Raw genomic sequence first — 57,671 nt, 5'->3', positions numbered from 1 at the left:
GCATTGTTAGGAACTGCGGTTTCCCTGTTACTGGCATTTAGAACCTCACAATCTTATGAGCGTTGGTGGGAAGCAAGGATTGTCTGGGGTGGAATTGTCAATGATTCACGTACATTCATCAGAGAGGTAATTACTTTTCTGCCAGGCCAACCGGATATTGCCAGGGCTTTTGCTGAACGGCAGATCATTTGGAACTATGCTTTAGGGGAGTCATTAAGACGTGTTCCATTTTCTGAAAAAGTGCAAGAATATCTGAGGCAAAATGGGATCGAATCCATCAATATCCCTAATGCCTTGCTTGATCTTCATGCGAAACAGCTGAGTGAGCTGGTTCAAACTGGTCAGCTTTCTGAATTCAGGCAAATGCAGCTTGATGATACGATTGCACGTCTTTGTGATAGTATGGGCAAATGCGAGCGTATCAAAAATACTGTGTTCCCCAAATCCTATAGCTTGCTGTTACATACGATGATCTACATCTTTGCGGCCATTTTACCCTTTGGGTTAGATGATTCCCAATTGGTTGTTGAGATGCTGCTAAGTTTTCTGATTCCTGCCATGTTTATCGCTATTGAAAAGACTGCAATTATTATGCAGGACCCATTTGAGAATGGCCCAGTGGATACGCCGATGACTGCATTGGCGCAAACTATTGAGATCAATATTCTTCAGATGATCGGCGAGAAGAATGTGCAGCCCAGAAAGGTAAGTGAGTTTTATTATGAAATGTAATTGATTTCGTTTTTGTCCCTGAATACTTGTTTGATGCTATTCTAAGATCAATGGTTGAAATCTTTGTTTTCTTTTAGCACAAAAAGAATCAAATAAAAAAAGAACGATGAGCCTCCAATATTATAAAGATATTAAAAGTGCTGAGTCTAAGGCCTTACGAGTACTAATATTGTCATTAAGTATAGTGATACTTTCGTTCCTGGTGATTTTTGGTAACGATTACATAGATACTGTACAAGAGTACAGGATTATCTATTCAGCATTTATTGGCGGATGGATATCCTTAAGCGTTTCTATATTCAATGCAAACAGGGTGTTTAAAAATGCCGTTGAAGCAGAGCTTCACAGCGATCAGAAGGATATGTTGCTGATCATTATTCTATCCTGCAGGAGGTATTTGAAAAAACAGGTGATCTGGTTTAACGTTGGCGTATCCTTTTTTGGTATCTGGCTTCTTTTGTTCCTGACGTTGGGGATGTATAAATAAAAATTGTCCCGTTTTAAAGATATCCCTCTTCAGCGAACGACGTATAGCCTTCCGCAGTAATGATGAGGTGATCCAATACTTTAATGTCGAGCACTTCACCGGCTTTTCTGATTTTTTCTGTTACATATTTATCTCTGTCACTGGGGTTTAGATTTCCACTTGGATGGTTGTGTGCTAAAATTATGGCTGATGCATTTATTTTAAGCGCTGCGGTAAAAAGCAATCGTGGGTCGATAACTGTTCCGGTAGTTCCTCCGGTCGAAAGATGATAAATGCCTAATACCCTGTTGCTATAATTTAATAGTAGTGCAATAGCCTGTTCCTGTAATTCAATTTTTCCCATATCCCAATTTTCCAGCAAGAATTCATAGACCATCTTTGAACCATTCATTTTTGGTCTTTTGGAAGCATGAATAACTGATTTATAAATTAATTCTACCTGGCTTGCTTTTGTCCATTCTTGTACTTTTTCCATTATCTATTATTAAAATGATAAGGGGCCAATAGCAGTCCCTCTAAAGCGAGACGGGGACTGCTATTGGCCTAATACATACTCAAATAGCTGGAAGATATCTTACTTTATGAATCTTCTGCTGGCCCTGATGAAATTATAGATCATGTAAGATGACCAGATACGCATGGTCAGGTCAATTACGACAAAGGAAAGTCCTGATTCTGTCTTGCGGAACGGGTTGATGGTTTCAAAATAATAGTTAATCCCGTCTTTGAATCCCTGCCAGTTGGGTTGGGTTGAAAACTGCAGGTTGGGGAAGTAGTTATTATAAACCAGTATGGAAAAGAGAATAAAATGCACTGTAAATAGCCAGATTATTGGTTTTATGACGCTTTGGCCATAATCGCTTGTCCACCTGCTTAGTTTCAGGATCATTTTGGTCCAACGGCTTTTTGACCAAAGCAGTGATTTGTCATAGGCTTCCATTTCGAGGGCGTGGAAATGCTGTTCATTGACAACATCTCCTTGTTTTGCCATGGCATATTTCAGCTGGCGATAGATCTCGCGTTGTTTGCCATAATAAGAGATGACATCGTTATGTGTTCTGAGCCGTGCTGTTTTAAACAGTTGTAGAAACCCTGGTTTCTCAATGTCCTTTATTTTGGTTTCAGTATCCGAGATGTGTTTCTGAAAATAATCAAATGCGCCTATGGATTTGCTCCAGGTCACATTGGTAAAGGAGCAATCAATGATACGGGAATCACCGATGTATAGGTGTGAAAAGGAACTAAAGTCAATGTCATTAAACTCTGCTCTGCCCAGGTAGCTGTCTGAAATAATAAACTCAGTTTCGACATTGGGATTTAGTGCATTAATATCCGTTAATCGTAAAATCCCATCGTTCCTATATTCATCGATATTGAGTTTTTTGACAAATAGGTTCTCTATATAATAATTCATTTTTTTTGAACTACCTGTCAGATTAAAATTATCTGCTACCAATGATTGTAAGCGCATTTCACCTTCTGTAAATTCATTCAGATCGCTAAGGCTAACCTGGTTAAGTTTATGCACCCCTTCGTATTCCATGATCATACTGCGGAAAGTGAGCCCTTTGATCATAAAGTCATTGCATTCCCGGATCTTAAAATAACAATCTCCGTATTCTGCATCAATCGAAACAAACGTTGTCTTGAACTTACAGTTGATTACGCCAAATGACTTCTTGCAATTTACTTCATTCCCAATAGCAAAATCTTTATCAAAAAAACAATCATGGAATCCCAGGTCATGTTCGAAAGTGGCTTTTCTTATCATCACTTTCTCCAGGAAGATGCAATTGTGAAAAAATATTTCTGTGTTATGAGATTGCGTCAAATCAAACTCTTCCCTGATTATCTTATAGGAAATTTTTCTTTTTGCCCCAGGCTGTAGGGCAATCGAAAGAAGATTATAGAGATTGTTTACGATCTCATATTTTGCAAGTTCTTTTTCTGGTAATGAATCAAGGTAACTCATGGGCAAGTCAGAATGGTATATTATAAATTTATTATATTTTTTCTGTTTCTTAAATCTTCCTGAAAAAAACTGAACTATTTCTATTATTTCTTTTTCTTAATTGAAGGATTGGTTCAGTCGGATTTTTTGGCTGCCTCAAATGATATAATGCTCATCAAAGGGTATTTGGTTTTTAAGAATATCTATTAAAAAGACAGGAATTCTATTACCTTTAAACCTTCTTTAAAACTCAGAACAGGTTAGGATATTTTACGTGAAAGCATTCCGTCATATTATTCTGTTTCTTTCTATCCTGGTGATACTGGGTCATGATTTTGTGCCTCATTCACATCGGGGTGACAGTGAGCTGGCCAAACAAACAACTGAAGTTTCATCTTTCTCGCATGATCATTCTTCTCTGGATTTCCAGGATGCCTTTTCGCACTTTCAGCACAGCAATTTTCAAAATACCTTAGTTTTTTTAGGTGAGTTGCCAGGTAAGGACTTTCCTGATGATAATACGTTGGGTCTTTCAGAGCTGGCGATTGTGTCTGTGGTATTTCCTCAATGGCAGGTAAGCTATCAACAAAGGCCATTTAGGTCGATATCAGATCCTCTGAACCAGGAATTCTTCTTTTCTTTCTCTTTGCGCGGACCTCCCACTAGCTAATTTTTGTGCTGTTTCAACTATTTTTTTTATTGGTATATCCCGATAACCAAAGGGTATATCCTATCTGTATTCTATTCTTAGGAGTCCTGTTCCTGGTAATTACCTTTTGGTGGAGCGCGTAACGTTACTATTTATCCTGCACGTTAATCAGTGGTTGAAATGCTGATTTAGAGTGAACAAGAATGTAATTAAAGTGATCGCTTAAGGAATTGTTCAACATAGTCTGTTAACGCAGTTCAAGGATGAGGAATGCTGTAAGGGAGTCGATAGTTGGTTAAGCAATTATGAATCGATACTTCTTATTTCACAACATGATTAAATAATGAGTAAATCAACTGAATTATTACCCATGGAATTTCTGTGGGAGTTTATAAGAATTATAATAGTTGCACTGTTTGGTGTTGTTTATTATGAGCACATCATATCCCCTGAAATCCTGCTATGGGGTGTAGCTTTTGGTTTATATGCACTGATCAAAACTGGGATTAAAGGCCTAGTGAGGAAACGAAAAATTGGAACGCCCCTTTTTTTTACGGTAGCGGTTGTCCTTTCTCTTGTTTGTAAAGAATACTTGGTAGGTATCGTAGCACTTTTATTCATTTTGATCGCTGAGTACATTTCTATTATAAGTGTCACGTTTGCCAGATCTTCTATAGAAAAGTTACAGGACACTTTGCCATCGGCTGTGGTTGTTAAGCACAAGGGGCAGAAAAGAAAGGTTTCTATTATTGACCTGAGGGCTGGCGATATTGTATTGTTAAAAACAGGTGAGACAGTTCCGGTAGATGGTGAAATAGTCGGAGGAGGCGGAGCCATTAACGAGGCAGCTATTACTGGAGATAGTGCGTGTAAAATAAAAACATCTGGAGCTAAGGTGTATGCGGGCACTTTTATGAATGCTGGTTCTTTGGACATTGAAGCGACAAAAGTTGGTTCGGACACTATTTTTTCCCGGGTGCATGCTCTGGTAAGCGATGCGGAATCAAAACAGCTACCCATAAAAAATCTGACAGATAGGATTGCAGTGTGGTTAGGGCCAGCAATTTTAATATGTGTTGGAGTTGTTTATGTGATGACCCGTGATATACAGTTGGTGATATCCTTACTTATACTTGGTTCACCTGCCCAATTGGGATTGGGGATCGGGGTTGTCAAAATTGCTGCTATTTCCCGTGCGCTACGTGAGGGTATATTGTTTAAAGGAGGCAATTTCCTGGAAGAGCTTGCGAGGGTTGACACATTCGTGTTTGATAAGGCTGGTACGCTAACGGTAGGCAAGCCAAGAGTTAGCCGCTTGCAGATCGTTGATTCGAAATTCAGCGAAGAACAATTAATAAGATTGGCAGCTGCTGCAGATAGTGGCTGCGATCATCCGATTGCAAAAGCAATCCTTTCGTATGCGGGAGAACGTGCCATCGCATATCCACCGGCTTCTGATTTTTACGTTGTAAAAGGACGTGGTGTTGCTGCCAGAGTCGACGAGCAAGCTGTATTAATCGGGAATCGTTCGTTTATGAACGATAAGAGTGTATCCGGATTCCTGGCAACTGTCAATAGTACAGAAACGGCCATTTTTATAGCCATAAACTACAAGCTGGCTGGCATATTTTATGTTTCGGATGCCATTCGCGATGGTGCTTCTGAATTGATTAAATTATTAAACGATATTGGAATAGAGCGGGTTATCATGCTTACCGGTGACAACCCCGAAACTGCCCGGTTTGTATCAAGGCAGATCGGGATCAGCGAACACAGGGCCAATTTATTGCCCGGCGATAAGGTCAGTATTATCCACGAATTGCAGGAAAGTGGTGCCATTGTGGCAATGGTTGGAGATAGTCTCCATGATGCAGCTGCATTAAAAAATGCAAATGTAGGTATTTCGATAGGTGCTATTGAAATGCAGGCTGCAATGGAGGGTGCTGGTGTCGTTCTTATGAAGGATAAGCTGCAAGGGGTCTTCAAGGCTATTACTATTAGCAAGCGTTCCATAAATACCATTTATCAGAATATGATTGTATGTGTTGCGCTTTTGCACATCGTTGGGATATTATTGGTGCTTATGAAAATCGTAGGCCCTATGGAGGCCGCTGCAGTTCATCTATTGGCTGTTGCACTTGTATGTCTAAATTCTATCAAATTATTAAGAATGAAGGTTTCCTAAAAAAGATACCATGTCCAAAGCACGTCATCGAAGAAAAAAAGCAATTGTTTCACCTCGCCCCAGAAAGCCTGTCATAGAGAAACCGCCCACACTTAAAAGCAAAATTTTGCGCGTGTTGATCATTTTAGGTTCCATTCTATTTGTTCTTGCGGTAATGTTACTTATGTATTTTCGGACAATGTATCGATATAAAAATCATAGATATATTAATAATGACCGAATCGAAAAGACCAGGTAATAAATGGTTATTGATAATGCTCAAATAAAATCCCCCTTGGTACGACCCCTTACCAACCTAAGGGTCGTTGCCAAGGGTGGATTGTATCTTTTGCTTTTTTTGCAGTAGAAGTTTAGCGATCACTTTTTCCACCATTGTCTGAATGTCAAATTTGATCTGGTAATAGTTATCCTGTATCTCCTGGGTTGTTATATCATATACTTGAGGTATATCCTTGAATGTTTTCATTTCCAGATTCAAGGCATTGGTGTCCTGCTGGATATCTGCGTGGAACATTTTAAGTTTAATGCGATCATCAGGATTGTCTGCCACAAGTCCTACAAATTGACCGGAAGAAAGTGTTGCAATCCGGGAGGGAGGGATTGCCTGATCCAATTGCCAGGAAGTACTGCTGGAGGTGTCCATCCTGTTAACATTCATACTTCTTTTCTCTTGCACGATCTTACCGAACCTTTCCGAAAGTGATTTGGCTGTGTCGCCAACAACTTGTCCGCTGATAATATTTCCGCAGATATTGGTAATTACTTCGGCCTGGTCACGTCCATAATCTTTTTTCAGCTGGCTGAAATCCTGCATGGCCAATAAGGTGGCTACTTTGTTACTTCGTGCAGTCGCAATCAGGGAATCCATGTTATTGAAGAATATAGTAGGAAATTCATCAAAGACGAGCGAAGATTTCTGTCTTCCTTTTTTGTTGACGATTTTGACCAGTCGTGACACGTATAGCGAAAGCACGGCACCATATATGGTCTGCTTTTCGGGATTGTTCCCGATACAGACAATTTTAGGGTTAGATGGGCTATTGATATCCAATGTGAAATCGTTACCTGATAGTACCCAATACAAAGAGGGAGATGCCAGTCTGGCCATGCCGATTTTAGCGCTGGCGATCTGACCTTCCAATTGTTCCATTGCGTCATTCTGATAGGCAGAAATAAAAGGATTTACAAGAACTTCGATTTCTGGTTGTGTGTTCAGTACAGGGAATAATTTGTCGTAATCCACCTGCATGAGTTCAATAACATGAGGAAGGGTGCAATACATGCCATCTTCATGCTTGCGCAGGAACCAGATGATCGCTGTAACAAAATTGATAGGAGACTCTACAAAAAAATCACCTTGTTTTTTAATCCATTCGCGGTTTAGCCCCAGCAGGATGCTGCGTGCTGATTCTGTTGCATCTGTAATATCAATCATTGCGTCCGGGTCAAGAGGGTTGCAACGATGTGATGTAGCCAGGTTGTCGAAGTTGATCGCGTAAAAACTGGGTTGGCTGTCATAGGATTTTTGGTATTGCAGCAACCAATTATAGGCAGCTTTGGAAAGGTCGTCGTATTTGAAGTCGTATATGAACATGGCATATCCTTTTTGGATCTGCTGCCTGATAAGTGGCAGTATAATGAACCAGGATTTGCCGGCACCCGGACTTCCGGTAACAAGTGTACCTCTGAATGGATTGATGATATTGATCCACGACCTGCGAACGGATGACTTCAATGAATACTGAGCCCGAAAGTTGACAGAGTACTCATTGCTGTGTAATTTTTCTTCCTGTGGAAAGGTTTCGTTTATAATGTTGAATACATCCTGGGTGACACTGATTTGAAGTATGCGGCTGATCCGGGTGCCTGCAGCAAGACAAAGGCAGAAGCCTGTTGAACAAATTATGATATAGCTAATTACCAGAAAACGAGCGTCAGAATCAAATTGGAGCAACACATGACTTATCCAATAAAGTACCATTCCTAAAGTGCCCAATACAAACACTGATTTAATTGTGTACTCCGGTTGTTTCTTGCCGCGTGTTCCCAGCAGAGAAATCAGCAGAAGTCCCATCGACCAGGCTTTGGAGATGTAAGCTGCCTTAAAGAAGCCGGTAGCGACCAGGTTGCGCAGTATGTGATCCGTGAGGGAGAATCGAAGCCCGAGATCCTTGAATGCGGTGTAACAGTAGAAATAAAAGTGCAGTAGCAGCAATAGGATGGACCCGAGCCGGGTCATGTCCATGATTTTTCTGAGCGCCTGTTCGTTTTCGCCTGTTGACATAGCTGATCATTTAGGGTTTGTGCCTGGCCTGTTTTTTTTCTTTCTCTTTTTTCGCAACGTAAAAGGGGTTTGACTATTTTGAGTAGTTGGTTCTAATAGTTTGTCAAGCATGCTTGGTAATGCTATTTCAGTTGAGACAGCAGGGGTAGATTGATTCTTATAGTTTCCTTGTGTATTGCTCAGCGTTTTTGAGATACCTCCTATACTGTATGGTTTGCCAAGTTCAGAGCCATTAAAAACGCTTTTATTCTTATTATCCAGGAAAGTGATACCGTATATCTGTCCTTCTGTATTCTGGCGAAGTATGGAATAAACCTTCTCATGTCTTAGTGAAATGATTAATTCCTGTAATGATGCTGGATGTTTTTCTAGAGTCCTTACAATGGTTTGCTGTAATAAAAGTTTTAAGGTTTTCCGATTTGTTTTATTTTGTTCAAATCTTTTTTCCAGGTAAGAGAGTGTGGGCTTGCCTGTAATAGTACTGGCTTTGATGGGTACGCCATGTGGCTGCCCATTCTTATCCAGTACACGATATAATAACCCTTTGTTTCTGAAGGTGAAACTGTCTTCCTTTCCACGATCCGCTATTACACCAAAATGTTTTAGTATAACATTCAATTCAGGGAGGGAAGTGTAGTTGTACAAGTTGATGACTTGCGTTAATATATTTGCGATGCTTCTTTTTGTTTCAGATCTGCCATATTCAATTTTTGTAACTCCCTTATTGACCGGAAGAACTTGTAGACCTGCCTGCACCAAGCCATATTTGATTTCAATTTTTTTTCTTGCTTCTTCTGACTGATTACGACCCAGGTTGTGGGTATTGATCCTTGTTCCGTCTTCGCGAATGGTGGTTGAAACGATATGGATATGTGGGTGTCCGGCATCGTTATGTTTGTAGATCAGGAAAGGTTGATCTGCAAAACCAATGCGTTGCATGTAATCAAATGCGATGTTCGAAAGCTTCAAATTATCTAACACTTCTCCTGGCGCGAAGTTGAGAGATATATGTATGGTTTTTGTAGCTGCCCGATTATTCAGTTGGTTGCGGTTTTCAAACCAGTGCAGCTTATCATAAAAAGTCATCGACTGCAATGGTTTTAAGAAATTTTTCTCGGCGATGCAGGAAGCTACACCCCGTCGCACTTTGTGTTCGTTGTAGTTTAGTGTTTCGGAGAGGCTTTTCGGTGTGGTGATACGGGCTACCATTGTCCGGTTTTTTGAATGATGTATTCAAATGCCTGATCAGCTTTCTTTTTTAGCGCGACCCGGGTGTGTTCGTAGGTTTCGATCCATTGCCGGAATTCGGGGATGCGTTCCAGGGTATGAAGTTTATGGATGGCCTGGTTGAAATTGTTACCGATGGCATTGATTTCTCTTCTTAACAGGATCAGTTCCTGATTGAGCTCATCGATGGATTGATTTCGGGTCAGGCTAGTGACAGGCTTTTTAAGAGCCAATTTGCGCAAGTAGTTACTGGTCGTTCTTTCCGTAGTCGCTTTGCGAAAGTTTTCCATACTTTGGAATTCCTCATCATTCATGCGTAAGGTCACGATGTGTTTCCTGATATTATGCTGTTCCTTTTTCATCACATTTCGTTTTTATTCACGCAGCAATTCATTGTTTAATTTTCCACCCACGAGTTTCGAGTGGGTGGCTAATGATCCCAAACGTATTACGTTTGTACATCTTGCAGCCGGCGCTAAGTCGGCTACCTAATTCAATTTCTACGGATTACTTAAAGAGCATCCCTTTCTGTTACTGGTGTAAATGTAGTATGCGTGTAGAACGCTATATAGGCATGCCTGAAATTAGAGCAGGCAACGATTTGTTTGATAGGTAATTGTGGACCAATAAGTGGCTCGAAAAGCCAACTGTGTTTGCCATTTTTTAGAAAGAAAATCCTTTGAAAACTGCTTAATTCTTTGCTGCTACGATGGCGATGGGATTGGAAGAATATTGCTTTAAATTCATGAAAAAGCCACGATAATGAATCATGCCCTCCCTGAATAAATTCCATAGGAGTGATGCCCCGAAAGTGCTAATCGCAGAGTTGATAAAGAGGTCTTGTTTTGTGATGGCTTCACTTAAGGAGCAACTGGGTTGATTGCTGTCGTCGGCGCTCATTAAGAGGTGGGCAAATTCTGTTGTGATCGCAGGGAGATTCGGCACAGGTAGAAATAATTTTGATTTTGGTTGCTGAACTGTTTTAACGGTTGATAAGAGTGCCTGGCCGGTGTGCCGCGAATTGCCCAGATCCATCCAATAGATCGGGCAGTTCGGACCGTGGCTTTGTGTTGGTAAAGTGGACAAAATATCAGCGATTTCAAAGCGACCTTTGGCAGTGTCAACACAGGTGATTGTCATGTTTGCGGTTAATTCATCGACATCGTTTAAATGTTGATCGTATTTGCAAGAGTAAGATTTCCAATTGGTTCCAAAGAAACGGTTGACTCTTGAGATCAGTGCAGCTGATTTATGACTGCCAATTTCAGATGTTGCAAATAATTGTCTTCCCAGGTTGGCAGATGTGACAATATCATCATCGAATAAGCGAAGATAGAGTCCAGGGTGGCCGAGTGCGAGGAGTGAATGGTTGATTCTGGAAAGTGCGGTAAGCATCTGGCTGCCTGTTCCTCCCGCGCCGATCAGGTTTATGGTAACCGGATTGGAAGGATTTAAAAGATAGTTATCGGTAAAATGGACTGCAGGTTTACTAGTTCTCATTTGATCAGGTTTTTAAGGGTTGCTTTGTGTTTAATTAGTGTTGAAGACGGGAATCTTTTGCGAGCATCTTTCAGGGACTTCCAGAGTTGTATAATATTTCCTTTTACGGGGCTTCTGTTACCTAATACATGTGAGAATTTGCTGTTGAAAAAATATTCTTCCCATTGGCTTATAAAGTCTTCGAGATAGGTATTGTTATCGATGTCAATATCGACTGTTCCCATACAGACATTCCCGTTTTCATGAATGTTGAAGAAAGGGGCATGGTACAGTGGTGTATTCATGGTTGGGATATCCTTTTCTGCCATTGCAAATACCGCCAGTTCTGTGCGTGATGCTCTCCAGATCATAGCTGGTAGCTGGTAGTTGCCATTGGTTAATCCAAGCTCATTTGTATAGGCAAGGAAATGTTTCATGGCAGGGGTGTGCCATATGGCAAATCCTTCCGATCCCTGCCTGGTGTACAATAATTTGGAGGGGATCAGACCGCGACATTGCAGAAAGTTATTGGAAAGTGCACTGGAGGACTGAAGTGCAGCAGATAAATGTATGCATTCCTTATCTGTAAGTGGATGGGGATCTATCATTTTTCCGTTTGTATTAAAGTCAAAAGCTTCGACATAGTAATTCGGATTCTCCATAGTTGACCGGTAGATGATAAGGGCCTTTTGTGGTTCGTGGAATGAGGTGAAATGATCAGTGTTGTTTTTCATAGTTATATTGGTATAAAGTGGTGCATAATTGCTCTATTAGTTGGATGAGCTTTGTCTCGAAGGGTAATTGATGTTTTTCACAGGCTTGTCTTGTGTTAAAGTATTGAACGGAAACAGGCAATTCGAATTCATATTTTTCCTGCAGATCGCAGTTTACATATTCCATTATTTGCTGGTAGATCCAATCGTTGTCATCCCAAAAGAAACTGAAGTACATTTCGGGATAAGCACGGTCGCCGTCTTCATAGTCCTGTAGGTGGGCAGATTCAATATTCTGGAAGAAATTTTGGTCAGGAAACTCCTGGTAGAGGTCGTAGAATTGTTGTGCAGTACTTAGTAATGAATGCTGCCAATCTGTTCTGGGTTTGAACCGATTGATTCGTACGGAAAATTCCTGCAATTGCTGCGGCCGTTGAATATTTTTTTCAAGAATGGCAGTTTTTCTCCTGATCATATTGATGAATGGCCATTGATCATTTTGCATTTCATCTTCAGGTTCATTGTCAGGGTCAGTGGCATAACTAAAAATGGCATCATAGCAGCTTTCCAGATAATCGTTTTCTGATTGCAGAGGCATGCCTGCTTTCTGGTTCAGGTAGCTGAATATCGACAGCAATAGATCAAAACTTTCCTTTTGCTGATCCTGGTGTAAATTATCCAATGCATTAATTGGGACCAAGAACAGGTTATGATCAATCCCCATTGATTTTACGGTAGCCAGTGTTGATTCGTTTTTATTTTCCGAGATGATGAGGTATAGTTTCGGTGCCTGCTTTCCAAGCTGGTCTTTTAGCGACTTATAAGCTGACGAAATATTGATTGGATAGGGTAAATGACAAGACTCGCATGGAGCTAGGTTGTAGAGCATGGAAAGGTGTTTCGCAGACTTAAAAAAGTCCTTCTGAATCTTTAGCCAATCAGGTTGTTTAAACTGATTGGAGAATGAGATCGGGAAGAATTGTTGGCTCAAAAAATCATGGGCAATTGATCTGCCGGCACGCTTCTGAATTTTGTCTTTTTGATGTCTGCTGCGTCTTGCTGCCTGTCCAGTTGCTGGGCAAACTTTCCTATTTGATAATGTTGGTTGCATTTGGATCCTTTTAAGGGTTTGAGTATTCTGATCTTTGTTTTTTTGTTCATGGTTATCCTTTTGTGCCGAGCATAGCCTGAAAAGTGTATTCAATCCGATCATTCAGGATTTGCGGGCCTTCAATTTTAGCTGTTGTGAGTTCTGGATAGGTTTGTGCATATAGGTTGAGTACCGATTCCGGTGTCATTGTTTTGGAGGGGTCGGAGAGTTCCAATTGTACACCGTTGAGATCATACAGGAATATCCGGGAGAGTTGGTTGGTAACTAGCATGCTGATATTTTTTAGATGGGTTAAAATGGCGCGGTTTCATCGGTTGGGTCGTCATCGATAAATTCTTCCTCATCGAGGTCGTTCATCTCTTCCTGCGATGGTTGTTTATCTTCAACAGTATCGGTAACAGGATCTGCTTCTTCGTCTGCCGCAAACAGTGACAGAGCGTTGTGCTGGCTGCGCAGCTCCTGGCTTTTTTTGCGTATTTCTGCCTCGAACTCAGGGTATTGTTTTATGTCTGGAAGCTGACCAATGGCTTCTCCGATTTTCTTCTGTTTATACAGGTCGTCCACCTTTTTCATTTGCTCATCAAACTTTTTTTGTTTGCTGCTTTTTTCTTTTTTCAGTGAGTCCTGTTTCTCCAATTCCTGCCTGGATTTCTTTTGAGCGTTTTCAATAGATTTTTCATGAGCTTCCAGGTTTTGTAGCAGGGTAGTTGTGTTATGTAAGGGGACTTTAATCTCCTTAAAGAAGCCCGCGTCCAAGTCGGAGCTTGCTCCGCGAAGTACGAGTGGCACTATCATCGATGCTGCTTTGTCTTTGATATGGCTGCTGTCCAATAGTACGGTAACGATCATTTGTTTGTCTTGCTGTAAGATGATGTTGATTCTAAGGTTGCCGGTCAGGTTCAGGTCATTTATGATGGTAAAGAAGTTCGTTTCCATGTCATTTCTTTTATATTTTAGTAATGAAATGGGCAGGATCAATGCCTGCCCATTTTTTGATTAATTAAGTGTCAGTATGCCTTTTTCGAAAGCTGTACACAGATCAAAGGAGGTTTGATTTCTTTGTTGTGCTATACCGCCATACATCAGTGATTTGAGTTTGGCGGACGGGTCTTTGTATTTGCGGACATTCTGGAAATAACCTGTTACGCCATTGTATGCACCAAAAAGAGTACCTGCTGTGGATGCCATCTGCTGGCTTTCGTTGCTCATCGCATAGGCAAATGCGGTATCGCACATATTCCTGTAGTAGGTGGAACATTCATCTTCGCGTTCCTCCTTGAGCGCTTTGAGTGACTCCTTGTTAGGGATCAAGGCTTCCATGATCAGGTTACGCAACTGTTTATCCGTGATCCTGACTTTAGCCCAGCGGTTGAAAATCGTTTCTATTTCTGAAGCAAGCTGGTTACTGATACCCATCAGGTGGTGTGCCTGTTCGAGACGATCTTTGGCACCGTTGGTATGACGGATGCGGATTGCATTGGTGTGGTTGCGTAAGGCTGCGTTGAGTGTATTGGCGCAAACGATCCTGACTGGTGTAAATGCTGCGGTAATACTGCCATAGCCATCATGGGAGGTAGAGAGGAACAGGTATTTTTCGACCAGGTCATTGTTGGCTACGCGGATATAACCAGGCAATTTTGCTGTGATGAAGATCTTTTCACCCTGTCCCAGGGCTCCGGCGGTTTCATACATAATTCCTTCGCCGCCTCCCACGATGGCGTCAAAGAAGGAGAATGCGTCTTTGTTCTGTACGATCTCATAATCTTTTCCTACGACACCCAGGACGGCACCCGTATCCTTGCGGATGGTGGCTGAATGTGTTTTGATACGTTTGGTAAAATCCATTGGCTGACCGTCGTTGTTAAAGGAGGTGGTATAGATATCTTCCTTGACAACTTCGAAATCAAGCCCGGCGAATTGCAGCGCCTCACCGCTGGTAGGGTATTGGTCAACGATCTGTCCCAGGCCGTGCCATGCTTTCTGGTTAACGGAGAGGAAGCTGTGTTTGCCGGTTGATTCGTTATAATTGAGTTGATGTGCCATGATGTAATTTTTTAAATTTTACTGTTGTGTGGAAGTTTGGTGGGGTAAATCAGAACGGCAGGTCTTCCAATGGCTGGGTGATCTGTGCTGGCTCATGATTTGTGGTGGTTCCTGATTTTTTTGAGTGCACGAGTTTGATCTCGTTTGCATGGCAATTGATACTGGCGCGCGCATTGCCGTTCAAATCGTTGTAGGCATTGACATGAAGCCTGCCGGTTACTGTTACAATGGCTCCTTTCAGCAGGATCTTTGCGATACCTGTGCCTTTCCACCAGGCGATGTTGATGAAGGTTACCAGTTCTTTGGTTTCTGTTGATCCTTTCGGGCGATAACGGTCATTAATCGCTACTGAAAAGTTGACCACTTCCTTGTCGCCTTTGACGGTGCTTGTTTTTGCGTCTGCTGTGATTCTTCCTGTGAATTCCATAACATTTGTTTTTATTTAAAAAATTGTAAATGGAGATTTCTTATCAATCCCCTCTCAAAGGCGAATGGAGGGGTTGATAAGAAATATTCATGTCAGAATCGATGATGTTTACCGGATTGGCTGGTTATATCTTTTTTTAAGTACCTCTACCCGCTGGTGGTGGCGTAAGATTTCTTCAGAGAGAAATTGATCTGTGAAAAGAGAATTGTCCTGGATGATCTGCAGTGATTTTTTCTTATGGATGTTGGAGGCTTTGGTTATAGCACGCTGGTATCGCTGTTCTTCTGATAGCGGTTTGTATGGCTTCACAATTCCTGGAGACCAATAGCAGGTATATCGCATGCCATAGCTGTCCTGAAGTTTAGCGTGGATTTTATCTAATTGTAAGGAGAACACTTCATCGTTAAATTCATCCCCTAAAAAACTGCCGATAAAATAGTCGGATCTGTTAGTGATCAGATTTTGTGTTTTTGGGAAAACATAGAAAGAGTGAATGCCTAATGCCATTTGAGTGAATTTAGAATGAGATCAAATGGGGATTTCTTGTCAATCCCCTCACAGCAGAAATGGAGGGGTTGATAAGAAATGATTCGGCGAGCAGTTTTTAGAAACTGTAAATCTGTTCTATGGTATGGGTAAAAAAATCAAGGCCCGGAACCTTGAATGGAGCGTCGCAACAAATGTTTAAAAGACAGGAGAAAGCCGGTAACAAAAAATAGAGGAACACTTGGGATATTTTATTCAGTAACTTCTTCGGTTTGCGTGGAAGCGTCTGCAGTCTGGACAGGTTCCCATAATTTGTTGTCTGCCATCCAGGTAGTCACTTCTGGTTTTTCCTTTGGATCCAGCTTGCCTTTGCTGGCGAAAATAAAGTTCATTATAGTGGTAATATCATCCATGATATTATTGTAGGCCGCTTTTCTGTAACTGCCAAAATCTGCCAGTATAGCGCGTCTTGGGGATGTGTCACCGTCAACGTCTGTGATTAACGTATTGTCTGCTTTCATATCCCCCGGATGATAGCCTGCAGCTTTTACTACTTCAAGGGCAGCTTTTATTTCATTGGCATATTTCTTCATTTTTTTATCAAACTCAGGTGTGTACTTGCCGGCCCTGTCGATTTTTTTTGATGACATCGTGCCTTCTTTCTCAAAGCGCATAATGATCACATATTTCACAACTTTATTACCCTTGTCCGGGTCTGTCACTGTGATACATTCAAAGGTGTCTGGTGTTATGGCTGCTTTGTAAGATGTTGCGCCTTCCTGGTTCTTTGCTTCGATATCGTCCCTTGCCTCTATTTCCAATGGGATATCACCGTCCGTATTCATTTCTATTGCAGTGCTTACAACTTTAACTGCAACCACTTCGTCGACAGGGACATCTCCAGCTTCATCCTGCTGATAATTATCAAAAGTTTCCTGTTTAAGTACCGCTTTATATACTTCGCCGGCCCCACTTTCTTCCCCGATCCTTGGACCCCACGTGAGCATGCCTGCCATCTTGGCTTTATAACCAGCTATATCAACTGTTGACATTCTTGTCAATTGAAAAACATTGCCATTGGTGGGTATGCTACCTGCGTTCATTTCTTTTCCCTGTGTAGCCTGACCAAAAGATTGACTGTAATGCCCACTTATATTATTGCCATCTGATAGATTTACTTTCAACTGCATGGCTTTCGCACCCATTTCGTCGGCTTCCTTTTCCAGTCCCTGGTCGTCATTGATATTAACCTGTCCTTTCATTTGTATGGTAGGTCTGACACGTCCCTGCTTTTGTTGTACCACATGCCATGCTTCATGGGCAAGGTGTTTTTCCTGACCCGGTGCGACATGTATATTACTGCCTTGTGCGTAAGCATGCGCCTGCAGTTGGGCAGGTTTATCAGAATTGTAATGCACTCTGACATCATCCATTGCAAAGCCGGACTGTTGCTCTATCCCTGCTTTCAACTGGTCGGGAAGCCCGGTTAGGTTAGGTGTCGGCTGAAACCTGGAAGGCGAATCATTATTATTATGAGAAGCAGAAGCGGCATTGAAGCGCTGGATCGTTGAAGTGCTTCCATTATCTGCCGCAGAATTTTGACCAGTTTCTCCCAACTGTTCATTTTGAACAGAGCCTTCATCTTCTTTTTTTTGCTGAAGTAAGGGTACAGCTGGGAGAGCCTTCACTGTATTTGCAGTAACGTTATTGGCGCTGCTTCTGGATAACAGGGCTGATTGGGTGGTATGGTTTGTTCGATTATTCAGTATTAGCTATCGTTTGAGGAATATGTGATGTTTCTTTAGGCCTTGGTTTCCAGAATGTCCTGGAATAGAATGTGTCCTTTTTATAAGGTTTAAATTGAACTGTGTATGATTTGCCAAGGGTAATGCCAAAAAAGCAACCCAGGTTATTTTTTAAGCAAAGCTCAATTGTTTTATTGACTATAGCTTCTGGTGCCCGCGAGCCGATGTAAACTGCTTTGATCAGGGATGCTTGAATAGAAACGAAATCAGCATTTTGTTTGCTGTATAAAACAATTCTGTGTTCTTTTTCGTATTTCCATTCGGACTGTTTATGGAATACCATTTTATTGAGACGCGAACCGAAATCTTCCTGTATATCAACTAAAGGTGGATCATCTATATAGGTGATCTTTCCTTCTGCAATAAATTCCTTGTGTGAATTAAGCGCATCAAAAATTTCCGGATGATATTCCACACAAATGCCTTCATGGTTGTCTGTATAGTGTGACCACATCAGATTGTTTGAATTGTTTTCCGTAAAGGAAGTCATCGTGATTGCCATGGAAACTTCATTTCGCTGTTCCTGCTCGGTAAACCAGACGTATCCTTCTTTACCCTTTACCTGCTCTTGCCACTCAGCAAAATCTGCTGTTGTTTTGCCAGGATGTACTTTTAGGAATGATTCCAGCTGACCCTCTGCAAACGGATCGATGTGCAGGTTGAATTTTAACTCGTACGGATCGTTAAGATCAAAGGCTGATGCAAACTTTATGGTTGGGGTGTCACCAATGATCTTTTCCAGGATATCGGTGTTAGGGATTCTGTAGTATTTGAACATGGTAGTAAAATAGATGAATGACTATCTGATTCGGTTGATTGATTCAATCTCGGGTGGTGAAAGTTTTTGCCATCGCTTAATTTCATTGTTCCAGGAAAAATCCTGGTCACGGATCTGTTTTTGGTATAGTCCGCTTAGTGCATTGGCTACTTTTTTGAGCGTGTTACCCAGATTGGTGTTGTAACTGACTACAAAAAAGTTTTTTCCATTTTCGTCATAAATACGTGTCTGACCATCACGGTATTTATTGATATCTTTTTCCGTTTCTAATTGCAGAACATCCCATTTTATGACATCACATCTTTCTATGACTGGTATAAAGGGGGCTGGAGCATTTAATATTTCAGTTAAAAGATCTTCGATTGACGTGATATTGTAGTCTAAATGCTGGTATGCTCCGTATAGATAGGGGATGGTCAGCCCATTTTTTATTGTTCCTGCTTTTTTCAGGTGGCGTGTTAATGTGTACCAATGTGCTGTTGGCATCTTGCGTTAGTTCTGTTTGAATAAATATAATTAATGGTCTTTAAAAATGCAACTGCTGTAATCAGCCCAGGCTTAAAAGCTTTTTCATAATATAATCCTGTCGCAATCTTTCCTGTTCAATGCGTCCGTTGTGAGAATAAAGTTGATCATAGGCTGTTTTCTCTGCAGATGAAAGATTGTTTAGCTGGTGGCTTTTGTATGGTTGTGGTTGTTGGTGCATTTCTTGAATATGTGTGTTCATGGTTTCGGTGTCCATGAAAATGCTTGCCATTTTTGGATAATAGGTGCGGGCATCATTGAGCATCACAAAACCTTCTTCATCCAGGTCACCCCAATAGTAAAGGCTTGCGTTTGTAAAAAGTTCAATTTCATGAAGCAGGTGCAGTGCTTTGCCAGAACTGAATATGGCAAGTGTGCAGGGCATGGATGGTAAGAGGTAGAGGTTTGTTTCATTTTCTACGAGGATTACTCTATTCACCGGCCACTGTTTGTTTTTTATCTCCTCCACGGGAAGCGCAAAACATTCTATTCCGGACAGGCAAACCTGGCTTAGTTCGGGATCCAGGAGACGCATGGTGAATAAGTAAGGCTTACGTCTGGTGCCTAGTGCAATTTCGAGATCCAGATGGTTTTCATCATAAATATCCGGACGAATGGTCTTTAACAGGGAAAGCAAAATGCTTTTTTTCTGCTGCATGAACTTGGTATGAGCCGGAACCGGGATGCTGCGCAGATACTGCCCGGATGTTTGGTTATTCAGCAGGTAGCTGGTTACAGCCATCAGTGTATTCCAATCATCTTTGTGTTCATGCACCAGGTTTGGATATTTTTGAAGCAATGGTTGTATGGCTGGTGTCCATTCAAGAAGCGTATTCAGTATTTTTTTAAATTCCGCTGCATGCTTTGATTTATCTGTTAGGAATAACAGGTCTTCCTCAGTTGATACCGTTATTTGAGATGGCCATGACTGGTTACCCAATTTTTTGCTGAACCAATCCTGCCACTCAATGGTCCATCCCGGCGTCTTATCTCTTTTTTCATTTTTCTGAAACAGAGCGACTTGTTGGTGCAATTCAATCGCTGTGGATGGCTTGCCTTTTCCACCCCGAAGCACGATGGGCTCAAAATCTTTGCCTGCTACCAGGTCTTCCAGGTATCGTTTGTAAGATTTTTCCAGTTGTGCCATGTAGGATGGTTCCATATTCGTTTATGCTTGTTTCATCTGGTCACGAAGTTCCTTAATGGTCATATTGTATAATACACTGTGTCGGTTATTGACTCTCTGGACGAGGTGTACGTGTGCAATGAAGTCCTGTACGATCTGGATCTTGTCACTTGGTGTTACTACAAGTAGCTGGAGATGTAGTTGCTTGCATAGTTCCATCAGGTAGGTCGCTTTTTCTTCATCCTGGTTGCTGAAGCTTTCATCCACAGCAATAAAGCGAAGGCTGCGGTTGTTCTTAGCATCTTTGGTAATGCCGAACTGGTAAGCGATGGCGCTGCAAAGGATGGTATAGGTCAATTGTGGTTTCTCTCCACCTGATAGTTGTCCCATCTGACGGTACGCTTTTTTGGATTCTCCGGTATGCTTGTACAATTCATTGGCCCAGAATTCAAACCAGTTGCGCACGTCCATTACTTTGTTGCGGTATGCTTCGCTCTGATCCAGTTTGTCTATCAGGGGCTTTACCTTTTGCGTGAAATGGAGGGACTTATCCTCAAAACTACTGTTGGCCCAATTGGCGGCCTGCGGTAAGGCGTCCAGCAGCAATTTTTGAAATTCTTTCTGGTCTGTGCCTGCTTTGACGGGCTGTTTTTCAAGTTGTATATAGGTGTCCGGCAACCGGTTAAAATTGATGCCCTGCAGCGACTGGTTGAGTTTGTTGATGGTATTGGTAATGTCCCGTTCCCATTTGTCCATGTCTTCCCTGAGAACGCCGATCTTATGTGTGATCGTTACGTTAATAAAGTTCTCAAACTCCTTTTTGTACTTTGGAAGGTTCTCGGTGGAAAGTTTCTCCAGCCATTCTATATATTCCTGTGCGTGTTCTGCACTGTCAGAGAAGGGCTGGACATCTGAAATCCAGGTAGGGAATTTTTGAGCAAGTTCCGGCGATGGGTATTTGATGCGGGTGATATTACGATAAACCTGGTTTCGTTGAGTGTTACATTCTGTAACTGCGTTCTCTTTTAAACCTTCCACTTTTGTTTTGAATTCACGGTAAATGGCGTCGATGGTATCCAGTGTCGCATTGCCGATGATTGACGAGTATTCTGCCTGGAAAGTGAGCAGTTTGTCTTTGTCTTCTTCCGTTAATTTAGATAAGAGCAAGTTGAGTTCCTCTTTGGATCCTGTCATTTGTTCTATTCGCATAGAACATTTAGTGCGTTCTTCCTTTAATTCGTCAGCGTTTAGCGAGGTCGCTGTTATCTGTTTGCCGATATCAGTGAGTTGTTGTTTAAGGGTATCCAATTGCTTGTTATCCTTTCTCAGTGCAGTGACCTGCTTTTCGATCTTATGAATGGATTGCTGGATGGCATTGGAATTGATCTGGTCAAAGCTGGTGATTTCTTTTATCCTTTCAATAGCAATAAACTGTCGCTGGATACGGTTTGATTTATTCTGACAGGAATTAATCGTTTCGTTGGATCGCTGTATCAAATCCTGCAGTTTCATACGTCTTGCGATCAGGGCTTCCTTCTTTTTTTCACTATTCCAGCCCATCACATATTTACTGGGATCATTCTGGTTAGGTCGATCATCTTTTTCATGACGGACACCGCTTTTGATCAGGCCATTGATCGTGATGGCCTTATCGTATCGTTGCATTGTTTTCTCGTCATCTACCGCCACATAACTGAACTGTTGGATGAACAGCTGTTCTACGTAATGGGATAATTTGTGGTCCGGGTGAAATTCCAGTTTGTGAATAATGGTATGCTGATCTGCGTGCTGTATTAATGCGGAATCGGTAACATGATTATATACGATGCGGTTACGCAGGTTCTGGGTATTGATATAGCTGGTCGCCTTTTTATAATATTTATCCGGTATCAACATCCTCATGGCATAGGATCGCAACAGTTTTTCAAGTGCGGGCTGCCAGGATAATTCTGAAGCATGCACCTGCACCAGTTCGCCAACAAAGGGGAGTTCGTCCGTATCTATTTTCAGGGCACTGCACAGTTCTTTGCGCAGCTGGACGAGATTGTAGGGGATATTTGTTTTCGATTGGTGAAGCATTTCTATTTCCTGCTCCAGGTCATTTTTTTCATTAGTGGATGTTTTCAAGGTTTCTTTGGCTTGGAAGTCATCTTCTTCGTTGATTCGCTGTTCCGTTACCAACTTTAAATGAATCCTTCCAGCTTCCTTCACAATGCGCAGGTAGGTTGTTTCATCAGTTGGTTCTTCTTTAATGTGAAGTGTATCCATCCATTGTTTGAACTGTTCCAAAACCTGTTCCACCCGGAAATGTTCTTTCTTTGTGGATTCAATCTGGTTCTCTAACTCGATCAGCTTTTGACCGGCTTTATTGTTGTCTACCAGGTTGATCGTCTTTCGCTCTTCTTCCCGGAGTTTGATCAGGTCTTCCTCTGCTGTTTCAATTTTCTGTGTCAGAGATGTTATGTTTCGATTCGCATCAGCAATTGCCTGATCGAGTAGATGGTCTTTTGTAAAAGAATTCCATATTTTGAGAAGTTCCAGTGTTTGTGTGTGTTTCAGGCGGTCTTGGTCTGCTACAGAAAATTTCTGATAATGTTCATCCAGGTTTTGCAACAGTCGGATTTGTGCCTCGGTTTTTTCAATGGTCAGCTGGGCTTCCAGCAGGGTTGATAAATGTTTTTTAAGCTCCTGGAACTGATCTTCGGTGTTGCGTGGTTCCAGCATGTGCTTGCGGATAAAGTCATCCAGGTTGTCCAGTACTTTGATGCCGACTATCTGGTTGAACAGGGGAAGCGCCTGGATGCTTTGCAGTCCCAGTGCATCCACAATCCGCTGTGCATATTTATTGGCAGTGTCAAACCATTCCACTTGTTTGCGAGCGCCCCTGTTATAGACCTGGTCGATACGCTTTTTCCAGTTGCCGTTGAGGTCAAATGGTTTAAAGTCATCTACTACATGCAGGGGCTTGTGGGCAAGTCCGTAAACTTTCTTAAGTTCTCCATTATTGTAATAACGTACCTGGAAAAGGGTTACCTGGTGGTCAATCTCATTGGCAAAGTTTACCAGCAGAATGCTGTAGGCCTCGTCCTTATTTTCACGCAGGTACAGAGTTACGGTGTTGGAAGTTGCTTCACTGTTCATGAAACTGTAGCCGCCCCGAACGTAGCTGTCTTCTGTACGATCATCTTTTTTTTCACTACCGCTGCTCTGGTTATAGAACCGGTATTTTTTTTCGGGAACCAGCAGTGTGAGTAAGGCATCGATAAATGTTGTCTTACCGCTTCCGTTCAGTCCGGTAAGCAGGCTGGTTTCACCCATGGGTTTGATTGCGTGTACTTCGTTATCGAATGTTCCCCAGTTGAATACTTCCATGTATTGCAGCCTGAAGCCGGTCTTGTGTATATCTGTATTAAAAACGTCTAATTGCATGCCTATTTTATTTCACACTGACTTAATTAGAATCTATGGTGTCCTCTTTTGGTTGAACCACATTTTTATATGCTGAAAGCTGTGCTGTGAACTGTTCCAATATCTCGATGTTCACTTTTTCCTTGATGATCTTTTTGATCCTGAACTTTTGTTCATCCTTAATGTCTGCATCTTCTATCATTTCCAGGAAGCCGTTATCTTCTGCTTTGTCAATCAGGCGGTCAATTTCTTTTAAGAAGCGTACACGGCTGGCATCCTCTTTAAAGAACAATTCAGAATGGTCTTTGATCTCTCTTCTACGTTTGATGAGTTCACGTGCGGAGGATTCACTTATTTCAAATTCAGCCATCAGTTCACGCAGCAACACCAGCATAATAGTCTCCTCATAAGTGAAGGATCTGCGTTGGAACCAGGTTACTTCCGCGCTGTCGTCATCCGATATATTTTGTTTTAAAAAAGCATAACCATCGTCTTCATTCAGTACCAGGGTAAGCCCTAATTGCGGAAGAAAGTTATTGATCTCGATTTTGTACTGCAGCAGATCCTGCCAGGTGGATTTATCCAGGTATTCGATCGTGCCTTTGAGCAGCTTTACGATAATGGAAGCATAGGGTAGTGTTCTGCTGGGTATCATACGGTCTGTTTTCCAAATAATAAATAGGGCACCTCAATGAATTTTGTACGGTCCGGATTGATGCTAATGATCTCAGTGGTTCCTTTGATGATCTGCACCTGTTTGGATTTCTCTTTTAGGAAATCGTAGTAGGTGACCACTTCCGCGATACCGTGTTCCAAGGGTGTTGCATCCAGAACTTCACTCAGGGTGGCCGTTTCTTTTTGCTTGAGCAGGTTTTCTACTTTTTGCCAAAGCGCTTTTTTGTTCACATGTGTTTTGTTGATGAGCCTGCTGAAGCGTTCCATGTCCTCGATCTTTTCAGATTTTTCCATGGGTTGTTTAAGCACGACCTGGGTATCTTTTTGCTGGAGGTTAAGTTTTTTCTCCATGTGCAGGCGGATATCTGCCCGGTCAGTCAGCTCTATGCCGGCTGGGATTTTGTCCTCATCGATCAGGTCAAAGGCCAGTTCCTTGATGTTGTTGATCTGGGTACGCAGTCGCCTGTGCCGGGTAATCTCTTTTTCGGTAATGATCTTGCTTAGTTTTTCGGCCATTTTATCATTGGACTCATACACGTTCTTGCCCTGGCTGAGCAGTAGGGATTTGATGTTTTCAATGAAATACTGGTCGGCTTCAATGCTGCGGTCGCTGAGCAGGTCCAGCAGGCGAATGGTGAGTTCACGCCATTCTTCCTGGCCGGCGCGGGAGATCAGGAAGTCCCAGAAAGCATAAAAGCTTTTGCCCTGGTTGCTGTTGCGCAAGGTATCATAGGCTTCAAAGGCGAACCCCAGGATCTTGCCCTTGTTGAGTTCGGCTTTGGTATGTTGTTCTACAATAGAGCGGTGGATCTGTTTAAAATTGTCTTCCACTTCCCTGAAATCGCCGATCAGCTCGTAACAATGACGGGTGAACAGGTCAAGTCTTTCTTCGATCTGTGCGTTGCTGTAGTTTTCGGGGTTGATGCCGAGTTCCAGTGCTTTGATCTCTTTGTCGATCTCGGCTCTTTTATTTTTAAGGGTTTCCAGTCGTTTGTTCTTATCGTCCTCTGTGTTTTCCAGGATGTCACGCAGGGAATTGAAAACCAATTTAAAGCGGCTTTCAGTGCCGACGTGTTTGCTAAGCTGGAGGGACTGGATCCATTGGAACACTTTGACACTGTAGCTGCTGAGCTGGTACATGGTATTGCCGTGGTCATCGGTAAAGTCCTGGAGGATGCGGCGCTGTACCCAGTTCTGGAGGTATTTGCGGCTTTTGACCTCTTCTGTTTCACCCAGCAGGATCTGTGCTTCTTCCAGGTCTTCCTGTCCGTTTTCCTGGTTCAGGAGGGTTTCGGTCAGCCACTGGAGTAGTTGCGACTCAGGGACAGAGAAGCGGGTATTATCCGACTGGAATACCTTGTACAGGAAGGGCATGACCCATTTGGCATTGCGTAGGCGTATAAACTGTATGGCCGGAGAGGTCTCAAAAAGCAATGAAAAATCTTCTGTTAGCATGCTGGCAGTTAGTTAGACCGGTATCAAGTGTTCGGACGTCTAAAATATTTTAAAATTCCGTTACGTGAAGCATTTAATCCGTTGTGCAGGTTATTCATGTAAGTATTTTTTTTAAGGCGGGACTGTAAGTGATTGTTTGTCATGGCTTTTCGGGGGGGCATCATCATGCGTTTAATATTTGGCGGATAGGGGTAGTAATACTACCCGGAATCAATAAAAGTTGAACCGGGTAATTTGGGCAGGATTTGCACATCCTGTTGATAGTTTTTTAGGGTATTCGATATTTTTTTAAAAAATTTTCCGGTAGCTTAGTTGCACCTCAAACTGCACTACCGTGCAGTTTGAGGTGCAACTAAAAGGTGATTGGCAAAATCTGTCAGTTTGTTATAGCGCCAAAATGTCCTTTTTTTTCTTTAACTTAGGTTGTTCACAACTCGTTGAGAACAACTGTTTTTTAAAGTTTTTAAGCGTATTTGAATGCCCGTCAGGGCTTTTTTTAGGTATTCATTTGTCAAGTAAATTGCGCAAAATACTTGACAAATGAAGTATAAAAGATTATCTTTGTATAGTGAAAACAGCCGAAAAAATAGCAAAAGTCATTGGTGGACTACCGGAGGGAAGGGTATTTACTTACCAGGATCTGGGCGTACGTACTACTGAATATGCCGCCGCCGCAAAGGCTCTCGGGAGGCTGGTGATGTCAGGTAATCTTCGCCGTGCGAAGACCGGCATGTTCTATAAGGCGCAGAAAACCGTATTTGGTGAATTGCAGCCAGCTGAGGAGCAGTTGTTGCGGCCCTATTTATTCGAGCGGAACAAGCGGGTTGCCTATATTACCGGTACAGCACTTTATAACAGGATGGGGCTTACAACACAGGTGCCGCGGATCATTCGTATTGCAAGCAGGGGTAAGCGGGTCATTGCCAAAGCAGGCAATTTGCGCATACAGGCTGTGAAAAGTTATGTAGAAGTGACGGATGATAACTATTACCTGCTGGAGACCCTTGATGCGATGAAGGATTTCAAGACCATACCTGACACGAATAAAGAAAGTATGATTATTATCCTGAAGAAAAGAATTGCGGAGCTGAAAAAGCAGGATCTTAATAGGATAGCCTGTATCGCTTTAGAATATCCTCCAAGGGTAAGGGCATTCTTAGGTGCGTTACTGGAAGTGATGGAGTTGGTTCCCTTGCAACAGAAGGAACTGAAGGCAACGTTAAACCCCTTATCTGCTTATCAATTTGGGATCGGAAAGGGTCTATTACCAACAGCTGACAACTGGAATATTTATTAATCATGAACCTGCACGAAGACAAAGAACTATTCAGGCAAGCAGTAGCTGCTACAGCCCAACAGATGCAGATACCTGAGATCTATGTAGAGAAGGATTACTGGGTAACGCTCGCGCTGAAGTTCATCTTTGCTTCAGAAGTGGCAGGAGATACCGTCTTTAAAGGCGGAACGGCCTTGTCCAAATGTCATAAGCTGATAGCGCGATTTTCCGAAGATGTTGATATTGTGATTATCCGCAGAGAAGGAGAGAATGGCAACCAGTTGAAGAACAAACTGAAGGCAGTGTCAACTTCAATTGAAAGCGTGATGCCTGAAATTGATCTGCCTGGAATCACCAATAAAAAGGGAATGATCCGCAAAACTGCACATGGTTATGCCAAATCTGGTTTTGAGGGTGTTTACGGTCAGGTAAGGGAATATATCGTGTTAGAGTCTACCTGGCTTGGGAGGTCAGAGCCATATACGGTCAAACCGGTCAGCAGTTATATCGGTGATATGATGTTGAGAACAAGCCAGTCAGCGCTTGCAGAAAAGTATGGTATGTTGCCTTTTGATGTCCAGGTATTATCAATTGAGCGAACATTTTGTGAGAAGGTTATGAGCCTGGTACGTTTCTCTTTTACGGAGCATCCGTATGAGGATCTGGCCAACAAGATCAGGCATACTTATGACCTGCACCTGATGTTACAGGACGGTTCTATCCAGGGATTTTTTAAAAGCAAGGGGTTTGAACAGATGCTCAATACGGTAGGACAAGATGATGTGGCTAGTTTTAAGAATAATAACCAATGGTTGGCCAATCATCCGGCTACGGCAATTATTTTCAATGATACAGAAAATACATGGGCGCAGATAAGGCAGGCCTATCATTCGAGTTTCAGAGACCTGGTGATTGGTGAACTGCCGGAAGAGCAAGCTATAATATCGACATTAAAGATGATCGGTGATCGGTTAAAAACAGTGGAGTGGGGTGTTCAACCATCTTAAAAAAATCTACACCAGCTATTAGTGGCGGATAATTGCAATTGATCCTTTCCTGGCATTTAACCTTTCAATACAAACCACCTGTGAGTCGCTGTAGCTGTTAGCGGGGCTGAATAATTCACCGGTGTATCCCGGTGCCACCTTGATGGACATGACACGTATGTTGTCGTCAATAGAATTTTCCTTTATGTCCAGGCCAAAGCCGCCGGAATGCGTGGTATTGTTATTCTTGATAATAAGACAAGTGTCAAGGCGTGAAATATCGTGAATGAATATCGGTTCATTGCAGGAAGCGAATAGTACTACGAGAGTCGCTGTTAGCAGTATAAAAAGAGTAGGGACGGGCTTTGTTTTGTTTTGCATCACTTAAGGTCTTAATTTTTTTGAATAATGGCATGCAACTATTGCAAAATCCAGTATGACTTTTCTGATAGATAAGGTAGTACAATCCTGCTATATTTTTTATTTTTAAGGGTATCAGAATTTTAGCTCTATACGGCTGTAACTCACTACAATTGCACAAAATGAGCTGGCTGAAGAAGAGCAACTGTAATCTATTAATGATTGAAACAACCCTTTAACATATGTTGTTCGAAGACTTATTAGAAGATAAATTAAAAGTGCTCACTCCAGAGTTTGTTCAACTTTTTAAAGACGCGGCCCTAAAGCAAACCCATGAAGGCGACTTGTTATTGGTAGAAGTTGATGGGGGATTTATGCAAGGATTTTCTCATCAAGAAGATGATTTAGTTGGAAAATTGTATAGTATAGGCTCTGGGCACGAAGGGCATTCCGATAGATGTCATAACCGGTTTATTGATGATTATCTAATTAAAAACAGTTCAAAAAAATCTTACAAAGACTATCTAAAGGCTTTTGAGTTTTCGGAGGATCGTATCAAGGAAATATACGCTTTAGAAGAAGAAGAGGCCAGAGGTGTGCAGGTTGAGATGCTTATTTATCTCAAAATCTGGGAGGCGGATTTATTTATTAAGCGGCTTTATCAAATAACAAATATTGCCAATGGAATTGATTATGATTGGCATTTTCGAATCAAAGGATATAATAGGGACAAATCACAAAACACAGGAACAAGGGAAACTATCATTAGGGAAAAGATACGCGATCGGTTAAAGCAAAATTATCCAGTGATTGGCCAAGCAATAACAAATGCTTACAGGACACAAATAAGAAATGCAATTGCGCACTCCACTTATTATCTGAATAACAGACATATCCACTTGACAAATTATAAAAAGGAAGACCCGAATTCTCAGATTGAAGTGCTTTCCTTAGAAGAATGGTATGATTTGTTTCATGATACAATAACTATCTATAACCAATTAGGTGTAAGCTCCCCTAAAATCCGCTACATTCAAAAGTATAAAATTCTCCATTTTCAGTTTTTATAGGATTTGGATTTTAAGGTATTCAGCTGGTGGTACATAGCCAAGCGAAGCATGAGGTCTTGAACAGTTGTAATCTATTCGCCATTCTTCTGCTTTTTCCCGAACCTCTGTCAATGATTGGAAGACATAAGCATTTAGCAATTCTCGTCGGATATTACCATTACAACGCTCCACGTAACCATTTTGCATAGGCTTACCTGGCTGTATGAACACAAGTGTGATTTGATGCTCTTTACACCATATATATAACTGAGCAGAGATAAATTCAGGCCCATTATCAACCCTGATCATTTTGGGCAACCCCCTGAACTCTTTTAAATAATCCAAGGACCTAATTAATCGCATTGTTGGAAGTGAGGTATCTGCTTCAATGTGTAACACCTCTCTGTTATAATCATCTACTATGTTTAATAATCTGAACCTTCTGCCATCCCACAAAGTATCATTCATAAAATCAACACTCCATACCTCATTGATTGTGTCGGGCTGGAATAAGGCTTGTTTTACTCTAGCTGGTACACGTTTCCTGAACCTACGACGGATATTAAGCTTTAACTCCGTGTAAACCCTGTACACTCGTTTGTGATTCCACACATGTCCCATTCTTCTAATCCGGTAATAGCTTTGCCAAAAACCTATTGACGGATGCTTTTCAATCAGTAACTGTAGTGCATTGATTACCTCTTCGTCTTTGCTTGGCACCGACTTATACCGAACCGTACTTTGGGAGAGGCTTACCGCTTTGCATGCCTGACGCTGGCTGATCTGATACTCCTTTACCATGTATTCAACCAGGCTTCCCTTTTCGTCAGGCGTTAGAGCTTTTTTCCAACAGCATCTTTTAAGGCTTCATGGACCAGACTAAGATTGGCATACATCCGTTTCAACCGGCTGTTCTCTTCTTCCAATTCTTTCATCCGCTTTAACTCCTGCACTTCAAGCCCGCCATACCGTTGGCGCCACTTATAAAATGCTGCGGTACTTACACCTAATTCTCTACAGAGATCTTCGGCTTTACGACCATTCTCATGTTCTTGAATAGCCTTTACAATTTGTGTTTCTGTGAACCGTGTCTTTTTCATATTGCTCATTTAAAGTTAACGTTTTTGTCAACTTTTGATTGAGCAGAATATGGGGGAGCTTACACCTCAATCGCTCTTATGCTTGTTAGAAGTGAAGAGTTCTGTCCCACTGCTCCCATTCCACTTTGGACAAGTGCAATATTGTAAAGCCCAAATGTGCCAATATAGTATGTGTGATTGCCAACAGATGTAACAATCAAATTTGTTGCTCCATCTATCGGTAACATGTTTTCTAAAATCTCATTACTTTCAATGTCTGTGGCCGTTACCAATAAAACGTCTATCTGATTAACAAAGGTTTGCATGTGGATGGGGCTTATTTCTATATACATGTGAATCCGGTTTAATACACATGGAATTATTGATATCCGAGTGCATAATAAGAAGGATGGTCAATATTATTCAGATTTTTGATTTTATCTGAGTTGAATAGATAGTCTAAACTATCCAAGAAATCTGATAAAAGGTCAATAATATGACTGTTTTCAAGAAAGCCAAATGCTTTCATGAATTCAAACTTGTATTCTTTCCCTTTGTAGGTAATAGTGTAGCCGTTCGGGTTTTTAGAATATATGCCTCCCGTGTGGACAGTGTTTCTCATTGTCCAAAATAATACCATTACTCTTGCCTCTTCTTTTTGCCAGTTGTTTTGAGTGTCTTCATAAAGAACTGAAATGATTTTTTGAATATTGCCCTCGTCACCAGGTTTGCCGCCTTCCAGAGTGCTATAAAGAATCCTGAAGACTAATTCGGTTTGAAATAGTGCGGTATCAAGGATAGATTCGATCATTGTCTGTTTGAAAGTATGAATATAATTTTCGATTTGAGTTCGATCATTATTGAACATAAATTCAAATTCTTCCTTATTGGTTTCAGTAAATCGGTATCCAATTTTTAAACTGATTAGTGCGGTTGCAATTTGTCCGGATAAAATCTCAATATGCTTTAATCTAATATCTTTTTCAGGTAAGTTTTCATACTTTTTTACAACCGAAATCGATTTTGAGTGCAAATCATGAAATTTAGTTATCAGGTCTTTTTCCATGACAATTATTTTTTGCCGTGAATGATACTATATCGTTATGACGCGGTAGCGTTCAAAATATCAGGAGGGGTTTGAAAGATAGTTATCGTGATTGAAAAAATTAATGTTTTCTGAAAATTTTTACTAGAATCAATTTATATAATTCATTCTCAAATAATTATGATCTTCAACAGGTCTAATTACACATTTCCCTTGAAAGAGAAATTCATACACAGGGTTATCTGAAATATCGCCTCGCCAATAATGATCGACGTTTTCAGCAGTTTGGCTGTAGGTAAAATTATTAGGTATCATATCCAGTAAATACATATCCCCTTTAAACATTAGGAACTCATCTAGTATTCTAATATTCTCATGAAATTGCTATAGGGGCTTTGTGATGATATTTATATAGAGTATTAATACTGATACATTTAATTCATATTGTATAATTTGATCAGGTGTTTTATATTTGATTTGCTCCAATTATTTCAGTTTAAAATTTGATTAATGAACATGGATGAGCTTAAAAGATTACCGATTTGGAATCAAATGAATACAAAATGTGATGCAGATGAAGTTTCAATCGTTCAAAATCATGTTGAGTATATTTTGCCATTAATGGAGAGATATACCGAAACCTTTCCTTTATATACTCTTCATAATAGAGACCACGTATTGAATGTTATTAGAATAATGGGTGAATTATTAGGTGAACAGGTCGAGCAATTATCTGGATTGGAAGCAATGGTACTAATTTTAAGTTCCGTATATCATGATTTTGGAATGGTGTTCACGGAAGAAGAGAGAGCAAGGATCGGTGAATATGAAGATTTTAAGTTAAGTTTTTTGAATGAATTTCCAGCTGCTCGACTTTCTTATGAACAGCAAGGGAGAGTGGTTACGAAAGATTTGGCAGAATGGTATTGCCGTTGGGCACATGCTGTAAGGGTTTGGCTTAAAATTGAAGAAATGGAAGCAGTAATAGGGAAACTTAATTTCAGGAGGATTTCAATAAAGAAAGCTTTAGGAGATGTTTGTGCAAGTCATAATGAAACCATTGAAAATATTCGAATTGATGATGCAAGGTTTGATCCTTCATATCTAGGAGAATGTGATCTCCGATTTTGTGCATTGTTATTAAGGTTGGCAGATATATTAGACTTTGATAATTCTAGAAGCCCGCAAAGTGTTTACGATTACCTCGATATTTCGAATCCCAGGAATTATTCAGAGCAGATCAGTAAAGATGAATGGAATAAGCACATGGCATCCCATGGTTTTAGATTTACTGGAAAAGCAGATGCCAAGCCATTATTATTTATAGCAAATCCTCCTCATCCGTACATAGAGCAAGGGATTCATAATTTTCTAAACCTCATTGATTTGGAGCTTGTTGGTGCATTAAAGGTTTCAAAATTATGTGATGATAGGTGGAAAGCATTTCCATTTCCAGAGAGAATTGAACGGGGGCAAATAAAAAGTGAAAATTATTTATCGGGTAAATATAAATTTACTTTATCAGAGGATAAGATTTTAGATCTTCTGACAGGAGATAATCTCTATTCTGATAATTTTGTTTTCATTCGTGAATTATTACAGAACGCTATTGATACTGTTCGGCATCGTTCATATGTAGAAAAATGTGCTAATCCAGAATATCAGCCCCAACCAATTGAGGTTTCTTTTTTTCAGGATCACGAGGGATATAATTGGCTTCGTGTAGATGACGAAGGGATGGGAATGGATCTAAATATTATTGAAACACATTTGCTAAATAAGGGAAATTCATACTACAATTCTGATCTATTCAAGCTTGAAAAGTTGAAAATTTCAGAAAAAATTCAAGATGAATTTTCTCCAATAAGTAGATTTGGAATTGGTTTATTGTCTTGTTTTATTACCTGTGATAAGATTGAAATTAGTACTTGTTATGCATATCCAAGCAATGGCAGGTACGAAAAAAATAGAATGTCAATTGAGGGGAGAAGTGGTTTCTGGGTAGTTCAGTCAGACGCGGCCAGGCATACTCCTATAGCTATGCCAAATCAAGATGGATTGGAAAAGGGGTATCGAAAAACTCCTGGTACCTCTATTGCTTGTCGCATAAAAACCTCTCATGAATATCTCGGATTAAATATTGAACACCATTTAAAGCGCTTCCTACTCGCTCCAGAAATTCCTGTAATTTTTGAAGGGCAGCCAATCGGGGGTGATTGGGACGAAATGGTGAATACGCCTTGGTGTGATTACCTTAAAACTTCATTATCCCAAGATTTTGTTGATAGGTGTTCAACTTTGTTGGAAGTCAAAATAGAAAGTATTGCAATAGAAGTATTGCCTGTCGATTTAACAAGAGATTCTGGTACAAGTAAATTGTCTGGTCAGATGGTTGTTGTTGTGCCTAGAATTATAATAGTTGGGCGAAATAAGTATTATGATATAGGGCACTATTTTCGTATTGATCAAAGTAGTGACAAGACTTTGTTTTTTTGCTTTAAAAAAAGTAAGGATGCAAATGGTAGGGATATCGAAATTGAAGAACACATCGATATCTCATCCATAATTGCTCACATAAACATTCCGAAAGACCTTTATCTACCCTATGAAAGGAGGGCAACCTTTTCTAACCCACGCATTAGTCATAATGGTATAGTTATACATGATGCTAATAAAAGCCTTGTTGTACAATTGGATAAATTTGATCATTTTAATCTCAGTTTTTCTAGAAATCGTCCATATTTTCTTTCAGCCGGACTTTTTTGTTTTAAGGATTCACTATTGCCAGAAGTTGTTGTTTCTCGTAATACAATTAAGCGATTTGGTGAACTTATAATAGCTAATCTATATTATGCTACACGACGTCTTTTAGAGTTCAATTATGGAAGCGGGGCTTTGTTCACCTATTTGCCAGATTTAGAACAAAACAATCGATTTAATAATTTTTCCATTGAGGTATTTGAAGCTGCTGGAATTTATGAAAGAGATCTTGATTTTTGGAACAATCTGCCTTGTGTTGATGTAATCGGTAAGGGAACTATGAGTATAAATGAACTGAATAAGGAAAATTCTAAAGAGAAAATCCAATTTTGGCCAGCGAATTTTGGAAGCGAATTTTATAATTATTTTTCTAGATTTATTCTTATTAAAAATTTAGATATTACTTTCCTTAATACAGGTGATGATGGTTATTATTTGGAGGGCACAGCTCGTGATAGGTCAACACCTATTACTGAAGCTTTGAGGTTATTTAGGCCTTTGAGTTTTTTGGAATGTGATGATTATTCTAAAATTGTTTTGGCTAACCTAGGCTTTAATAAAAATCATCCCCTTATCAAGTGGTATCTGAATAATGCGGTAATAATTAATAATGAATACCAGCATCTTGGCTGGCAGTTTTTAGACAAATTATTGCATTCTGATTCTGATGTGATTCCTTCTGTAAATGCAATATTAGATAGGTTTAGGACATTACTTCCAGAGAATGATAGGCCTGCGCCTACCTTGAATTTGAAAGAAAGTGATCTTTGATTATGAGTATTCTTTGTGAATACTCAGCTTAGTTTTAACGGTAAGCAGGCATTGTAATAGGTCTGAATATTTTAAATTGATTTTTAACTTTTTTAATTTGCTATTAAATACCCGAAGCTTTTAAAATTAATTTTTCTCCAAATTGCCGTTTGATACTATCAATGCGCTGATACAGCCTTATCTTTTCCTGACTGTCGTCAAACAAGTTGATCTGGTAGTTGCCAGGGATCAGATCTGTAAAACGTAATCCGATCAGACGTACTAATAACCTTCGTGAATACAGCTTATCAAATATCTCGGTTACCGTTTTTAATATTACATGATCCTGGTTCGTGTAGGATATGCTTTTTTGCTGTGTATTGGTTTCAAAGTCTGAGTAGCGGATCTTTACTGTTATACAACCTGTAAGACGATTTTCACTGCGCAGTTGGAAGCCTAAGGTTTCGACCATTTTCACAAGCTCTGCGTGTAAGAACTTTAAATCCGTAGTATCCTGTTGGAATGTGTTTTCTTTCGACATGCTTTTTTGTTCGTGGAATGGGATTACGGGAGATTCGTCGATGCCATTGGCCTTACGGTGTAGATCTGCGCCGTGTTTACCCAGCAAATTGATCATTAAGTTCAGCGGGATCTGCGCAAGTGTCTCAATACGTTGTACGCCCATGTTGAGTAACGTAATTTTTGTTTTATCACCTATGCCAGGCAGTTTTACCACATTTAGCGGGCTGAGAAATGATTTTTCATTACCGAATGGTATTTCGAGCTGGCCGTTTGGTTTCACTTCGTTGGTGCCGACCTTGCTGATTAGTTTATTGCTGGCCAGTGCATAGGAGATGGGCAGGCCACTTTCATTTTTGATCTTTTCTCCCAGCTCATCGGTGAACTTCCTGCATCCGAAAAATTTGTCCATACCGCTGAGATCGATGTAGAATTCATCAATAGATGATTTTTCTACTACTGGAACTGTATCTTGTATCACATCAGTTACCAGCCTGGAGTATTTGCTATACGCCTCATGATCTCCTTTGACGACCACCGCATGGGAACAAAGTCTTCTGGCAACCGCCATCGGCATGGCAGAATGAATCCCGAATTTTCTTGCCTCATAGCTGCAGGATGCAACTACACCGCGGTCTCCACTTCCACCGACCAACACAGGTTTGCCGATCAGTTTGGGGTTGATCAACCGTTCTACCGATACAAAAAATGTATCCAGGTCAAAATGTGCAATATGGCGGTTCTTATCAGTTAACATAGGAGCGATTTTTATATCCGATTTTTTCCAGGTGCGAAACTTCCAGGCTATAAACGCCAAAATCTTCGGTGATTTTGCCTTTTAGTTTGTAAAAGCCGCTACTATGTAAGGGATATCGTTTTGCCTGTTGCGGAAAATGGACGGTATCTATCCAGTTCAATTCACTATCGACGAAAGTTCCGAAGAACATCTGATCATCATTTTTGGTAGTTACATGCTTGCGGGCAATAAAGTACGCGAGCATAGCAATATGCTTGCCTTTATACAGATGCATGTCACGTGATGGAACATAGGCGCAGGGATCTGCATCGGCGAGTGCAAAAGGGTTTGTGGTACAGAACCCCATGATTTCCATCTGGTCGTACAGATCGTCTATTGGGTTGTCGTCCAGTTTGGGGAGTGTAAAATCAAACTGTAAAGGCTCGTTAAACATGGTCTGCACTTCCGGCGTATTTGTGGTCACGCGTTTCTGTAAAAAATTAGCTTCCCATAGTAATGTCTTTTTTGACTTACCGGTAAAGCGAAATGCCCCGATGCGAATCAAAGTGTTCAACTGTTCCAGCCCGCAACCGGTTCGTTCTAAAAAGTCACTGATGTTTTTATATGGCCCGTTGAATTTTCGATCATCAATAATCTTTTCCAGTAATTTATCCTGAAGACCCTTGATATGAATAAAGCCGACATAGACACGACCATGGAGAATAGAAGTAAGGTGTTCGCTGTGGTTGATACAGGGCAAATGAATATCACCACCGCTTTTGAGCAGTTCCAGGAAATAGAGTTCGCGCGAGTAAAAGCCACCAAAATTGTTGATGACGGCTACCATGAATTCCTGGGGGTAATAGGTTTTCAGATAGAGGCTCATGTAACTTTCTACGGCGAAGGATGCAGAGTGGGCTTTATTAAAGGAGTAGCCTGCAAAACTTACCATCTGACGCCAGACTTCGCCTACCTGTTCAGGATCTCGTCCGAGTGCAACCGCCGAAGCAAAGAATTCTTCCCGGATCAGGTTGAACCGGTTAGAGGAACGGTATTTACCGCTCATTGCCCTGCGCAGGATATCGGCTTTACCGAGCGACAGACCACCATAATAGTGAGCGATCTTGATCACATCTTCCTGGTAAACCATCACGCCATAGGTTTCGGAAAGATGTTCCTTAAAGAGCGGGTGTATATATTCGACGATTGAAGGGTTATGATAGCGTTCGATATAGGATCGCATCATGCCGGACTGTGCGACACCAGGGCGAATAATAGAGGAAGCGGCAACCAGTGTCGAGTAGTCATCGCAGCGTAGTTTCTTCAGGAGCTGGCGCATGGCAGGTGATTCGATGTAAAAGCAGCCGATGGTATTTGCTTCCCGTATCTGTTTTTTGATTCTTTCATCTTCAAAAAAGGTACGGGTATTGTGAATGTCGATCTCTTTTCCATGATGCAGTCTGATGAGTAGCAATGCATCTTTTATATGTCCGAGGCCTCGCTGTGACAATACATCAAACTTGTTTAAACCAATGTCCTCAGCAGTGAACATGTCCATTTGGATGGCTGCCATACCGGTGCGTTCGCTTTTCGGGGTATGGAACAGAGTGCCGTAATGCAGGATCGGTTTTTCAGAAATAAGTACACCGCAAGGGTGGATAGATGGGGTAGAAGGAAAGCCTTGCATCAGTTTGCCGAACCTGTCAATCTTTCTGGTCTTATCACAGGTTGGCTTCCCGCTCTGCTGAAATGCTTTGATCTCTTCATCCGGCAGGCCATATACTTTACCCAGTTCCCGGATAATCGAATCGTGTTTGAATGTCGGGCAGGAACCAAGCAGGGCCACATGTTTTTTACCGTATCGTGTGAACATATAGGCCATTACTTCATCACGATCCGTCCAGGAAAAATCAATATCGAAATCCGGCGGAGAGGTACGTTCTGGATTTAAGAAACGCTCGAAATACAGGTTGAGTTCGATGGGATCTACATCCGTAATACCCAGGCAGTAGGCTACAATAGAGTTGGCTCCGCTGCCACGTCCCACATGATAAAATGCCTGCTCATTGGCAAAGCGAATGAAATCATGATTGATGAGAAAATAGGCAGTAAATCCGAGGTCATAAATCACTTTCAATTCTTTCTGCAATCGTTCTGTAGCGACTTTATTTTTCTTGCCATACCTGCGTAAAAGGCCGGCCGTAGACAGCTTTTCCAGCAATACAAAATCATCCTCTTTAGATCCACCATAGACTTGCAGGGTTTTATCCTGATCAAAATCCATCTCGATCGAACACTGATCCAGTAACTTGTAAGTATTAGTAACGACAGCCGGATATTGTTTGAATAAGGATAATATCTTGGCAGGACTGACAAAATAATCTTCGCGTCTGCAGCAATGGTCGCTGGTCAGTTGAGACAGCAGCAGGTTTTTGTCAATGGCTCGTAACAGGCAATGGAGATAGTAGTGATCATTATCTTGAATGACGACCGGCTGGTGGATCACATACTGATGGCCTGCATCGAATTTAAAAAGTGAGCCGACTTCGTAAGGTTTTATGCCGATACGTTCGTTGCCAGCCAGTTCACCAGGTTCCTTGCTTCCCATGGGATACACGACAAATACCTCTTCCGGTGCGGCAGGCGAGGCCGGAAATTCTTTTTTGGCGATAAGGTGCTCAGATAAAAAGCTATTGATCCAGACGAGACCTTGGTTATTTCTGGCGAGCAGTAGATAGCAGCACTGGTCAGTGTTTCGTATATCAACTCCCAGGACAGGTTTAATGCCAGCTTCACGGCATAGTTTTACAAACTCCCAGTGATCGTAGGTACAGTTGATGTTACACAATGCCAGCGTGGAAAGTCCGTGTTCTACAGCAGCTTCTACCAGTCCGGCTGTGGAATACGTTCCAAAACAAAATGAATAAAATGTCTTTGCGTCTAAATGCATGATTATTAGCCTTATCCATTGGCAACTTTACTAAATAATTTAGCAAAAAATAAAATAAAAACATATCTGATTGGTTTTCAGATTTTTATGCACACCATTAATTAAAACTGTGACTAGTAGAAGAAAATTATAAAAGCTTATCTAGGTAGTTCTCCCTCATTGTCTAATTCTTCCAGCTTTATTTCTTTTTGTAGTGAATTTTTCTGTGAATTCGCCCATATCCTAACCAAGTCAATAGGGTGGTCCCGTAACAAAGTCATAAGCCAATAAAGCGATTGAAGATATTCCACACTACTGCCTATAGAGGTGTAAGTGCCGATATTGGCGGATAGGTTTTCTAATACTGATTTGTCATTGCCGAAATTGTCAATGATCATTTTTGCAAAAGGGTGCCATTCTATATTATCGCCCGATTTTGCATCAACTGGCATCATATGAGCCATTCTTTTAGGTGCTTCTTCAGGATTGGTTTTGCACCACTCGAGGAGTTTTTCAAAGCGATCTGGATTTTCAAAAAGAATTCCGTTCGTTTCATTATGACCTTTCTGTGCGCCTATCGTACGGTTAATATGCAGAATAAAAAGGTAATTCTTTGAAATCAACGCATTGCCCAAATACTCCCAGGTTTCATCAAAATATTTGTCAAAAAGTATCTTGTAGATCTTTGGCAGGTATGGTTCCATGTTATAATCATAGTTGCGTTGTGAACTTGCTTCAATTAATTGTTGCATGATTTGCTTTGCAAAAGCAGAATCATTTGTGGACTCCAAAAGTTTTTCAATAGTGGAAGACCAATGGAAAGTATCCATTTGATATTGTATGTTTTTTTCTATTATCATGTTGCTTTTCACAATGATTGATTTAATCGCTGGAGTGCAATATTGCCAGTTGCTTTCATTTTCATAGCAGTACATATAAAGCAGTGATAAAGCGACCCAGTTTCCACTTGGATATTTACAAATTGTCAAGCAAAACTCAATAACATCTTCATTTTGGAAAGCTGAAAGGGATTTTCCATACTTAAAATTGAGAAAATAACTGATGTCCACTTTTCCTGCATCAACCAACGCAAATAATTTAAAGAGATCAGTTATGTTGATATTTAAAACACGAGCAAGGTAAAAAGCATTGTGATTGATGGAATTGCTAGCAAGCACTGTTGAGTATAGCCCATTTACAATTTCAACGTCCTTTGTTCCTAATGCAAAACCGGCAATGATTTCAGGGTTCTGTTCATTTACGGGAATCTTTTCTAGTTCCTCTATGGCCTTATCAATAAATTCTTTTTTGCCGACAAGTATTTCGCCCAGCTTTTTGCCAAAAACAAAGCCCATTCGTTGTTCCCCAATTAAAAGATCCTGCAGGTATTCCGTCAGATCTATATTCTCGCTCACTATCTTTTCTGCTATTAACTCTGCGTTTTTCTTTACAATATCATCGCCGAAATCTTCACTATAGTCAAACCATTCAGGTTTCGATACCTTCATCTGCAGTTGATTTCGAAAATCAGTAGGCATCAGTGTCTCCAGTAATAATTGCAACCTGTCCTTAATCTCCGGAACATTTTTTGCTTCATAAGACATTGCTTTCCTGAGTGCTGTTCCCATTTCAGGCCATGTAAAATGTGCGTCAGCTGCCACTTCCTTAATAAATGCTTCCATCTGTTCAATAAATCCGTCACGGATTAGTATTCGAAGATTCTTCGCGATTTCTTTTCGTGCAATTTGTCCATTTGGGGAATTCTTTTTAGCAATCGGAAGTAACATAGATAGCAAGGTTTGGCGGTAATCAACTGTCTCTTGATTGGAAGGGTGGTAATCTTGTAATGGCGCACTACTTCCTTGTTTTTCTGCGCCACCCGACCTGTGGAAATTATGGTTGTCGAGACCTGTAGCTATGGCCAAGATTGCAATGCGCTCATAGTTGTCATCATTTTTGAGTAATCCCCATTTGATAATTGGCAAGCGTTCTTCCAGGCTTGCTTCTGTGCCAGCCAGGCGCAATTGAAATAGCTGTCTGAATTGTCCTGTTGCATTGTTCGCCCAAGTCTCATTTTCAGCTACCGCGAAAGTATAGAGCATTTTTGCAGCATCGCTAAAAGTAGTCTTTCGAAAGGCAAGTTTCTCAAGCGCCCAAACCAAGTTACGCCTGGATGCCGTTTCGCTCCTTAATTCTGTTATTGACATTTGTCCAAAAGCGAACGTCAGGGAGTTCATAGTTTCTATTGGATTCACTTCAACAACATGGCGGAAGAGGAGTGAACCCCATTCAGATTTAAGCACTTCCGCTTTTCCGAAAAAACCATCCATACCCCACAGTTGTCCTACCAGATCTTTTGCTTTGTCGATTTGATCTAACTCTGACAATCTTTCTAAGAATCTTGTATCTAATTGAACCTTTTGCAATTTTTCAAGAATGTCAATTACTTTTCTCGGCGATGTTGTCATTAACCATGATGCAGAAAGATGTATCGCCAGAACCGTAGGTTTTACTGAATAGTAGACGCTCTTTTTTTCAATAATATCTTTTTCTTTGTACTTATTGCAGATTTCTCTGAATTTGGAATCTGTAATACTCCCATCATATATTTTCTCTCGAATGAAATCCATTTGTTTCTGCAGGGTATCTGCAAGTTGATCATTGATTAGAGACTGAAAACTATCGTCAAGAAAGCCAAACGAAGAGAATACTGAACATGCCCTTATGATATCATAATCTTCATCATTTCTTTGATTGTGTTCAAATAACAGTTTTTTGATTAATGAATCAATAGGGTATTTATTCAATTCGGTCAAGCCTAATCGTGATACCTGTTCAGAAAAACGTACGGCCATCCAAGGATATCCTTCACACACAGAAGCCAAATATTCTCTTTCAGACAGTGTATGCGTCTGTTTTAATTTTTCATCGATTATTTCCAGTATCAGATCTTTTTGGTTATCTCTAATAAGTTTAATCTTTCTGTCATTAATTTCCCTGTCATCATCTAGTCCAACTGTTATTAATTTTAAACCATTGTATGGTTTTATAATGGCTGATAATTTTATATGCGATGAAGCGGTGCAATTATCGATTACAATAATACCATTCTGTTTATCCCTATGTGAAATAATGTAACCAACGACTTCATCTAGGTTTTCCACATGGTCAGCGTCAAAATAGACGGACAAATTTTTAAGTGATTCCACTTCTGAATTGACCGGGCGAAATGTTTCATAGATAAACCTTGTTTTGCCCAATCCTGAGTGGCCATGAATTCTATAGACTTTTTGCTCTAAAATTCCTGCACGTATGGAAGATATTGATTTAGCCAACTGGTCATTCAGTTGGTATGTCGTTTCTTTTTCTCTAATATCTTGCCCGAACTCTTCCCATATTCTGAAGCTCAATGGGCGAGTCATGTTGTTATACCGTTGGACTTTCAAGATAGCAGTTATATACTGGTTTGTCCAGTCCTTTATCACATTAGCATCATATATATCAATATGAAATTTATCATAACTTTTATGTCCTGCATCCCTAATAGCTTCTCTGAATTTAGATATCCTGTCATTTTTTTGCGTATCTGTCAATGGCCTATTTGTAAAAAGTATATAACACCCATCAGCGGTTACAACTTTTTCAATTTCGCCTTTTAGTTTTCTTGGGTTGCCCTTTACTTCTTTCACCAATATTTCATCATAGCAATCTGCTGGCCCCAATACCGTTGCCTTATTTTGGAAAATGCAATATTGTTTTGGCAGGTAAGGTGTATTCAAAGTTGTGCCTGACCATTGTGCTCTGCCATCGGACCCAGCGTCTGCCGTTGTGATGTTAAAGGGGACAGAAACCGTAAAGCTTCCGGGAATATATTTGGCTGCTTCACAATGCAGTAATGTATGAAGCAATTCACTCAATTCAATATCCTTAAGGTTTTCGATCTGTTCTATCGAAGTTTCATTGATCCCTGCCATAAGTAGATTTTAGGTGTTAGATTACAAAATTAATTATGTATTTCATTTATTTAGAATATGTGAATAACATACGCTTCTGACTGATTTTCAATTCGTTTTAATGTGAATTCAAAAGAGTAAAGAATTGATAATTTTATAAAATGAATACCACAGAAAAAGGAGATATACTTGAAGCGCTTACTTTGCTTGTTGAACGTTCAGTTTCGCATCAGCCGGGCACTGTTTTTAAGAAGAAGCATACAATTAAAGACCAACATGGTATAAACCGAGTTCTTGATCTCTTTGTAACAACGCAGGTTAATGGGAAGAGTATAAAGTACGCATTTGAGTGTAAGCATCATAAGAAGGGAATACCCATGAAAGATATCTTAGACTTTCATGGAATGATAGAAAATAAAGGAATCACAGGCTTTTTTGTTACTTCCGGAACTTTTCAATCAGGCGCGATCAAAAAGGCTGCTGCTCTTGGAATTACATTACTGACCCTAAAGAAGCGGGCGCCTACTGGAAATGATATGGCAGGCGTGCATCTTTTTAAAAAGAATTATGAAATAACCAATGTGGCATTTTCAGGAACGTCTAGTCATTTTGATAATGAAACAATACAGAAATTATTTTCTGAATGCAAAGGGTGCAAGAAAGGGATAAAAAATATATTTAATAAAACTGTGATTCCAAAGCTGGCTGGAATGATTGAGCAAGCAGTTGACAGAGTCAGCTCTGATTTTACAGATGTGACTAAGATAGCATCAACTTTCGGAAAAGAAAATGCACGTGGCTTTCAGTTTATTGCAGTCCATGATAATGGTTGTTCCATAACTCATCAGAATACTTACCCGATCTATATTTCCCATACTGTAGTCGATATTAATGTTTGGCATGAAAAGGTCCACAGTCAAAGTCTTGATTTTGAACATTTTTTATATTCACCAGTAGGAGATCCAGGATCAGGTACTATGTTTTCTAAGTCAGAGCTGGTAATAAAAGATAAAAGGGTGGTGATTTGCGCCTCCAGACCTGAATCTGGGGCTGCCTCACAAAGTATTATAATGGCTAATGAAGATCATATTCAAAATGCGCATCCAATGACCGGCGTTCCTTTAGGTACTCTACACCAGTTCGGATTGAGTGATATATTCTCTTCCGGTGATACGAAGGATTCAAAATGCGTTGACTAAGCTGATTTTGCTTAATTAACGCCAGTTTTCCATATTGCAGGTGGTTTACAAAAAAAAGTATGGCAGATGAGCTTTATGAACATATTGAGAGATTAAAATCCGGATTATCGGGGATTTCAAAAAATCCACTTCTGGATCTATTTCCTGATAATAAATTGCGGGAAATAGACCGTCGTGCTATTCAGGAACCTTTTATAAGAGCTCAGCGAAAAGACATGCTTCGGCATCTAGTAAGTGCGAAGATTGATCACAGCGAGCATATTGAACATGCTTTCAGTTTGTTTAATGAAATAGACGTATTTGATCATTTAAAGGGAAAATGTTCTATTCAGCCTGTTTTTAAAACAAAGGGCCCTACACCGGATTTTCTCTTGAATCTTGCTAATGGATCATATATTAACCTTGAGCTAAAAACGATTTTTTTTGCTGATAGTACCAATGTAATCCGCAATATTCAAGATCAGTACTTAAAAGTTAATATACATATTGAGGGCGTTCGGAGCGGTAAGATTTCTGATACTGAGGGGCCAATAGTAAGCTGGAATTCTTTCAGAAAACCAGGTGCCCAAAATGTATCTAGATACGATATTATTCAATTGATACAGGGAAAGCTGGATAAGGTCGCAAATATGAAACAGCTGCAGTATGAGGATAATCCTGCGATTTTAATGATTGACTTTGCACCGTTGGATTACCATTTTTTTCTTCAGGAGGCATTACCTTATTATCTGTTTCCTAATAATGCTTGCATTCTCAGTGGTATATTCTGGCACGTATGCTTTGGGAAAATTGGAGAACGTACCATGGAATGGCCGGAATTTCCAGGAAAGCCTTGTGTAGGTGAGGCTATGATTCGTGAGGGTTTACTTTACCGTAATTGGCCTGTTCGGGCAATAGTTATTGGCCTTGGAATGGGAGAGGGAAAAAGATTGATAGGGTTGCACGCTGCAGATATGGAAGATTATAACATTCTGCAAACGCTTCATAGTATTTGTGATTTTGTAAATAATGATTTGAACACTAATTACATTGATATTGGATGTGATCCATTAAAACAGTATGCAAATAAGATGGTCTAATGTTTAGAAATTGCCAAGCTATTTACTTGGAGTTATTGTCATCATCCTCATATGGTTCTCTAAAGAAGCCTATATGTAAGCACGGAAGACTGTAATGTTTCTGGCTTAGGCGTTTAATTACTTCATCACGCGTTATGCCCCATTTGTCTGAGATATAATGCACGTGAGGTCCTTGCTTTTCTGTTTCATTACCATTCATGCTTCGGTAGTCATAAAAGATACAATGCCATTCATTCTCTTTATCAAGTACTCGCACAATGCGCCGTCTTCGATGATCAATTGTCTGTTTTAACTGCTTTTCTGTATATCTACTGTTTCCTATTATAGTGAGTGATCCACTTTTTTCTTTGTAGGCTAAACTAGGCATTGACGCTTTGTCAATACCTGTTGGTAGAAAATCGAATGTATAATTACTAAAAAGATAACCATACGTTTGGTATGATTTAAAATACCAAGAGGTTAATTGCTCGCCAGACACAGTTAGATTTTTAAGTGATTTGTGCTGATCCTTTTTTGAAGTCGCTTGCAAAGTTTTCCAAAGTGCATCTGGCACCTTTGTTTTGACAATTTTTTCCAGTTCTTCATTCCAGGTTTTACCTGCCTGATGGGCTGCAATTTGTCTTAGATAATCAATTGGTTGATATCCAGTTGGTATTTTAGGTGGTTGCGGAGATTGTAATGACAGTAAAAGGTGGTTAAAAGTAAGATTGCTGAAATGTGCCATTATCATATCCTTATGCCATTCAATTGGGTTTGAGTATTCACAATCGTTGTTTTCTGATATTGTGAAATAGCCATTATTATCAGGGGAGGCAAATTGCTGAAATCGCATAATTAAAGATAAGATATTGTGGCCTGTTAGATTTCGATGTTAGGTTGCTTTATTCTGCTTTTAAAAACTGTAAATTGGTTATAACTTTGTGACTCAATAATAAGAGGATTTGATATGAATGATCAAATTGAGTTAAAAGAACTTGAAGATTTTTTCAAAAAAATTGATTTGCCAAAAGAGATTCAATTGGAGCAAGGGGTGTTTATTCCAAATCTGCCATCTTTTGTTGATAATTACTTGAAGTCATTAAGCACTGGGCAAATGGCTTTACCTGAAGCTTCAGGGAGATTCTATAGGCTTCGAAAATTAAAGGCTTTGTTGTCTATGTAAATTATTGCAAGTTTATAACAAGTAGTAAAGTACTGATCTTACGCATTAAAATTTTATTAGCTTTAATATCAGGATAGTGATTTGAGGCATTGACTTCAATTATTGTTCATCAGCCCAGCAAATAGTTAATTGGACCTTGGCCCGCTTTTAAGAGGTAGTCGCGCGATTACCAACACCGGTGCTTGACGAAGTTTCCGGGCAAGGCGTAGCCAAAGGGTGGGCAATTAATTTGCCTGCCCTTTTCATGAACCTTTTCATTCCCGGTAACTTATTTGCCGGAGGTTTGTTATTGCCTTCCCGACGTGAAGCCGCCGGTGACATATCGCGTCACCAAATTAACCTGATATGATCTATTTTCAACAAGCTGGAATTGCCATCTCCAGACGCTTCACGCTTCTTTGTTCCATCTTTTAAGGATTGAATAATGGAAGAGTTGTTAAAGTTCCTAGAGTCCTTATACCCGGTAGATCCGCAGTTGCAGATATACCTATGGCATCATATCCCCAAAGAGATCCACAGGGCTAATAAAACTTTACTTGAGGAAGGTCAGGTTTGTGATTGGATTGCTTTTATAGAAAAAGGATTTGTAAAGGTTTACTATGAATATGATGATGTAACTGAGCGGGTTATAGGTTTTTACCGAGAAGGGGACATGGTAGGATGTGTAAAAAGTTATTTTACCAATACACCATCAAAACTGACTATCAGGACTATTGAAGAAACATTTTTACGGCGAATTCATAAAGCTGAGCTGGAAATGTTGTTAAGCAAATACCCCGGATTCAATTTTAATACTCGTTGTATCATTGAACGCATCTGCTGTATGTATGAAGATCATGTTATCTTATTGGGGATGCCTGCAAAGGAGCGGTTTTTAAAAGTCCAGGAAATGTATCCCTGGATGATGAAAGACAGCAGAGTCAAAGATTATATGATCGCTTCCTTCCTTGGGATTGATAAAGCTACCTTCTCAAAGTACAGGAATGGTAAAGAGTGAATGTGGTGAATCGCCTGATTTTTGCTTTTTCCTGTGTTTTGGGGATAATATTCTATACTTGATTAGTAGCGTGAACAGAAAGTCGCTTATTTCTGCCTGGGTAGGTGTGCCGTCAATTTTTGACGTATCGAGAAAGCGCCTGAAATGCTTTTTGTCGCCTTTCGACACTTCTAGTGTGGCCATATTGCCGTTATGCTGTATATAATGGATTTTCATTTGTATATAGATTGATGCTAGGTTAGTGCATAGATAGAAAGTAAAGAAACAACCTTGTCTTGTAAATTCAAAGTAACCTTACCAGTTTATGGAAACGTATAATTGAATGCTGTTTTTTACGATTCAAGTGCTTTAATGGGTATGCTTTGTAGATGTTCCAATTGAGCTGCTATTTTTACCAAGATTCGTTTTGTTGGTTGGGGCACCTGGTGCGCAAACTCTTGTATAGATGAGGGTGAAACATCAATAAGCCTGCTGGCTAGTATTTCGATAGTGGCCTGGTTTAATATTGAGGTGCCCAATATGTTTATTGCCTGAATGGTTAGAAAGACAGTTTCATTTTCGGGGATTAGTTTTTTCTTTGTTGTTGTTTTAAAGATTAAAGTAAATGATCCGGTTTTTATTCTGCGACGTGTTCCATTGGTCAAGAAGACGATCGTGCGGGGGATATTCTCTGATATGCCCAATTTGAGTAACGCGTAATCGCCGGTTGGACGTATCTGTACCCCTTCTTTATCCGCGATCGCATAAGCAAGCCGTTCGACCGAGTTGATATCCTGCGTTATCGTTGCCCCTTGCTTTGTTTTGATATATAACCCTTTGGCAATTCGTAAAACCAAGTTTTTTGCCGTTAACCTTGATAAGGCCATTAGAATAGCCGTGCTTCTGCCCAGGTTCCAAAAGTCGAAGGGAGAGAAAAGGCTTTCATCAGGGAGAATCGCTATGGCTTGTTCCAGGCGGTTGTGTAAACTACTCTTATTGTACATTTAGCTGATCTGACGGTTCTTAAGGTTGTTATTAAATGTATCATTCAATATTTTACCGCCTTAAGATCATTATGTGTATCGTATGATTCTATATGTATAAAGTCTAATTATATGACACAACAATCCCCGTCTGAACGGGGATTGCATTTGGTTGTTGTCAACCGAACTTGGGGACTCAACTGTAACACCAATATTATTTCTGGGACAAGACAAAAACTTCAATTTCTCTTTTACTTTCTTTTAAACTGAACCCACGCTTTTCAAGGAATTCAAATACTGCTGCTTTATCGGACAAATCAGGTAGTATGTCTTTATCCCAAATGATTTTTTTGCTGCTTTCGTCAATGACTGGAATGTTGAGTTTCAATTCAAGTAATTCTGTTAGATGTTGTGTTCCATTGACCGTATTCCTAGACTTTTTGATCGAGACAATTGAATCGGCGATCATGCTCTGCCTATTGGTCAAAACAAGGCAGGGGATATTTCTTTTTTCAATACTTGCTGTATAACCGAAATAATTCTCCAGTGCGTTTTTCGCCTTGTTCATTAATATTTCTGCAGGCATTGGAGTAGTAGCTAGTTCAAAACAGTACAATTTGTCGTATTTGTTGCTGCTATCCTTTTCTGTAATGCTAACTTTTTCCTTATCGGGAATGTCTATAATTATTCTGGCTTTGGTATATGCTTTGCGAAGCATGAACTGATAAAGCTGGAGAATGGTCTGGTTGTGTACGGAAAGCCTGGTTGCGTTTTTGCCCTCTTTTTTAATAGTACTGCCACCGCCAATCCCTGATTTGTATCCTGAGATAGTGCAGTTAAACAGAATGGGTGGGTTTTCTTCCATATTGTCAGCTTTGAAAATGGCTTCAGTCCGATCATAGTTGAGCAAATCATTCTTCATGGGCATATTGGCTGGCTTGCCAGCGAGGATGTTATTAATATTTGAAATTGTTATTTCATCGGATGATGTGATCGCTACGACTTTATTTTCCATGATCCATACATAGTGAGGGATCAATCTGTGCGGAAACATGTTGTTAATCATGCTGTCACCTGTAACCGATGGTAGCGAAATACGGCTTCCTTTTTTGGTTTTGAATCGGCTGAGTGTTTCGGATGCTATTTTTTTGCTGTCACGTGTGATCAGCATAAAATTCAGTTTCCCCTCGTACTGTTGCTGCAGTTCATCGAGACTTTCAAATTTACCCAAGCAGGCAGTGCACCAACTGGCCCAGAAGTCCAGAATCACAAGTTTACCTGATAAATCGGAAAGATTCATGGATGTTCTTGGGCTGTTTGCAAGGTTTGTAAAGTGGATATTGGAAACCTGGTCACCGATTGAATAGGGAGTAAAACGGTTGTTAGTTTGGGTAAAGCCAGTCAGGGATATACCCCATAGTATTATCAGCAGTTGTAATATTTTCATGTGATAGCAGTATTAATGATGAATACCAGCTATTCACGTTCGACAGGGTGGGAAAGGGGATGTCTATAAGGTTGTAAATGTGTTACTAATTGTATGAATAAGTGCATACAATTATGAATAATTAAGTCGTATTTTGAATAACTTATTCAGTCCGAAAACTCCTTATATTATTGGACTTGCAAGGGAGCGAGTATAGAAGACTGGGCGGGGTGTTGATAATAACTTAATACAAGTTGAGCAGCGTTTCCGGAGGATAGTGGATTTTTATATTAATTTGTGGCGTTAAGGATTTATATTTTATGAAATGGATTAACAGGTTATATATACTGATCTTCATGACCGTCATTGTGGGTCATGACATGATCTTGCATATTCCTGAAGAAATCATTTCACTTGAAGTCTTTTTTACACCGAAACAGGATTGTCATCATCAGGGTTCAGCACAGTCTCATTTGACCGACCATGTCGAATATGAGGATGGGCAGCATTCAAAAGCGCACCAATCACGTTTTGATCAATTCCGGAAACTAACTAAGCAGGAGGCTGACATTTATCGTCTGCTCCCTTTATCCGGAGAGACCAGTTACTTAAATTTAAAGAAGCATCGATTCAGGTTATATCATGACCGGATACAGCATTGCTTTTATTCTTCGTTTTCTTTAAGAGGGCCTCCGTTCAACACGGTTCAAGCCTGAATTTCCCCTTATCTTATTTTTATGTTTAACCGCCTGCATCCATGAAGTGTACATGGTAATTGCATGGCCGGTAGGCTGGTATTTGGTATTTCTCATTCAGGCTAATACATCTTTTATCATTCGTGGGCATCGGTAAGATCCTTCCAGCAGTTGCGGAATGGGATGCCCGCCATTTGTATCATCTAACATCTATTAGCTTGAATTTATGCGTGTATTATACAAGTACTGGCTCGTGATACTATTTGCCCTGGTATCCGTAATGTTCCTGTTTCTTTCTATTAACCAGGCCTATCAGGAAAATGAAAAAGGAGATTATTATATTTATTGGATTACAGGTCAGAAATTTCTTTCCGGTGAAAGGATCTATGAATTCGGGAAGGAGGATGGTACTTTTATCTATCCTCCATTTGCTGCCATGTTCTTTTCGTTGTTTGCAGCAAAACCCTTTCACATCTCTGCTGTTTATTACAGCTATCTTATTAATTTTGGTCTTTGGGTTTTATCCCTATGGCTGATATGGAAAATTCTGAAGAACCGATTCCCTTTTACGAACATTGTTCTTCCATTCATCATAGGGGTGTTATGTTCAGCTAGGTATTACTGGCATAATTTCATCTGGATGCAGGCTAATCTTCCAGTCCTCTGTGCAACGTTGGGTGGAATTTATTATCATTTCAAGGGTAATCGTAACGCATCTTATTTTTTGTTGTTGGCCGGTGCTTTTTTCAAGGTTACACCAATTTTGATCCTGGGATTTTTGCTTCTCAAAGGAAGGTTAAAAGATTGGTGGAGAGTCGTTGTGCTTAGTATGCCATTTCTATTATTACCATTTGCAGCACGTGGGCCTGCAACAGGATTACAAGATTGGATCGATTATTATCATTCTTTCCTAACGCCATTTGCAAGCGGTAAAGTGGACGGTGATCTTATAAGCCTGGGGCTGCCATCCTTTCTGGATAAGCTTAATGTGGGAAATGAGGGTTTGGGAATACAAGCTTTATCTTTTGCCAATGAAACCAGTTTGAAAACGATCATACTACTCGTTAATCTGGCTGTATTACTCCTTGTGACTTTAAAGATATTCTGGGATGGGTGGGAACTTCCGCTCTGCGGAACTGACTTCTGTATGCTATTACTGCTTATTTTGCTGCTTCCAGGGAGAGTATGGGAGCACCATCATTTGACTTTAGGATTTATAATTGCTTATTTAATGGCGGGATTGCATACATTGAAAAAAACACGAAAGTGGATATGGTTTGCTCTGCCCTTATTGATAACAGGATTGATTGGAACCGATACCATTGGTGCAAAATTGTATGATTATACACAGCAATTCAGCCTAATAACCTTAATTGTATTATACCTGCTTATTCTTCTTTTTTGTTTCGGTAAAAAATCCGAGAGCGAAAGTTTTTACAGAAGAATTAGATTCTTATGCGCTAAACACATTATATGAATAAGGCTATCCGCATTACAGATTGTTTCCCCAGGCAAATGTTTTGGGATGTCAGAATGGATCAATTGGATGCCTGGCGGGATCAGGCTTTTATTATTCCAAGGGCCTTATTGTTTTGTAATGACCGAACCTTTACAGAAAACATAGAAAGGCTGGAGAAAATTTATAGTCAATCTGACATCATAAGAAACCTTCAAACGACAAAAGTCAGGGTCAGCAACCAGGTATGTGAGTGGGTCGCCAGAAGATACAGCATTCCTGTTTTTCATCGATTTGTTTCGTGAGCCATGTCCATATAATGAACTAACCACCTTATTTCAATTACTGTCAGTATATGAAAAGATTTGTTTTGCTGTTGTGTTTTGCCGCATCCTGGAGTGTTGTTAGCGCGCAGCAAGATTCCGTAGCCTCAAAGCAAAAATGGAAATGGTTGGGTAAGCTGCACCCGGATTCCCTGGTTAACAGGAGTCTTACCTTGCTGCCGACACCCATGCTCAGTAGTAGCCCGGAGTCCGGGTTAAGAATGGGCCTCATATTGCAATACTTCTTGAATACTGAAGGCAATAAAGGATCTAACAAAACTCGCGACTCATACTCTTATTTGCAGGCAACATATTCTACCATGGGGCAGTTCGAGATAGAGAATCACACACAACTCTATACGCCCGGTGAGAAGTTTTTCATACGCAACCAGATGTCCTACACTATCAATAAAGAAAGAGTGTGGGGTTTTGGGAACAGTACGGTTCCAAAAGATGATTTTCAGCGAGTCAAGTACACGTGGCTGAATCTGCAAAGCAGTGTGACTAGACAGCTGAGTAATAAATTCTTTGTTGGGCTCAATTTTAACGTCAGCAAAATTTATGATGTTTCCATCCAGATCAAAGACAGCAACCTGCTCTCATCACAACCTGGTTCAAGTGGTAGTTTTGTACTAGGACTGGGGCCAACTGTTTTATGGGATCGGCGTGATCATGCACTGAATCCTCGCAAAGGCTGGTACACTGAACTTGCTATTACAAGATACCTGCCTACTTTGGGAAGCGAGTTTAGTTATACAGAATTCCTTGCTGATCTGCGTAAATATTATCCATTGCGTGATAGCAGTGTTTTGGCATTCCAGGGATATTCGGTGTTTACCAGTGGGCAGGTGCCCTGGCGGGAACAGTCACGTATGGGTAATGGTACTATTATGCGCGGATATTTCAGCGGCCGATTCAGGGATAATCAATATGCTGCTGTGCAGGCTGAGTATCGCAAACCTGTTCACAAATGGGTGGTGCTGGCTCTTTTTACTTCCATTGGACAGGTTCAGGATAAGTTTTCCGACTTTGCCTGGAACAATACCCGTTTGGCAGGCGGAGCCGGCCTTCGAATATTGGTCAACAAGAAAAAACGTATTTATGGCCGTATTGATTTTGCGGTTTCTTCAGACCGTACCAATGGGTTGTACCTGAAAGTCGGGGATGCGTTTTAAAGTTTCTCACATTATTCTATTTAAGTGCTTCTGATTGTTGCAGTTATAGCTGTTTAGAAATCTTATTTTGGAATCAAGTGGTCAACATTAGCAGCATCTCCACTTAAAAAGATCCATATGGGGCGCTCTTTTTCGCTTGCATGATTTATTTTATATTTAGGTTATGAACTTTCTGCTTGAAAGGGATGCTCCCTTTTCAAAATCCATTATCTGGAAGCTCCAGCGAGACTACTTCGAGGAGCGTGGTTTTGATGCCTGGCGATCAGGGGAAGTGCCTCATTATGTTACTTCCAATCCCCGAATCGCGCACGCATATGCGCAAATGCTTGTTGCAACTTACCTGGATCTCGTGCGTAGCGGGTTTACGAATGAGCAGCCACTACATATTGTTGAGTTGGGTGGAGGTTCCGGAAGGTTTGCCTTTTACCTGTTAAAACAGCTGGAACAGCTCAGTAAACAGCACGACATTCCTCCAGACTCGTTTAAGTATATTCTTACGGATTTTACACAAGCCAATCTTGATTTTTGGAAGGTGCATCCGTGTTTACAAACGTATATCCAGGATGGGCGGCTGGATATGGCCATTTATGACACTAGTGACAGCAGTTCTATTCCTTTGCAGATTGGTGGTCATGAGATACAGGAAGGATCGCTTACCTTACCAATAGCTGTTATTGCCAATTATCTTTTTGATGGCATACCGCATGAATTGTACTTTTTTGATCGTGGTGAATCCCATCGTTGTCATGTCAAGGTCAATTGCGAGTTTGACTACCTGAGCGGAAACTCTACGGCAGGGGAGGTGCTTTCCGGCACTTACCTTCGATATCGGAAAGAGGATTCAGCGGATGAAAGTAGTGGGGATGCGCATGTAGATGCATTACTCTCGCACTATAGAAACCATTTGCTCAATGGCTATGTGCTGGTGCCTGATCTTGGATTTGCCTGTATCCAAAGATTGCAAGCGCTATCTACCTCAGGTATCCTGTTGCTGGTGTCCGATAAGGGGCATGTGACAACGGAGGAGTGTTTCGTTTCCACACCACCTTCGCTTGCCCGCCATGGAAGTTTTTCCTTGCCGGTAAATTTTGATGCTTTTCGCTGGTATTTTGAAAGTAATGGCGGAAGTGCTTTTTTACCGCAGCCACATCATGAAAGTATTGTAACTGCCTGTTATTGCAGTTTTGATGCGCCCGTCGCAACGTACCATTTGGCCAATGCGTACGCAAATCATGTTGGCGTTTGTGGCCCGGATGATTTTTTTGGCGTGTACACGCTGCTACGTGATCATCCTCATCTTTTAGAGTTGCAGCATATCCTTTCTGCACTGCGCGTTAGTTTATTTGATTGTCACCAGCTAAATGTATTTCTGCCAAAACTGATCGAACTGGCTCCCGACTTTTCCCAGTCTGAGAAAAAGGTCGTCTCACAGGTATTGGAACAATGTTGGTATAACTATTTTCCACTGGGAGAAAACAATGATCCAATCAGTAAGATGGCAAATTTGTTTTACGAAATCGATGAATATCCCAGGGCCATTCATTTTTTTGAACTGTCGTTATCGCTTTATGGAAAGGATCAGGGCACACTCTATAACCTTGCTGCCTGCTATTTTCAATCAGGATCATTAGAAAAAAGCGTTAAGATTTTACAAGAAATTTTGGAGGCAGGTTATTATCCAGAGGCAGACGTATTATTGAAAAGGTGTCAGGCTGCATTAATGGAACAGTCCACTATTCTTATTTAACCCACTTTTTATCCAGCAACAATCTCATATACCACAACCTTCCACACAAGTGCCTGCCGCGGTGAAGAGTGGCATGCAATCTTTAGAGCTACCTGCGGTTCCTGTGTTTCGAAGTGATGAACCTTCTTTGCAAAGAGATAAACCTGTATTACGAAAACGTGAGGAGGCCTATTCTCCTGGTGAAGAACTGTCGACTGATGATGTGCATCTTAATTTACGAACTGAAAGTGGCGGAGCATTTGTGCAAAAAATTCAGAGCGGTAACGGTGTTGTTCAGCGCCAGGTGATCTGCAAGTTTTATTGGAGTGGTGATCCTGCTGCCCCTGATGTTGTGATAACTGATTTAGTGATTGGGGGCAGGTCTGATTCGCCTTTTACAGGCACGATGGGGGCACATTCCACAGCTTGGGTTGTACATACCGATGCTGTTCGTCGTCAGGTTAATAATCGAAGACCCATTGATGCGGCACGGCAGCTATGTGTTATCATCAATGCAGATCTTGGTTCTAATTTGCGTAGTATTTCTGGTCAATTGAAAGCGGATCATAAGGATAAACTGGATAATAGCATAACTGATTTAACAGCCACGGTTGCAGCGTGCCCTGCAGATGCCACAGGAGGTAATCGGTCAGTTGTTCACTGGTTACGAAAAGCGATCAGGGAATATCTTACTTATGTCAATTATCTGCCACTTTCTACCGTATTTGATGGTAAAAAAGAAGGGCAAGGTGAAGGGAGTGCAAGAGGAAATATTGCCAAGATGGAGTATTTGTTTTCAAGGGAAGCAGAGAGATGGGCGCATTTGGAAGATGAGATCGCTGAATTGAAAAACACGGATATTCTTGCCGACTACAAAGAATTAATGGCCAGCAGGGGGAAGTCGGGATATACTGCAAAAGCAGCTGCATTTAAGCCATTGCTGAGTGCTGAGATCTGGAAGCTTTTTGCTGCGGATACACCTGATAAATTTGGAAAGCCAGGGGACTCCAAAAACTGGAAATTGGCATTGGAACATTTTACCACGAGCGCTTCTCGTGCTTACCCTTTTTGTTTCAGCTTTGCTGGTCTTGATAAAGCCGCGAATCAAAAAACCGGATTAAAAGCGGCGATGACGAAAAAGGAACTTACCCCGAAATTTGGAAGTAGTGATATTTATCATCCGATCGCTGATTTGAAACCAGAAGGCGGAAAAGTTGGTGCGAGTGATTTTGAAAAAAAGGAATCCACTTTTATCTCTTCCATTATTCTTTCAGATTCAAGAGATGCGGATGTAACCATATCGGAGGTTCATTTGGAAGGCAGAACCACCAGTCCGCTTCCCGGGACGATGGGGGCACATTCCATTGCCTGGATCGCCCATGTAGATGCCATCCGTAATTTGTTGATTACAAAAAAGCCAGATGCCGCATTTACAGCGTTGCAGGCAAAGGCCACCAAACTTCTTAACACGGATCCCAGCCTTGTTTATGTCTCAGGGTTGCCAACTAAGCAGCAAAGAGCTTTTCTTGATGCCAGAATCGAATTGGAAGGACTTGCCGGATTTGGTGCGTTGCGTAGTATGGATGCCAAGGCAGATTTTTTAGAAAAGTTTACGGGCGCCCTTATGAATTATATCAATACGATGCCGCTCTCAACGGTCGAGAAAGGGGGCGTGCCTGGCGGAAGACGGGAAGGTGATGCACGAAAGGTACTACTAGCCTATGAAAGGAATCAGCATAGCCTGGATACTGCTGCGGAGGGCAAGGAGACTGTTTTACGCAATACTATTAAACAGCTTTTTGATCCCAATACAGTTGATGAATTTAATGACAGTGTAGCTGACAAATTTGAAAAGAAGGATTTCGAAGGTTACGATGCTAAATCGCTTAGGATCATTAAAGCCAAGAAAGTCAAAAAGGATGTAGATGTTTTAAGAGCACTTATCAGTCAGCGTTTTTTGGACGTTTTGTTAGAAGCTTACCCTATTAGTACAGCGGATGCTCATCTTGACGTAAAGGAATTACAAACCCTTTTAGCGTTTGAAAAGGGAGATACCGCCGGGGATGAGGATTTTGATGAAGCCGATGAGGGGGGAGGTGATAGTCGTGATGGGGGAGGTGCAGGAATTGCCAAGACCAGACCTCGCAGGGAGACAAAAGCAGTAAAGTATGTTGAAAGTGAAGGTTCATCAGGTAGTGAGAAAGAGGATGAAGAAGATGAGGACAGTGATGGCGGTGATGAAGATGTAGCTGCGGTTAGTGTTTCCGAGGACTCCGATAAAAGTAGTAGTGATGATGATGATGACGATGATAGCGATGGTGGAGGAAGAAGAAAAGGTAAAGGTAAAGTCAGAGCGAGCAAGACAGCTTCTGCCGCTGCAACGTCCGGTAAAAGTGCCGCTCCTGCAAAAAGAGCTGGTGGTGGTGCAGCTCCTAAAGCTGCTCTTATTGGGGGTGGGAAAAAAGCCGCCGCCGCAGCGGCAA

46 protein-coding genes (2 of these 46 cut by a window edge) are annotated in these 57,671 nt (G+C 40.8%); 17 read left to right on the top strand and 29 right to left on the bottom strand.

Features of this window, described 5'->3' with window-relative positions:
• Positions 1–732, top strand: partial view of a bestrophin family protein gene (locus B5D42_RS10355; RefSeq protein ID WP_078831436.1) — the 3' portion only. The gene continues 147 nt to the left of window position 1, outside the view; 732 of the gene's 879 nt are visible here — the last part of the coding sequence; its start codon lies off the left edge, out of view; the stop codon is at positions 730–732.
• Positions 733–838: 106 nt separating this feature from the next.
• Positions 839–1,219, top strand: a complete 381-nt coding sequence (locus B5D42_RS10350; RefSeq protein ID WP_078831435.1) for a hypothetical protein — start codon at positions 839–841, stop codon at positions 1,217–1,219.
• Between the two features lie 13 nt (positions 1,220–1,232).
• Here B5D42_RS10350 and B5D42_RS10345 read toward each other — a convergent pair whose 3' ends face one another.
• Both B5D42_RS10345 and B5D42_RS10340 read right to left on the bottom strand, forming a co-directional pair.
• Positions 1,233–1,694 carry a JAB domain-containing protein gene (locus B5D42_RS10345; protein ID WP_078831434.1) on the bottom strand — a complete coding sequence of 154 codons (462 nt, stop codon included), beginning with the start codon at positions 1,692–1,694 and terminating at the stop codon, positions 1,233–1,235.
• A 99-nt stretch (positions 1,695–1,793) separates the two neighbouring features.
• Positions 1,794–3,191: a hypothetical protein gene (locus B5D42_RS10340; protein ID WP_078831433.1), complete on the bottom strand. Its 1,398-nt coding sequence runs from the start codon at positions 3,189–3,191 to the stop codon at positions 1,794–1,796.
• A 253-nt stretch (positions 3,192–3,444) separates the two neighbouring features.
• On the opposite strand from B5D42_RS10340, the gene B5D42_RS10335 reads away from it, so the two are divergent.
• Both B5D42_RS10335 and B5D42_RS10330 read left to right on the top strand, forming a co-directional pair.
• On the top strand, positions 3,445–3,840 hold the full coding sequence (locus tag B5D42_RS10335; RefSeq protein WP_139367100.1) for a hypothetical protein: 396 nt from the start codon (positions 3,445–3,447) through the stop codon (positions 3,838–3,840).
• 322 nt (positions 3,841–4,162) lie between these two features.
• On the top strand, positions 4,163–6,004 hold the full coding sequence (locus B5D42_RS10330; RefSeq protein WP_078831431.1) for a heavy metal translocating P-type ATPase: 1,842 nt from the start codon (positions 4,163–4,165) through the stop codon (positions 6,002–6,004).
• A gap of 295 nt (positions 6,005–6,299) precedes the next feature.
• Here the strand turns inward: B5D42_RS10330 and mobC are convergent, their stop codons facing one another.
• From mobC to B5D42_RS10240, 18 genes are all read right to left on the bottom strand, one after another.
• The gene (gene mobC, locus B5D42_RS10325; protein WP_078831430.1) at positions 6,300–8,288 is read right to left on the bottom strand and encodes a conjugal transfer protein MobC; all 1,989 of its coding nucleotides are present in this window, start codon (positions 8,286–8,288) and stop codon (positions 6,300–6,302) included.
• Between the two features lie 6 nt (positions 8,289–8,294).
• Complete coding sequence (locus B5D42_RS10320) at positions 8,295–9,497, bottom strand: relaxase/mobilization nuclease domain-containing protein (RefSeq protein ID WP_078831429.1); 1,203 nt, start codon at positions 9,495–9,497, stop codon at positions 8,295–8,297.
• Positions 9,491–9,877 carry a plasmid mobilization protein gene (locus B5D42_RS10315; RefSeq protein WP_078831428.1) on the bottom strand — a complete coding sequence of 129 codons (387 nt, stop codon included), beginning with the start codon at positions 9,875–9,877 and terminating at the stop codon, positions 9,491–9,493. Before B5D42_RS10315 ends, B5D42_RS10320 begins: the two co-directional genes overlap by 7 nt.
• Before the next feature lie 328 nt (positions 9,878–10,205).
• Entirely contained in the window at positions 10,206–11,015 is an 810-nt protein-coding gene (locus B5D42_RS10310) for a PRTRC system ThiF family protein (RefSeq protein ID WP_078831427.1), read from the bottom strand.
• Positions 11,012–11,728, bottom strand: coding sequence for a hypothetical protein (locus tag B5D42_RS10305; RefSeq protein WP_078831426.1), 717 nt, complete (start codon positions 11,726–11,728; stop codon positions 11,012–11,014). The genes B5D42_RS10310 and B5D42_RS10305 overlap by 4 nt, the downstream gene beginning before the upstream one ends.
• Complete coding sequence (locus tag B5D42_RS10300) at positions 11,712–12,818, bottom strand: hypothetical protein (RefSeq protein ID WP_139367099.1); 1,107 nt, start codon at positions 12,816–12,818, stop codon at positions 11,712–11,714. The genes B5D42_RS10305 and B5D42_RS10300 overlap by 17 nt, the downstream gene beginning before the upstream one ends.
• Positions 12,819–12,870: 52 nt before the next feature.
• Positions 12,871–13,089: a PRTRC system protein C gene (locus tag B5D42_RS10295; protein WP_078831424.1), complete on the bottom strand. Its 219-nt coding sequence runs from the start codon at positions 13,087–13,089 to the stop codon at positions 12,871–12,873.
• A 20-nt stretch (positions 13,090–13,109) separates the two neighbouring features.
• Positions 13,110–13,754, bottom strand: a complete 645-nt coding sequence (locus B5D42_RS10290) for a PRTRC system protein E (protein WP_078831423.1) — start codon at positions 13,752–13,754, stop codon at positions 13,110–13,112.
• Between the two features lie 60 nt (positions 13,755–13,814).
• Entirely contained in the window at positions 13,815–14,861 is a 1,047-nt protein-coding gene (locus tag B5D42_RS10285) for a DUF932 domain-containing protein (RefSeq protein WP_078831422.1), read from the bottom strand.
• 49 nt (positions 14,862–14,910) lie between these two features.
• Positions 14,911–15,288 (bottom strand): single-stranded DNA-binding protein, encoded by a 378-nt coding sequence (locus B5D42_RS10280; protein ID WP_078831421.1) that lies wholly within the window; start codon positions 15,286–15,288, stop codon positions 14,911–14,913.
• 108 nt (positions 15,289–15,396) lie between these two features.
• Positions 15,397–15,795 (bottom strand): hypothetical protein, encoded by a 399-nt coding sequence (locus tag B5D42_RS10275; RefSeq protein ID WP_078831420.1) that lies wholly within the window; start codon positions 15,793–15,795, stop codon positions 15,397–15,399.
• Between the two features lie 230 nt (positions 15,796–16,025).
• Positions 16,026–17,390 carry an eCIS core domain-containing protein gene (locus tag B5D42_RS10270; RefSeq protein ID WP_245825645.1) on the bottom strand — a complete coding sequence of 455 codons (1,365 nt, stop codon included), beginning with the start codon at positions 17,388–17,390 and terminating at the stop codon, positions 16,026–16,028.
• 142 nt (positions 17,391–17,532) lie between these two features.
• Positions 17,533–18,357 carry a DUF2971 domain-containing protein gene (locus B5D42_RS10265; protein WP_078831418.1) on the bottom strand — a complete coding sequence of 275 codons (825 nt, stop codon included), beginning with the start codon at positions 18,355–18,357 and terminating at the stop codon, positions 17,533–17,535.
• 21 nt (positions 18,358–18,378) lie between these two features.
• On the bottom strand, positions 18,379–18,843 hold the full coding sequence (locus B5D42_RS10260; protein WP_078831417.1) for a hypothetical protein: 465 nt from the start codon (positions 18,841–18,843) through the stop codon (positions 18,379–18,381).
• Between the two features lie 61 nt (positions 18,844–18,904).
• The gene (locus B5D42_RS10255; protein WP_078831416.1) at positions 18,905–20,044 is read right to left on the bottom strand and encodes a Wadjet anti-phage system protein JetD domain-containing protein; all 1,140 of its coding nucleotides are present in this window, start codon (positions 20,042–20,044) and stop codon (positions 18,905–18,907) included.
• Positions 20,045–20,050: 6 nt separating this feature from the next.
• Positions 20,051–23,437 (bottom strand): ATP-binding protein, encoded by a 3,387-nt coding sequence (locus B5D42_RS10250; RefSeq protein WP_078831415.1) that lies wholly within the window; start codon positions 23,435–23,437, stop codon positions 20,051–20,053.
• A gap of 22 nt (positions 23,438–23,459) precedes the next feature.
• Positions 23,460–24,071: a DUF4194 domain-containing protein gene (locus B5D42_RS10245; protein ID WP_078831414.1), complete on the bottom strand. Its 612-nt coding sequence runs from the start codon at positions 24,069–24,071 to the stop codon at positions 23,460–23,462.
• A complete protein-coding gene (locus tag B5D42_RS10240; RefSeq protein ID WP_078831413.1) occupies positions 24,068–25,546 on the bottom strand; it encodes a DUF3375 domain-containing protein in 1,479 nt (492 codons plus the stop codon). Before B5D42_RS10240 ends, B5D42_RS10245 begins: the two co-directional genes overlap by 4 nt.
• Positions 25,547–26,114: 568 nt before the next feature.
• Between B5D42_RS10240 and B5D42_RS10235 the strand changes: the two genes are divergently transcribed.
• The 3 genes from B5D42_RS10235 (at position 26,115) to B5D42_RS10225 (ending at position 29,238) form a co-directional block, all read left to right on the top strand.
• A complete protein-coding gene (locus B5D42_RS10235; protein WP_078831412.1) occupies positions 26,115–26,843 on the top strand; it encodes a DUF6088 family protein in 729 nt (242 codons plus the stop codon).
• A 2-nt stretch (positions 26,844–26,845) separates the two neighbouring features.
• Positions 26,846–27,829 (top strand): nucleotidyl transferase AbiEii/AbiGii toxin family protein, encoded by a 984-nt coding sequence (locus tag B5D42_RS10230; protein ID WP_078831411.1) that lies wholly within the window; start codon positions 26,846–26,848, stop codon positions 27,827–27,829.
• A 581-nt stretch (positions 27,830–28,410) separates the two neighbouring features.
• A complete protein-coding gene (locus B5D42_RS10225) occupies positions 28,411–29,238 on the top strand; it encodes a hypothetical protein (protein WP_078831409.1) in 828 nt (275 codons plus the stop codon).
• On the opposite strand, the gene B5D42_RS10220 is transcribed toward B5D42_RS10225, so the two are convergent.
• The 3 genes from B5D42_RS10220 to B5D42_RS10210 form a co-directional block, all read right to left on the bottom strand.
• A protein-coding gene (locus B5D42_RS10220; RefSeq protein ID WP_139367097.1) for an IS3 family transposase occupies positions 29,233–30,317 on the bottom strand; the annotation gives its coding sequence in 2 pieces (ribosomal slippage) (positions 29,233–30,065 and positions 30,065–30,317; 1,086 coding nt in all). The two genes, B5D42_RS10225 and B5D42_RS10220, sit on opposite strands and share 6 nt — an antisense overlap.
• Before the next feature lie 59 nt (positions 30,318–30,376).
• Positions 30,377–30,649: a nucleoside phosphorylase-I family protein gene (locus tag B5D42_RS10215; protein ID WP_078831408.1), complete on the bottom strand. Its 273-nt coding sequence runs from the start codon at positions 30,647–30,649 to the stop codon at positions 30,377–30,379.
• 26 nt (positions 30,650–30,675) lie between these two features.
• On the bottom strand, positions 30,676–31,362 hold the full coding sequence (locus tag B5D42_RS10210; protein ID WP_078831407.1) for a hypothetical protein: 687 nt from the start codon (positions 31,360–31,362) through the stop codon (positions 30,676–30,678).
• A gap of 489 nt (positions 31,363–31,851) precedes the next feature.
• On the opposite strand from B5D42_RS10210, the gene B5D42_RS10205 reads away from it, so the two are divergent.
• Positions 31,852–34,872, top strand: a complete 3,021-nt coding sequence (locus B5D42_RS10205) for an HD domain-containing protein (protein WP_078831405.1) — start codon at positions 31,852–31,854, stop codon at positions 34,870–34,872.
• 103 nt (positions 34,873–34,975) lie between these two features.
• Here the strand turns inward: B5D42_RS10205 and dinB are convergent, their stop codons facing one another.
• From dinB to B5D42_RS10190, 3 genes are all read right to left on the bottom strand, one after another.
• Entirely contained in the window at positions 34,976–36,127 is a 1,152-nt protein-coding gene (gene dinB, locus B5D42_RS10200; protein WP_078831404.1) for a DNA polymerase IV, read from the bottom strand.
• Entirely contained in the window at positions 36,117–39,056 is a 2,940-nt protein-coding gene (locus B5D42_RS10195; protein ID WP_078831403.1) for a DNA polymerase III subunit alpha, read from the bottom strand. The genes dinB and B5D42_RS10195 overlap by 11 nt, the downstream gene beginning before the upstream one ends.
• Before the next feature lie 137 nt (positions 39,057–39,193).
• The gene (locus tag B5D42_RS10190; RefSeq protein ID WP_078831402.1) at positions 39,194–43,009 is read right to left on the bottom strand and encodes a hypothetical protein; all 3,816 of its coding nucleotides are present in this window, start codon (positions 43,007–43,009) and stop codon (positions 39,194–39,196) included.
• A gap of 140 nt (positions 43,010–43,149) precedes the next feature.
• Here B5D42_RS10190 and B5D42_RS10185 point away from each other — a divergent pair, with 140 nt between their 5' ends.
• Together B5D42_RS10185 and B5D42_RS10180 are read left to right on the top strand one after the other, a co-directional pair.
• On the top strand, positions 43,150–44,187 hold the full coding sequence (locus tag B5D42_RS10185; protein WP_078831401.1) for a restriction endonuclease: 1,038 nt from the start codon (positions 43,150–43,152) through the stop codon (positions 44,185–44,187).
• Between the two features lie 59 nt (positions 44,188–44,246).
• Positions 44,247–45,266, top strand: coding sequence for a hypothetical protein (locus tag B5D42_RS10180; RefSeq protein ID WP_078831400.1), 1,020 nt, complete (start codon positions 44,247–44,249; stop codon positions 45,264–45,266).
• A gap of 22 nt (positions 45,267–45,288) precedes the next feature.
• Here B5D42_RS10180 and B5D42_RS10175 read toward each other — a convergent pair whose 3' ends face one another.
• Entirely contained in the window at positions 45,289–46,098 is an 810-nt protein-coding gene (locus B5D42_RS10175) for a hypothetical protein (protein WP_078831399.1), read from the bottom strand.
• Between the two features lie 114 nt (positions 46,099–46,212).
• Here B5D42_RS10175 and B5D42_RS10170 point away from each other — a divergent pair, with 114 nt between their 5' ends.
• Both B5D42_RS10170 and B5D42_RS10165 read left to right on the top strand, forming a co-directional pair.
• Positions 46,213–46,428, top strand: coding sequence for a DUF6965 family protein (locus B5D42_RS10170; protein ID WP_078831398.1), 216 nt, complete (start codon positions 46,213–46,215; stop codon positions 46,426–46,428).
• 424 nt (positions 46,429–46,852) lie between these two features.
• Positions 46,853–47,425: a Crp/Fnr family transcriptional regulator gene (locus tag B5D42_RS10165; protein ID WP_078831397.1), complete on the top strand. Its 573-nt coding sequence runs from the start codon at positions 46,853–46,855 to the stop codon at positions 47,423–47,425.
• Positions 47,426–47,757: 332 nt separating this feature from the next.
• Here B5D42_RS10165 and B5D42_RS10160 read toward each other — a convergent pair whose 3' ends face one another.
• Positions 47,758–48,408 carry a DUF6088 family protein gene (locus B5D42_RS10160; RefSeq protein ID WP_078831395.1) on the bottom strand — a complete coding sequence of 217 codons (651 nt, stop codon included), beginning with the start codon at positions 48,406–48,408 and terminating at the stop codon, positions 47,758–47,760.
• A 193-nt stretch (positions 48,409–48,601) separates the two neighbouring features.
• Positions 48,602–49,834, bottom strand: coding sequence for a TlpA family protein disulfide reductase (locus B5D42_RS10155; protein ID WP_078831394.1), 1,233 nt, complete (start codon positions 49,832–49,834; stop codon positions 48,602–48,604).
• A 900-nt stretch (positions 49,835–50,734) separates the two neighbouring features.
• Here B5D42_RS10155 and B5D42_RS10150 point away from each other — a divergent pair.
• The 5 genes from B5D42_RS10150 to B5D42_RS10130 all read left to right on the top strand — a co-directional run.
• The gene (locus B5D42_RS10150) at positions 50,735–51,985 is read left to right on the top strand and encodes a glycosyltransferase family 87 protein (protein ID WP_078831392.1); all 1,251 of its coding nucleotides are present in this window, start codon (positions 50,735–50,737) and stop codon (positions 51,983–51,985) included.
• Complete coding sequence (locus tag B5D42_RS10145) at positions 51,982–52,269, top strand: DUF6922 domain-containing protein (protein ID WP_078831391.1); 288 nt, start codon at positions 51,982–51,984, stop codon at positions 52,267–52,269. Before B5D42_RS10150 ends, B5D42_RS10145 begins: the two co-directional genes overlap by 4 nt.
• 50 nt (positions 52,270–52,319) lie before the next feature.
• Complete coding sequence (locus B5D42_RS10140; RefSeq protein ID WP_078831390.1) at positions 52,320–53,462, top strand: BamA/TamA family outer membrane protein; 1,143 nt, start codon at positions 52,320–52,322, stop codon at positions 53,460–53,462.
• A gap of 163 nt (positions 53,463–53,625) precedes the next feature.
• Positions 53,626–55,209: a tetratricopeptide repeat protein gene (locus B5D42_RS10135; RefSeq protein ID WP_078831389.1), complete on the top strand. Its 1,584-nt coding sequence runs from the start codon at positions 53,626–53,628 to the stop codon at positions 55,207–55,209.
• A gap of 73 nt (positions 55,210–55,282) precedes the next feature.
• On the top strand, positions 55,283–57,671 hold the 5' portion of the coding sequence (locus tag B5D42_RS10130) for a hypothetical protein (protein WP_078831388.1). It continues 1,370 nt past the right edge of the window; the window shows 2,389 of its 3,759 coding nt (coding positions 1–2,389); the start codon lies at positions 55,283–55,285; its stop codon lies beyond the right edge, outside the window.

It is taken from the genome of Sediminibacterium ginsengisoli, from assembly GCF_900167075.1.
Taxonomy (GTDB): domain Bacteria; phylum Bacteroidota; class Bacteroidia; order Chitinophagales; family Chitinophagaceae; genus Sediminibacterium; species Sediminibacterium ginsengisoli.
Note: the sequence above shows the minus strand (reverse complement) of the source record. Positions and strands in the feature narration are given on the sequence as shown.

Bases quoted from the DNA above. Each gene is read 5' to 3' on its own strand.
- B5D42_RS10350 (WP_078831435.1), top strand. From the start codon at position 839: ATGAGCCTCCAATATTATAAAGATATTAAAAGTGCTGAGTCTAAGGCC.
- B5D42_RS10345 (WP_078831434.1), bottom strand. From the start codon at position 1,694: ATGGAAAAAGTACAAGAATGGACAAAAGCAAGCCAGGTAGAATTAATT.
- B5D42_RS10340 (WP_078831433.1), bottom strand. From the start codon at position 3,191: ATGAGTTACCTTGATTCATTACCAGAAAAAGAACTTGCAAAATATGAG.
- B5D42_RS10330 (WP_078831431.1), top strand. From the start codon at position 4,163: ATGAGTAAATCAACTGAATTATTACCCATGGAATTTCTGTGGGAGTTT.
- mobC (WP_078831430.1), bottom strand. From the start codon at position 8,288: ATGTCAACAGGCGAAAACGAACAGGCGCTCAGAAAAATCATGGACATG.
- B5D42_RS10320 (WP_078831429.1), bottom strand. From the start codon at position 9,497: ATGGTAGCCCGTATCACCACACCGAAAAGCCTCTCCGAAACACTAAAC.
- B5D42_RS10315 (WP_078831428.1), bottom strand. From the start codon at position 9,877: ATGAAAAAGGAACAGCATAATATCAGGAAACACATCGTGACCTTACGC.
- B5D42_RS10310 (WP_078831427.1), bottom strand. From the start codon at position 11,015: ATGAGAACTAGTAAACCTGCAGTCCATTTTACCGATAACTATCTTTTA.
- B5D42_RS10305 (WP_078831426.1), bottom strand. From the start codon at position 11,728: ATGAAAAACAACACTGATCATTTCACCTCATTCCACGAACCACAAAAG.
- B5D42_RS10300 (WP_139367099.1), bottom strand. From the start codon at position 12,818: ATGCAACCAACATTATCAAATAGGAAAGTTTGCCCAGCAACTGGACAG.
- B5D42_RS10295 (WP_078831424.1), bottom strand. From the start codon at position 13,089: ATGCTAGTTACCAACCAACTCTCCCGGATATTCCTGTATGATCTCAAC.
- B5D42_RS10290 (WP_078831423.1), bottom strand. From the start codon at position 13,754: ATGGAAACGAACTTCTTTACCATCATAAATGACCTGAACCTGACCGGC.
- B5D42_RS10285 (WP_078831422.1), bottom strand. From the start codon at position 14,861: ATGGCACATCAACTCAATTATAACGAATCAACCGGCAAACACAGCTTC.
- B5D42_RS10280 (WP_078831421.1), bottom strand. From the start codon at position 15,288: ATGGAATTCACAGGAAGAATCACAGCAGACGCAAAAACAAGCACCGTC.
- B5D42_RS10275 (WP_078831420.1), bottom strand. From the start codon at position 15,795: ATGGCATTAGGCATTCACTCTTTCTATGTTTTCCCAAAAACACAAAAT.
- B5D42_RS10265 (WP_078831418.1), bottom strand. From the start codon at position 18,357: ATGTTCAAATACTACAGAATCCCTAACACCGATATCCTGGAAAAGATC.
- B5D42_RS10260 (WP_078831417.1), bottom strand. From the start codon at position 18,843: ATGCCAACAGCACATTGGTACACATTAACACGCCACCTGAAAAAAGCA.
- B5D42_RS10255 (WP_078831416.1), bottom strand. From the start codon at position 20,044: ATGGAACCATCCTACATGGCACAACTGGAAAAATCTTACAAACGATAC.
- B5D42_RS10250 (WP_078831415.1), bottom strand. From the start codon at position 23,437: ATGCAATTAGACGTTTTTAATACAGATATACACAAGACCGGCTTCAGG.
- B5D42_RS10245 (WP_078831414.1), bottom strand. From the start codon at position 24,071: ATGATACCCAGCAGAACACTACCCTATGCTTCCATTATCGTAAAGCTG.
- B5D42_RS10240 (WP_078831413.1), bottom strand. From the start codon at position 25,546: ATGCTAACAGAAGATTTTTCATTGCTTTTTGAGACCTCTCCGGCCATA.
- B5D42_RS10230 (WP_078831411.1), top strand. From the start codon at position 26,846: ATGAACCTGCACGAAGACAAAGAACTATTCAGGCAAGCAGTAGCTGCT.
- B5D42_RS10225 (WP_078831409.1), top strand. From the start codon at position 28,411: ATGTTGTTCGAAGACTTATTAGAAGATAAATTAAAAGTGCTCACTCCA.
- B5D42_RS10215 (WP_078831408.1), bottom strand. From the start codon at position 30,649: ATGTATATAGAAATAAGCCCCATCCACATGCAAACCTTTGTTAATCAG.
- B5D42_RS10210 (WP_078831407.1), bottom strand. From the start codon at position 31,362: ATGGAAAAAGACCTGATAACTAAATTTCATGATTTGCACTCAAAATCG.
- B5D42_RS10205 (WP_078831405.1), top strand. From the start codon at position 31,852: ATGAACATGGATGAGCTTAAAAGATTACCGATTTGGAATCAAATGAAT.
- dinB (WP_078831404.1), bottom strand. From the start codon at position 36,127: ATGTTAACTGATAAGAACCGCCATATTGCACATTTTGACCTGGATACA.
- B5D42_RS10195 (WP_078831403.1), bottom strand. From the start codon at position 39,056: ATGCATTTAGACGCAAAGACATTTTATTCATTTTGTTTTGGAACGTAT.
- B5D42_RS10190 (WP_078831402.1), bottom strand. From the start codon at position 43,009: ATGGCAGGGATCAATGAAACTTCGATAGAACAGATCGAAAACCTTAAG.
- B5D42_RS10185 (WP_078831401.1), top strand. From the start codon at position 43,150: ATGAATACCACAGAAAAAGGAGATATACTTGAAGCGCTTACTTTGCTT.
- B5D42_RS10180 (WP_078831400.1), top strand. From the start codon at position 44,247: ATGGCAGATGAGCTTTATGAACATATTGAGAGATTAAAATCCGGATTA.
- B5D42_RS10175 (WP_078831399.1), bottom strand. From the start codon at position 46,098: ATGCGATTTCAGCAATTTGCCTCCCCTGATAATAATGGCTATTTCACA.
- B5D42_RS10170 (WP_078831398.1), top strand. From the start codon at position 46,213: ATGAATGATCAAATTGAGTTAAAAGAACTTGAAGATTTTTTCAAAAAA.
- B5D42_RS10165 (WP_078831397.1), top strand. From the start codon at position 46,853: ATGGAAGAGTTGTTAAAGTTCCTAGAGTCCTTATACCCGGTAGATCCG.
- B5D42_RS10160 (WP_078831395.1), bottom strand. From the start codon at position 48,408: ATGTACAATAAGAGTAGTTTACACAACCGCCTGGAACAAGCCATAGCG.
- B5D42_RS10155 (WP_078831394.1), bottom strand. From the start codon at position 49,834: ATGAAAATATTACAACTGCTGATAATACTATGGGGTATATCCCTGACT.
- B5D42_RS10150 (WP_078831392.1), top strand. From the start codon at position 50,735: ATGCGTGTATTATACAAGTACTGGCTCGTGATACTATTTGCCCTGGTA.
- B5D42_RS10145 (WP_078831391.1), top strand. From the start codon at position 51,982: ATGAATAAGGCTATCCGCATTACAGATTGTTTCCCCAGGCAAATGTTT.
- B5D42_RS10140 (WP_078831390.1), top strand. From the start codon at position 52,320: ATGAAAAGATTTGTTTTGCTGTTGTGTTTTGCCGCATCCTGGAGTGTT.
- B5D42_RS10135 (WP_078831389.1), top strand. From the start codon at position 53,626: ATGAACTTTCTGCTTGAAAGGGATGCTCCCTTTTCAAAATCCATTATC.